Raw genomic sequence first — 57671 nt, forward strand, 5'->3', positions numbered from 1 at the left:
GATGGATTCGGCCTCGAGCCGCTGCAGGTGGGTGAGCGCGATATTCATGGACTATTGAGCGTTCTTTCGTGCCGGCCAGGCCTTGCAGCAGCGGTTGGCGCGGTTTCCTAAAACAGCCCGTCAAGCCCTGGACACTTCTCGCGGGCGTTCTAGCAGATCGCCATCGCCCATAACAATGCAAGACCCGCGCCGGGCATAGCGGTTTGGGAATGAATTTTCCAAGTGAGCCTGATAAGTCGGAAAATTCTCCCAGACAAGCTGAGCAATTGAAAGGGGCCGAACAACCTGTTTGCTTCGATCGGCTAGATTGACTTCCAGGAGCTTTCGTCCAGACCGCCGATTTTTGGCAGACATCCGTCGGTCGCCCTATCGGAGACCGGAGCCAGCCGCTATACCGGCGCGGGAACGGGGCGAGGCGCGGTAGAACGGGATCGGTCGGGGCAGTTGTTCGAAGCCCGGCGGGTCTGCGCACAACCTGGAAGATTGCGAAGCAAAGCATTGAACCCGTTTACATCGTTCCGGCGCCACTTCACGCCGACACAGATCAACATCTATTTCTCGATCGTCTGCTTCTTTTCGCCGCCTGTACTGGGGTCGGTGGTGAGCTTCGTCTTCAATGGCGGCGCACTCTGGTCGGTGTTTCTGCTCGCCTTCGGGCGGCGGCAGCTCAACATCGACCGGGCCATGCTCGCCGTGACGGCGGCGATCTGTGCCTATTGCGCGGCCCTGGTGCTTGCTTCGGCCGTCAACGGTGCGCTCGGGGCGGATCTGAAATATTTCCTGCCGCTGATCACCTTGCTGTTCTTCCCGATCTCCTATTCGACCTGGAGCATCACGGACAAGGTCAGCCTTGCGCGCGTCGCCGTGCTCGCAAGCGCCGCGGCCTGCTGCGGCGCGCTGGCGCTCGCCATCGTCCAGTACAGCTGGATCGGCACCAGGGCCGAGGGCGGCGCCGGAAATGCGATCGTGTTCGCGACCGTCACGTGCCTTGGCGTCATGACGTGCCTTGCGGGCGCGCTCTCGGGAATCGTGAAGGGCTGGAAGCTGCCGGCCACCGCGGTGCTCGCGGGAACGATCGCCATCCTTCTTTCGGGCTCGCGCATCATCTGGCTTGCCCTGCCGATCGCCGCCATCGCCGTCGTCGTGATCAATCGCCGCAGGTTCGCCAGCGCCAATCTGATGCGCGTGGCGCTGATCGCGGGCGCGGCCTGCCTGGTGATCGCGGCCATCGGCTTCCCCGTCATCATGGATCGCATCGATTTCCTGTTCAGCGACTGGAACGCGCTCACCAGCAAGGGCGACCACTCGACGGCGCTCGGCCTGCGCGTGGCGATGTGGGAGATCGGAGTCGGCGCGTTTCGCGAGATGCCGATTTTCGGCCATGGCATCTCGGGCGGCCGGGCGCTGATGAAACAGGGTTTTCACGATCAATTCGGCATGGACGCAGGTTACAACCATTATCACAACGGCTTTCTGACCGCGGCGGTGCAGGCCGGTTTGCTGGGGGCGCTGGCGCTGGCGGCGATCTTCATCGTCGCGGCCCGGGACGCGGCAAGGGTGCTGCGCCTCAGCGCCGATCCGGTGGAGCGGTTTGGTGCGACAATGATCATTGTCACCGTCATCACCTATCTCGTCGGCGGGCTGACCGGCATCGTGGTCGGCCAGGACCTTCTCGATTCGACACTGATGGTGTTCCTGGTTTCCGGAACCTATCTGGCCTGCGGACGAACGGTGCCGGCGACCGGCAAGGGCGCGGTTGCCATCCCGTCAACCGCCGGCCGGGAATCATGAAGGTTCTGGTTACCGGCGCGACTGGTTTCATCGGGCGGCGGGTCGTCGGCAGGCTGCAGGAGGGCGGATTTGACGTGCGGGTCGCCTCGCGCCAGCCGGAAAGGCTGCCGGCCGCGGACGATGCCGTCCGGCTGCCCGGCGTCGATGCCGCCGACGAAGCCTTCCTGGCGCTGATGCGCGATGTGACGCATGTCGTTCACTGCGGGGCGCTCAACAACGACCGTCGTGCCAGCGACGCCGACTACCAGGCCGTCAACGTAACGCTGACCGGGCGGCTGGCCAAGGCGGCAGCAGCCTGTGCCGGCGGGCGTTTTGTCTACCTCTCCTCGATCCGCGCCGTCGCCGGTCCCCGCTTCAGCGGCACGATCAGCGAAACAACGCCCCCTGACCCGCAATGCGCTTATGGCCGCTCCAAGGGGGAAGGCGAGGTCAGGATGCTCGAAGCCTATGCCTCGGCGGGTCGGGCTGGAGCGACGGCGCTGCGCCTGCCGCCGGTTTATGGGGAAGGCATGAAGGGAAACCTGCGCGAGCTGATGCGGGTCGCCGCCACCGCCTTGCCGCTGCCGGCAGGCCTTCTCACGGGAGTTCGCTCGCTGCTGTCGCAGGACGCGGTGGCCGGCGCCGTGGCGCATCTTTTGACCCGCCCCACGCCGCCGCGCCCGACCTATGTCTTGGCCGATGCTTCCCCAGTTGCGATGTCCGAGGTCATCACGGCGTTCCGGCGCGGATACGGCCTTCCAGCCCGGTTTCTTGCCGTGCCGGCCTGGCCGTTCCGGCGGGTGGCCATGCTGCTTGGCAGACAAGCATCGTACGAAGCCTGGATGGCGACACAGATTTGTGACCCGTCACCGCTGATTTCAGAGGGCTGGATGCCCGAGGCCGATACGCTCGGCCGGCTCGAGGAACTGGCGCGACAGAAGGCCGGTCAGGCCCGGTAGAGTGTCCCCAGCAATATCTTGAGGTCGAAGCCGATCGAAGCGGCCTTCAGATAGGCGGCATCGGTCTCGGCGCAGAGTTTGGGGTCGGACATGTCGATACCCTTGATTTGCGCCAGCCCGGTCATGCCCGGAAGCGCCGCCAGCACGCCCAGCCGCTGCCGGTATCCGATCAGCTCCGTCTGTGTCGGCAGGCATGGACGGGGGCCGACAAGGCTCATCTCGCCCTCGAGCACGTTCCAGAGTTGCGGCAGTTCGTCGATCTTGGTCGCGCGCAGTACCTTGCCGACCGCGGTGACCGAGCCGGCAGGCGCCTCGTGGGTGGGCAGGGCGGGGGTGTCCCGATGCATCGTGCGCAGCTTGCGGCAGGCAAAGACAGCGCCATCCCGCCCGACGCGCGGCTGCGAAAAAACGGCCGGTCCGGGCGATGTCGCCCTGATCGCCAGCATGGCGACCAGCACGATCGGCGACGTCAGCGCCAGCATCACGGCCGCGATAATCAGGTCGAAAGCGCGTTTTGCCGTCACGGCTCAGATTCGCTGCCAGAGAAAGGCGAGATAGAGCCCGAGCGTCCCCATCAGGGTCTGCCGGTAGACACCGCTTTTGCCGAGCAGGCTGAAGCGCCTGAAAGCGCTGCCCTTGCGCGCCATGATGAACAGGCGAAGGCAAAGTGCCGCATCGCGTGTGACGAGGTCGCGGTTGACCGCTAAGCCCCTGAGATTGATGTCCGTCCAAGTGGCGAACTGGCCCTGGAACAGACGCCCGAGCCTTGAAAGCCTCGCGCTCCACGAGACGTTGGCGCCGACAAGGTTTGCCGCATGCTGCCGGTACCTGACCAGCGGCCGCGGCTCGTAGCGGACCTTGCCGCCGGCGGCGGTGACGATGAGATAGGCCCACCAGTCATGGCTGACGAATTCGGTTCTCGCCGAAGCCTTCGCCAGAAGGTCGCGCGCCGCGCGGTTGAAGAGCATGGTGTTGCCGCCGGCGATGCTCTGCACCAGCGCGTTGCGGAAGGACGGCGGGCGGCGGAACAGCGGCGAATGGCCGGCCGGGACGCCGGTCTCGGAAATGGTCGCCGTGCGCGAGCAGAACAGGAGCGGCGTTGCCATATCCTCTCCCTCCATCCAGCGAATGGCGCTCTCCAGCCGGTCCGGCTCCCAGACATCGTCCTGGTCGCAAAAGGCATAGTAATCGGCATCGATGCGCGGATCGATGACCATCGAGCGGAAGTTGGCGGCGAAGCCCTTTTGCGGGCCCTGCACCAGCGTAAGGGAACCCTTGCTCCAGCGGGACCGCCACGCCTCGACGATTGCGGGCGTGGCGTCCGTCGAGCCGTCGTCAGAGACCCAGAGATCAACATGAGGCCAGGATTGCGCGAGCAAGGATCCCAATTGCTCGTCGATGAATGCCGCGCCGTTCCTCGTGCCCATGAGAACGGCCACGCGCTGATCTCTTCCTGTCACGGCCTCAAAACTCGCTGGGCATTCGAACTAGCTTCAATAGCCAATTGCTGGCGGGCGGCACAGGCCTAAAGCGCATAGTGGGCTTCAAGTTTTTGATTTTACGCATGTCTTTGTCCCGAAACCGGTTTCCACTTTCGGGAGACATGCTTAGCCGACCTGTCCGGCCGTTTTCGGCACCGCCCGCTCGGGCGCGCCGCCAATGTCGTCCTCCGCCCGGTAGAGCCCGGCCAGGATCGCAAGCGCCGCGGCCTTGTCCTGGTCATGCATGGCGGCCACCAGCGCCGGCAGCGCGGCTTCGATCCTCGGCCATTGCGCGACGTCGGTCCTGAGGCCGAAGATCTTGGCGATGTCGAGCTTGACGACCTCTTCGCCCTCGCCATGCAGTGTCTCGTGCAGCTTCTCGCCGGGCCTGATGCCGGTGAAGCGGATCGGAATGTCGGTATAGGGGCTCTTGCCGGCCATGCGGATCATGGTCTCGGCGACTTCGAGGATCGGCACCGGCTTGCCCATGTCGAGCATATAGATGGCGTAGTCGTCCCTGCCCTGGCGCTGCTCGGCATCGGCGGCCGACATGATGACGAGATCGACGGCCTCGGCCACCGTCATGAAATAGCGCGTCATGCGCCGGTCGGTGATGGTGACCGGCCCGCCGGCCTCGATCTGCGCCTGGAAGATGGTCGCCACCGAGCCGTTGGAGCCGAAGACATTGCCGAAGCGCACGGCGATGAATTTGGTGCCTGGGACGCCGCCATGGTGGCCGTTCAGCCCGCCGGCATGGGAGGGCGGCGGCGCGGCATGGGTTTCATGCAGCGAGGATACGATCTGCTCGGCCGCCCGCTTTGTGACGCCGAGAACCGAGGTGGGATCGACGGCCTTGTCGCTGGAAATCAAAAGGAACTGCGGCACCCCGCATTCGGCCGCGACCTCTGCGCAGGCGAGCGTGCCGAAGACATTCGTCTCGATCGCCGCTTCCCAGTTCTCTTCCAGCAGCGGCACGTGCTTCAGCGCCGCGGCGTGAAAGATGATCGAGGGTTTGAACTCGCTGACGAGGCGCATCATGTGAGGCCGGTCAGTGACGTCGACGATGCGGCTGGCAAGCCGGTCGCGGTGTCTTTCCTCGATCAGCTGATCGAGCTGGAAAATGCCGAATTCGGAATTATCGGCCACCAGCACCGCCTCGGCGCCGAGCTCCAACGAGCGCTTCACCAGGACACGGCCGATGGAGCCGGCGCCGCCGGTGACCAGCACGCGCTTGCCGCCGACGAAGGCGCCGATGCGCGCCGTGTCGGTGGCGACCGCCGAACGGCGCATGATGGTTTCCATCTCGACCGCATCGAGAACCAGCTTGCCGCCCTGCCCCAGTTCCGAAAGGCCGGAAAACTGGACGACGGCGATGCCGCTGTGGCGGGCAACGCGCACCAGTTCGGCATAATCCTCGATCTCGCGCTCGACCCCCTTGCCGAAGATCAGCAGGTCGAGGTTTTCCGTGCCGTTGACATACTCTTCCAGCACCTCGACCAGGCGCGGCATGAGCGCCACGACCGGAACGCCCTGGATCTGGGTGCCGAGCGGCGCGTCGCTCTCGGTCGCCATGATGCCGGCGATGGCGTATTCGGCCGGCACGGCCGTGCGGGTGAAGCGGACGATCACGTCGGCCTCGCTCAGCCGGCCGATGAACAGCGCCTGCTTGATCGGCGCGTCGCCGGGAGCGCGGCGCAGGATGCGCCAGGACGCGCCGTCGCGGAGGAAGCGATAGTAAAGCCTGGGCGCCGAAATGATGGTGAAGGAAACCAGGAAGAAGACGATGAACTGGCGCTCGTTGAGCCCGGCTACCGGTTGGAAAAAGGAGCGGAAGGCAATCGAGGCCAAATAAAGGACGACGGTCAGGCTGCCGCAGCCCTTCAGGATATTGAAGAAATCGGGCGTGGAAGCAAAGCGCCACACAGTGTTGTAGAGGCCGCAATAGCGAAACAGCAGATGGGCAGTGAGCACGATGAGCACCCAGCAGGCCAATCCGCCGTAAGAGAACGCGTCGAAGGAAAGCCGCGACTGCGACAGGACGAGGCTAAGCGCCACCGAAGCCAGGACCATGACAAGGTCCTGCATCATGATGATGGCGCGCCGCATCTTCGGTCGGATTCCCGATACGGCTTCTACGTATGCGGTCATTGGGTGGTACTGAACTCCAGGCGCGGGAACATGACTACCAGAATAGCGCCGGATCGACCATCGTCGTCCGCCACGACTCCAGATTGCAATCCCCAACCCCGTCACCCGGTTACCGCATTAGCGCGGAGTTCGGGGGACCGCCAGAGGTTTTTTGGCGCGGGAGGTTGTTAAGGACCGGAGTGCGGCGCCGCCGCGCCACCTGGCGGCCGTCCGACCGTGGAAATGATCGCCGAAAGCTTGTCGGCCTTTCCCCAGAAGGCCAGCGGCTCGTAGTCCGGATAGGGATAATGACCAAGGTTGAGTTCTATCTTCCAGCCATTTTCACGAATCCAGGTCTCGACCAGCCTGCGCACCGAAACAGGTTTTCCCGAGCAGATGTTGATAGCGCCAATATCCTGCCCCAGCGTGGCAAGTGTAGTAAGAAATTCCGCGACGGCCGTTACCGGCAGATAGTCGCGCAACTGCTCCCCGCCCGACATGTCGAAGACTTCTCTTCCTTCCATGACCGCTTGGCGCAATTGAGAAAGAAGCGAGTTGGAAGACTGCCCCTCTCCATACAGGTAAAACAGCCTTGCCCAGACGAGATTGAAACCATGCGTCCTGGAGAGAAATTGCAGTTGGTTGTGCAAGGCGTTTTTGGAAAACCCGTAGCAATTGCCAGGCAAGCATATGTGATCCTCGCCAAGAGCTCCGGATTGCATGCCATACTCAAAGCACGTGCCTGCAACAGCCAGCGTAGGCAACCCGGTTTTTACAAGTCGAGCGAGGAATGAATATTGCGCGGGGAGCTCTTTCTCGAAATGGTGCAGCGAATGATAGTTCGGCAATCCGCCCCATGCGAGGTGGATCAGCACATCCGGCGAACCCAGGTCCGGCCAGTCCGGCTCATCGCCGGCGCCTATGGCGATCTCCCGGACTTCCGTCCCCGTATGCAGGAGTTGACCCGGCAGATGTGACGCATCGCGCACGCAGACGATCGTTTCATGACCCCGCCGGCGCAGTTCGGCCAGGACATGGCGTCCAATGAAACCGGTCGCGCCCGTCACCGCGACCCGCATCAGAACACCTTGAGTTCGGGTATGGACGTCACAAAGGAGGCACCCCATTCGCGCGCGTATGCGAGTTGGGTGGCAATCTCTTCAGACAGGTTCCATGGAAGGATAACAATATAATCCGGCTTCTCGTCGCGGATCTTTTCCTCGCCCGCTATCGGAATTCGGCTTCCGGGCATGAACTTCCCCTGTTTGGCAGGATTGAGGTCCACCACAACGCTTATCAGATCCGGACGGACGCCGGCATAGTTGAGGAACGTGTTGCCCTTCGCGGCGGCGCCGTAGGCAACCACCTTTTTACCGTCGTTGCGCGCCGCCAGCAAAAACGAAACGAGCGCATTCTTCGCCTCATCGGTTCTTCGCTGGAAGCCAGCGTAGCCTTCACGGGAAGACAGGCCTGCCGATGCCTCACGTTGCAGCATCGCTGCAACGGAGGGATTTTTCGCGCGCGATCCGGTGTCCTTCCTCTGCGCGAACACACGCAGGCTGCCGCCGTGGGTCGGCAATTCTTCGACGTCGAAGACAGACAGACCGTTGACATCGAAGATCCGGTTCACGGCGGTCAAGGACAGATAAGAGAAATGCTCATGGTAGATCGTGTCGAACTGGACCAGATCACGCAGATTGAGCAGGGATGGAAATTCGAAGGTGGAAACGCCGTCCGGCTTCAGAATGCTTGCAAACCCCTTCACGAAATCATTGATGTCCGGCACATGGGCGAGCACGTTGTTCGCAGCGGTGAGGTCGGCGCCCCGGCCCTCGGCCATCAGTTTCTTGCCGAGCGCCTCGCCGAAAAACGACTGGACGATCTCGATCCCCTTTTCGCGGGCTGCCCTGGCGGTGCTTTCGGTCGGCTCGATGCCCAGGCACGGAATTCCGGCGGCTTTGAAATATTGCAGCAGATAGCCGTCATTGGCCGCCACTTCCACCACGTGGCTCGCGGCATCGAGCCCGAACCGCTCGGTCATCGACTCGCAATAGCGTTTGGAATGCCTGAGCCATGAGGCCGAAAAGCTGGAAAAATACGCGTACTCATGGTCAAACAATTCGTCAAACCTGGCAAAATCCTCCGTCTGCACCAGCCAGCACTGGGTGCAGACGAGAACGCGAAGCGGGAACCATTTTTCAGGACCGCGCATCGCCTCTGCCGTCAGATATGCATTCGAAGGGGGCGCGCTGCCCAGGTCAACGAAGCTCTGCGTTACGGGCGCTCGGCAGTGTCTACAAATCATATTTCCAGGCCTTCGAATGCGCTTGTGATGAAAGGATGGGATGCGTCTCGGGTGGAACGCTCGGTGATGGCCATCGGCCATTCGATTCCGAACGCGGGATCGAGCATGTTGACGGCGCCCTCCGCCTCCGCGGAATAGGAAGCCGTGTGAAAATAGAGCATCTCGCAATCACTGCAGAGCGTCTGAAAGCCATGAGCGAAGCCTTCGGGGATGTAAAGGCTGCTGTGATTGTCGGCGCTTAAGACAGTGCCATACCATTTGCCAAACGTGGCGGAGCCCTTTCGAAGATCAACGGCGACGTCGAAGACCTCTCCGCGCAGGCAAGACACGATCTTCGTCTCTTGAAAAGGCTGGCGCTGAAAGTGCATGCCGCGGGCTGCGCCGGCGTTCCTTGTCAGCGTGTGATTGACCTGGGCGACCTTGCGCCCATCGAGGAACGGGGCGAGTTCCGTGGTGCAAAACAAGCGTTCCAGGTAGCCGCGGTGGTCGCTTAGCACACTGCGCCTGATCACCAGAAGCCCGGCAAGGGGCGTTTGCTCAACCGACAGGCGCGCGCTCATGAGACAGGGGTATCCAGATAACCGCGGATCTGCTCGCGGCACAAATCAGCCATGTCCTCGCCGCGCGCCCAGGACTCATGCCATCGAACCGTCTCTTCCAGCGCGCGGCGCAGCCTCCAGCGCGGCCGCCAGTTCAGTCTGGCGCGTGCCTTTGAACTCGACAAAGCCAGCATTTTCGCCTCATGCGGACGCTCGCCGTCGAAAATCTCCCAGCGTATCCGCGGGAGCAGAGCCTGCAGCGTCTCGACGATCCAACGCACCGGCTTGGCATCATCCTCGTCAGGCCCGAAATTCCAGCCTTCCGCGAAGCCGACGCCGTCGCGCCACAACGCTTCGGCGATCAACAGATAGCCCGACAGCGGTTCGAGCACGTGCTGCCATGGCCGCGTCGCTTCCGGCGAACGGATGACGAGCTTTTCGTTTCGGTCGATGGCCCGCAGGAAGTCCGGCACCAGTCTGTCGGCCGACCAGTCGCCGCCGCCTATGACGTTGCCGGCGCGCGCAGACGCCACGCCCACGCCCGCGGCCGCGAGGAACGAGCGGCGATATGCTGCGGTCACGAGTTCGGAACAGCCCTTGCTGCTCGAATACGGGTCATGGCCCCCCATCGCTTCGTCCTCGCGATAGGCCCAAACCCATTCACGGTTCTCGTAGCATTTGTCCGTCGTGACATTGACGACTGCCTTGACCGACGATGCGTGTCGCACGGCCTCCAGGAGATGCGCCGTGCCCATCACGTTCGTTGCATAGGTTGCCAGCGGATCGGCATAGGAGAGGCGCACGAGCGGTTGAGCCGCCAGATGCAGCACGATCTCGGGCGCCGCGGACAAAACAGCCTCGCGCAGCTTGGCGGCGTCGCGGATGTCGCAGCGCAAATCTGCTTCAAGAAGCCTGTTCACACCAGCGACGCCGTAGAGCGACGGATCGCCGGATGGGTCCAACGAAAGGCCTGTGACCTTCGCCCCCATTCCCGAAAGCCACATGCAAAGCCAACCACCCTTGAAACCGGTATGGCCCGTCACAAGGACACGCTTGCCGAACCAGAAGTCGGCGCTGGGTTTTGCGCTTGCGGTCATTGCCATACCCGCCACGGCGCTTTCCCGCTCGCCCACAAGGCTTCGAGCTGATTGCGATCACGCAAGGTGTCCATGGGTTGCCAGAAGCCTTCGTGGCGCCAGGCAGCCAGCTGGCCGTCCGAAGCAAGGGTCTCGAGCGGTTCCCGTTCCCAAACCGTGGCGTCGCCGGAGATACGGTCGATGACCTGCGGCTCCAACACAAAGAAACCGGCGTTGATCACCCCACCGTCCGCCTTCGGCTTTTCCTGAAATGACCGCACGTCGTGACCGTCCAGATTGAGCGCCCCAAACCGGCCAGGCGGCGTCGCGGCGGTAAGCGTCGCCAGCTTGCCGTGACGACGATGGAACTCGACAGTTGCGGTGATGTCGACGTCGCCGACGCCGTCGCCATAGGTGAAACAGAACGTCTCCTCCCCTATGAATTGCCGCACGCGGCGAAGGCGGCCTCCGGTCATGGTTTCATCACCGGTGTCGATGAGCGTGACCTTCCAATCCTCCGCACGGCTCTGATGCGTGGTCATTTGATTGTTGGCAATGTCAAATGTCACGTCGCACATATGAAGGAAGTAATTGGCGAAATACTCCTTGATCATATACCCCTTGTAGCCACAGCAGACTACGAACTCATTTATTCCATGCGCCGAATAGCACTTCATGATGTGCCAAAGGATCGGCCTGCCGCCGATTTCAACAAGCGGCTTCGGGCGAATGGACGTCTCTTCCGCCAATCGGGTACCAAGTCCGCCGGCGAGTATCACCGCTTTCATCACAAGCTCCATGCATCGGTAAGATATCGGTCGAAGGTGCCTAGTTTGCTGGTCCCAGTTCCCAGGCTGCTGTTGGTGACATCCTCAATGGATAATATGCGTTGCCATCGGGGAACGGATATTGCACCACGGGGCGATAGGGAGGTTCACGGACGGAACCCCGGACAGTCGCTTTCATAAACGGCGAAACGACGGTTCGATATCCTTTCTCGGCGGCGTCCACCGCAAGGGCCCCGGCCAACTCGGCAAATGATAATCCATCCGGCAGGTCTTTGCAGAGATTTTCCAGCCGCTTGGCGGGCGCCAGCCAGAACATCGGCGTGAACGTATCCACACTGCGCTGCAAAAAAGCCTCCCCATGATAACCCGAATGGTAGGAGGGGCGACCATGGTACGGGCACGTCTCGCCGTTGCGGTAGGCACGATAGCCGCCGGTCCAAAGCATGGTCGCATCGTCGGAATGCAACGTGCCGCCGACAAACGCGATATCGTCCTGGACCTCGCACAGCCCGATCGCCTCGGAAATCCACTCGGCGTCTTCGATCATGAGCGCGGAATCCACGATCGCGATGTATTCATGGTCGCCCGACTTTGCGCGAACGATGTCGATCAGTTCGGATACGGTGCCCACAGAGCTGTCGACCTTGCCGTCGGCTCCGCTCTGGTGCGTTGCCACCACGAACGTCGCAGGCAATTCGCCGGTCTTGCGCCGGAGCCGCCACATGCCGGCGTGCCCGAACAGATCGTTCTCGACGATTTCGATGCGGTCCGCGAGTTGTTGCAGTTGCAGGTGCTGTGTCAGCACATGGCTTTGTGAAACCAGCGTAAACGGTTTCACGAATGGATCGGCCGATGCCGTCGATTGCGGGTGCGTGCGCCACGAATAGACGACTTCGTTCATGTGAACCGGAGTGGCCCCATCACGGATGAACCTCAGGAAAGTATCCCAATCATGACAGCCGTTCGCCTTGTCATCCGTGTATGCGTTCAGTTTCAGCGCCGTATCGCGGCGGATCGCACACAAGTGCGCCACGTAGCAGCAGCCATAGAACATGACGGGATCCCAGTCCCTCTTCATGAAGGGACTGTGGCGTGAGGAATACACGCCGCATTTGTCTTCGTCCGAATAGACCAGTTCCGGAAGACCGCGCTCGATCAGAAAGGCTGAGATCAGCGCCGCGGCATCGGAGGTGACGAGGTCGTCGGAATCCATCGGAAGGATATAGTCGCCCGTCGCGTTTTCGAGACCGACCCGCATGCCGCCCAAAATACCCTTGTTCTTTTCCACCTGGACAAGGGTCGCACGATCGCTCGTCGAAGCGATTTCTCGAAGCGTCGCGGCCGTGTCGGGATCGGTCGATCCGTTGTCGACCAAGATCCATTCCAACCTTTGATGGCTCTGGTTGTTGATGCATTGCGCGAGCTCAAGCAGGAACCGGCGTTCGGTGTTGTAGACCGAGGTGACCACCGACAGCTTCAGTCCCTCTGTCCGATCCGGGCTGAATGTGCCCGGCATGCGCGCGGCCACCCTCCGGTCGAGCCAAGCCTGATAATCCTCCGACCGAAGATCGCGCCAATTCCAGCCCGGCCTCGGAGTAAACCATGGGTTCGAGCGATCGAAATTGACGTTGTAGTAGGGATCGTCGATTTCGCCCCAGCGGGCGACAAGCCGATCCAGTTCCGTCGAGAAGACCCCTTCCTTGGACAGGGACTCGAAATGGTAGAGCTCGGCCGAAGGTTCCTGCACAACGCCGTGTCCCAGGTCGCGCAGGCGCAAACAGAAATCCACGTCGTTGTAGTTCAGCGGGAACTCTTCATCGAAGCCGTCCAAGTTCCAAAACAGGCCGGACCGAACCATCATGCACGCTCCGGTCACGGCGATCACTTCGCGTGTCAGACAGGCTTCCATGTTGGGACCGGGCTCATCGGCGCGCCGACCGATCATCACATGCGACGGGCCGGAGTCCTGGAGCACCACGCCGGCGTGCTGAAGCGTATTGTTCTCGAAGAGAAGCTTCGCGCCTACGCATCCGACGCCGTCGAGCGCACAGATACGCATCATGTTTTCCAGCCAGTCCGGCGTCTTGACCTCGATGTCGTCGTTCAACAGAACAAGGTATTCTCCTTGCGCCGCCCGTGCAGCCTTGTTGATCTTGTCGGCGAGATTGAAAACAGGACTTTCATAGCGAACGAGCGTGTGTCGCGGAAACGCTCGCAGAGCCTCCTCCGCCGCGGCCGAAAGCGGCCCGTTGCATGAGACCACCACCTCGAGGTTCGGATATGTGGAGCGTGCGATGCTGCGCAGGCAGTTTTGGAGGATGTCCGTATTTCGGCCCCGAATGATGCCTTCCCGGCCGGCCGTTGGGATCACGATGGAGACCAATGGAGCAGGACTGGGCAAGTCCGGAACGGGTCTCCAATTGCCGGGGTAGTCGGTGGACTGAACGCTCCCTTCGATACCCCTTCGCCGAAGGCAATCCTCAAGCGCCTTTTTCTGCTTCTCCAATATTCCGGTCTTGGCTTCTATATTGCCGGCGGTGCTCCCGGCTCCGACGCGCCAATGGTACAATACCTTCGGTATATGAACGATCCGCCTGGTCTTTTCAGCAATCCGCAACGCGAGATCATAATCTTGCGTGCCATCGAATTCCGGTCGAAAGCCGCCCACCTCATCCACCAGAGTCTTGCGATAGACGGAGAGATGTCCCGTAAACATCCTGGTCAGCAGGTGCACGGGAGACCAGTCCGGCTTGAAGTACGGCGAGTAGAACTCCCCGCCCGAGTTGGTCTTGTCCTCGTCGCTGTAGATCAGATCGACCTCGGGGTACGCGCAGATGACACGCGCATTCTCGAGCAAAGCGTCGGGGTGCAGCGTATCGTCGTGATCCAGCAGAACGACATATCTGCCGCGCGCACGCCGCAGGGCCTCGTTCGTCGCTTCCGAAATTCCGCGATTTCTGTCGCATTCCACCACGGCGAACCGCGAATCCGCGGCGGCATATTCCCGCAATGTTCGCACCACACGGGAATCCGTGGATGCGTCATCAACCAGAATCTGTTCCCAAGTCCCCAAGGATTGGCCTGCCACGGAATCGAGCATCGCCCGCAATGCAGCGTCGTCGGTGTTGAAGACTGGCGTCAGAATCGAGAAGAGCAGCTCTCCGGGCTCGAGGCGGCCATCGGCGAGATCAGGTACTTCCCGGAAATCCGGGATGACATGCTTGCCGAGAAAGGATGAGGCGTTGCCATTCATCTGGCGCCAGATGCTGCGCCGGAAAAAAAGCCTTGCCTCGCCGCCGGCAAGAGCGTTGGTCCCAGCCAATTGCATGGCGGCACGGCTCAATCGGGACGACAGGCCTGCCACGCCCTCACGCCGCAGCACCGTCCAGCCCACCCGCAGCAGGGGCCGCAATCCACCCACGCGGCGGCGCATGGTCTTGGCAAGCCGGACCGTCTCGCGAGGCGCCAACAGGAGCGACATCGCTTGCGGTGGTTTGAGTGCCAGGCGGCGAACTGAGGCGAATGGACGACCAATCTTGCGCGCAATCGCCCGGATGGCCCGTAGCGGCCTGGTTATTCGCCAACTGGTCGAGGCCCTCAGCGACGCGATCTCCCCCCGATACGAGTGCAGTTCAGCTTGCAGCGCAGCGACCTCTTCGCGATGCGCATCAAGCTCGCTCTCAAATGCCTTGATTGTTTCCCCGGCATTTGCCAGCGCCTCCTGCAGCTCCGCGCTTGCTTCGAGCGACCTCGACAACTCGTTCTCCACCGACGAAAGCCGCTCACCCAGTCTGCGCGCGTCCTCCCTGGACCCCTGCGCCTGCTCGTCGAGGCGGGCGACCTCCGCCTCCAAATTCGCGATTGCATCCTCGGGATGGATCGCCCTTGGCGTAAGGGGAGGCAGAGTGGTGAAGCGCGCCCGCTCATACATCCGACCTTCATATTGCAGCCGGCCCGGCACAACCGATTCGAGCTCGCCGCGAACCCGCTGCCTGCCCAGCCGGGCGTCTTCCGGCAAACGCTTGCGCAGGACGACGCAGGAGTTTGTGAACTCTATTGAATCGATCGTATCGAGCCAGTCGAGATCACGCGCGCCGATAGCGTGACGATCGAGAATTGGAATGAGGAGTTCCCGTGAACGCTGGTCCACATCCCAATGTTCATGATTGATGACATCGGCGAGGCGTTTGAAGAAGGACATCGCCGAGCCGGGTGCGAAGAGCCCCCCTTGGTACTCGGGATAGTAGCTGCATTGCATGTCCTCCACGACGTAGATTCCGTCCGGCGCCAGCTTTGGAAACAGCAGCAGGAAGGACTTGATCATGTCGCTGGACTGGTGCGAGCCGTCGTCGATCACCACGTCGAGCGGCGGCGCAAGCGTATCGCACCACGCGGGGTCCGTAGCGTCGGCGACAATCGCCTTGACGCGCGCATCATCGAAGGTCAGCTGGCCGACCGCTCGATCGATATCGACGCCCGTTATCGTCCGGGCATGCTCGAAATATTTTGCCCAAATTTCAAGCGAACCGCCGTTCTGTATGCCGATTTCGAGAAGATGCAGCGGCTTGCGGCGTAGTGGCTGGAAGAGCCTCTCGTACATATTGAGGCAATGTTCCCACTTGTCGGAAACTTTGCCTCGATGCGCGTCAAATAGCTCATTGAGTGATCTTTGCTTCATTCAGCATCTTCGCGGTTCACCGCTCTGTTGAGATTTCCCAGCCAACGTCGGCAGCCTCGACCGCCACGCCCCCAACAGTCCACGCACTCCCGCGCGTGTCATGATCCTTGCATTTGAATTCGAGGCCGTGATAGAGGACCGACCAGCCAGAAGCAATAGCTGGCTTCGAGGGTAGCGGCGGCGCTCAAAGTCGTCGAACGCGGGTGGGTCGACCGGAAATCAAGCTGGGTCTGACGCTGCTCCGTGCTGTGCATCGCCCCAATCAAATTGATGGCTCTCTATTCCAGCGAGAGGCACGTTGTTGGTGACATCATTTGGAACGCAAACATGAGTTCCATCACGGACCGTACCAGCTCCGGATTTGTCTCTTGAGCTTCACCGAGTTTCTCCGAATTGACCAATGAAATGACAGTTATGACTTTTTCCGACGCTTTCGCCGACATCGGCGAAGCGGTCCGGAAGCGCCACCTGGCAACGACGTTTGGGTGGCAGGATGTAGCCCAGCGCTACCGCCGCTCACGGATCGGAGCATTCTGGCTCACCATCAATATGGGCGTGATGATCGGTGCGCTCGGACTCATTTTCGGCAACCTTTTTCGGGCGCCGATGCAGGAGTTCCTTCCGTTTGTCGGCTGCGGCCTGATCGTCTGGAGTTTTATCTCAACCTGCCTGAGCGATGGCTGCGCCAGCTTCATAAGCGCCGAAGGCATCATTCTTCAGGTCCGAATGCCTCTGTTCACGCATGTGATGAGATCACTCTGGCGAAACATCATAGTTTTCGCGCACAATCTGGTTATCGTTCCCATAGCTCTGATCGCTGTGTCGGCCCCCATCTCGTGGGCGGCATTGATAGCACTGCCGGGGTTTGTCGTCGTTTCCATAAACCTTCTGTGGATGATGCTTGTTCTCGCAACGATTTGCGCTCGTTTCCGGGATATGACGCAGGTCGTGCAAAATTTTCTGCAAGTTATTTTCTACGCCACTCCAATCGTCTGGCAAATGAAGACGCTGCCGGCAAACTTTCCGGCGTACTTCTTCGATTTGAATCCGTTCTACCATTTGATTACGCTGATCCGCGCGCCGTTGCTGGGTGAGATTCCGTCCTCAGTCACCTGGCTTTACGCGATAACGACATCGATCCTTGGATGGCTGTTCGCATTGTGGTTTTTCGGCCGCTATCGCAAGCGCATCCCGTACTGGTTGTGAACGCATGGCTAAGATTCGCCTCGAGAGGGCCTCGGTCTCCTTCCCCGTCTACAACGCAGCCAGCCGGTCGTTGAAGAACCGCGTTCTAACGGTTGCGACCGGCGGCGCAATCGAAAGACGATTCGACGGGCTCGTGGTCGTCAAAGGCCTCGACGAGATTGACCTAGCAATCCACGAGGGCGAGCGGGTGGGCCTTGTCGGCCACAACGGCTCCGGCAAGACCACTCTGCTTCGGCTGCTTTCCGGCATCTACGCGCCGACTTCGGGAACCGCGGCAATCGACGGCGAATGCGTCTCGCTTATAAACATCGGCCTCGGCATCGATCCCGAAGCCACAGGCAGGGAAAACATCCGATTGCGGGCTGTCATGATGGGCATGACGGCCAAGGAACTCAGCGCGAAATATGAGGAGATTGCCGAATTCTCCGGGCTGGGAGATTTCCTCGATATGCCCTTCCGAACCTATTCGTCGGGGATGCAGCTCAGGCTGGCCTTCGCAACTTCAACGTCCATCCGGCCAGAAATTCTAATCATGGACGAATGGCTGTCGACGGGCGACGAAGATTTCAAGGATCGGGCAAGACAACGGCTTAACGAGATCGTGAGCTCGACCAAAATCCTGATCCTGGCCAGCCATTCGAAGGAGCTGCTGCTGGGGAACTGCGATCGGTTGATTTGGCTTGAGCATGGCCGGGTGAGGATGGACGGCCCGGCCAAAGCGATCGCGGACGAATATTTCGGTCGATAGGGCTGGCGTCGCCCTCTATCCAGTGGAAGATGGACGCGATCCGCGGGACTGAACCACCAGCCGGCGCACCACTTCCTCCGCCGCCGCCCGCCATTCCGGTGCCCGCCACCCAAACACGCCCGCAAACTTCGCGCTCGACAGCCGCGAATTGGCCGGCCGCTTCGCCTTGGTCGGATAGTCCGCCGTCGTGACATCGCGCACGCTCGCATGCGGCCCGCCGAACGCCCGGCTTGCGTCCAGGATGTGACGTGCAAAGCCGCTCCAGTTGGTGTCGCCGCTGCCCGCGAGGTGATAGACGCCAAAGGCGGCGAAATTCTCGTCGTCTCGCAGCCTCGCTGCCGCATGCAGGATCGCGTCGGCGATGTCGAGGGCCGATGTCGGATTCCCCCATTGATCGGCGACGACCGAAACCTCGTCGCGGTCGCTAGCCAGCCTCAGCATCGTCTTGACGAAGTTCCTGCCGAACGGGCTGTAGACCCAAGCCGTGCGCAGGATGAGATGGCGCGGGTTGGCGGCCGCGACGGCTTCTTCGCCGGCGAGCTTGGAGGCGCCGTAGACGCCCAGCGGCGCGGTCTTGTCGGTCTCGACATAGGCGCCGTCCTTGGATCCGTCGAAGACATAGTCGGTCGAGAGCTGGATGACGGGCGCGCCGAGCTTCGCGGCCGCCTCGGCCACCTTGCCGGCACCTGCGGCATTGATCGCAAAGGCCAGGTCCTTCTCGTCCTCGGCCTGGTCGACAGCGGTGTAGGCCGCCGCCGAGACGACGATGTCGGGCCTTGCCGCCTCGAGCGCGGCGAAGATCGTATCAGGCCGCGCCAGGTCGAGCACCGGCCGGCCGATAGCGACGACCTCCACATCGCTGCCGCCCCGCTCTATCAGGCTGGCGGCAACCTGGCCTTCGCGCCCGGTGACGGCAAGCCTCACGTGGCCACCTTGCTGCTCTCGCCCTTCCCGTTCTCGATAGGGCCACTCTCTATCGGACTGTGTTCGATCTTCCCGCTTTCAATCGGACCGTTTTCACTTGGGCCTTGGCCCAGCCGCTCGCCATTGTAGCGCTGCTCGCGGATCGGCCCCCACCACCATCTGTTGTCGAGATACCAGTCGACCGTCTTTGCCAGGCCGCTGTCGAAATCTTCCCGCGGCGCCCAGCCGAGATCGCGCGCGATCTTGGAGGCATCGATGGCGTAGCGGCGGTCGTGGCCGGGGCGGTCGGTGACGAAGGCGATCAGGTCGCGATAGCTCGCGCCGCCTGCGCGCGGCCGCCTCAAGTCGAGAAGATCGCAGATCGTCTCGACGACGCCGAGATTGGTGCGTTCGGAATTGCCGCCGACATTGTAGCTCTCGCCCGGCTGCCCTTGCGTGGCGACAAGCTCGAGCGCGCGCGCATGGTCTTCGACGAAGAGCCAGTCGCGCACATTGGCGCCGGCGCCGTAGACCGGCAGCGGCTTCTCGTCGAGCGCGTTGAGGATGACCAGCGGGATCAGTTTTTCCGGGAAATGGTAGGGGCCGTAGTTGTTCGAGCAATTGGAAAGCACCACCGGCAGGCCGTAGGTCTCATGCCAGGCCCGCACCAGATGGTCCGACGCCGCCTTCGAAGCCGAATAGGGCGACGACGGTGCATAGGGCGTCTCCTCGACGAACATGCCGCCGTCGAAAGGCAGATCGCCGAACACCTCGTCGGTCGAGACATGATGGAAACGGAAGCCGGACTTGCGCTCCCCGGGCAGCCCGCGCCAGTAGTCGAGCGCGGCGTTCAGGATGCGATAGGTGCCGACGATGTTGGTCTCGATGAAGGCGCCGGGACCGTCGATCGAGCGGTCGACATGGCTCTCGGCGGCGAGGTTCATGACGATGTCGATTTCGTCGCGGCGCAAGATCTCGAGCACCGCGCGCTCGTCGCAGATGTCGGCCTGCTCGAAGCGGTAGTTGTGCGCGTTCTCGATCGGCCTCAGCGAAGCGAGGTTGCCGGCGTAGGTCAGCTTGTCGAGATTGGTGACGCGGTAGGCCGGGTTGGCGCACAAATGCCGGCACACGGCCGAGCCGATGAAGCCGGCGCCACCGGTGACCAGGAAATTCATGCCGCCGTCTCTCCTCACGCAAACACCTCCGCCATGGCGAGCAGCGGCGCCTTGCGGTCCCTGTCCGAGAGCTGGAATCCGCCGGGGATCGCCGGCCACTCGATACCGATTGCGGGATCGTCGAAGCGGATCGACCGGTCATGCCCGGGCGAATAGGTGTCGGTCACCTTGTACAGCACCTCGGTACCCGGCACGAGCGTGACGAAACCGTGCGCAAAGCCTTTCGGCACCAGGATCTGGTTGCCCTTCTCGGCCGATATCTCCAGCGCCACCCATTTGCCGAAAGTCGGTGAGGAACGGCGGATGTCGACCGCGACGTCGAGCACGCCGCCCCGCACAACGCGCAACAGCTTGTCCTGGGCGCGCGGCGGCATCTGGTAGTGCAGGCCGCGCAGCACGCCGGCGGCCGCGGAATAGGAATGGTTGTCCTGCACGAAGGCGAGGTCGATGCCGGCTTCGGCGAAGCGTGCGGCATTCCAGGTCTCGCTGAAAAAGCCGCGTGCGTCGCCGTGCCGTTTCGGCACGATCTCCAGCACGCCGTCGAGGCCGAGCGACCTGACCTCAAGCACCGCGTTCCTCCGTCAGATCGGCAACCCGTTTGCGCAGATAGGCGGCATACTCATTCTTACCCAGCCGCGAGGCGCGTTCCAGAACCTTTTCGGCACCGAGCCAGCCCTGCTCGAGGGCGATCTCTTCCGGGCAAGCGACCTTGATGCCCTGACGGTGCTCGATCGTGCGCACGAAGGAGGCCGCTTCATGCAGGCTGTCATGCGTGCCGGTGTCGAGCCAGGCGTAGCCGCGGCCAAGCTGATGCACCTGCAGTGCCCCGCGTTCGAGGTAGACATTGTTGACCGCGGTGATCTCGAGCTCTCCGCGTGCCGAGGGCCGGATCGCCGCGGCGATGTCTACGACATCGTTGTCGTAGAAATAGAGACCTGTGACGGCCCAGTTGGACCTCGGCTTCTGCGGCTTCTCCTCGATCGTCAAAGCCCTGCCGGTGCCCTTGTCGAACGAGACCACGCCGTAGCGTTGCGGGTCGTCAACATAGTAGGCGAACACCGAGGCGCCGTTTTCACGCGTCGCCGCGGTATGGCAAAGATGCGACAGGCCCTCGCCGAAATAGATGTTGTCGCCGAGGATCATCGACACTCTGTCCTTGCCGATGAAGTCGCGGCCGATGATGAAGGCCTCGGCGAGGCCATTGGGCTGCGGCTGCTCGGCATAGGAGAACTCCAGCCCGAATTCGGAGCCGTCGCCCAGCAATTCCCGGAAGACCGGCAAGTCGCGCGGAGTTGAAATAATCAGAATCTGGCGAATTCCCGCGAGCATCAGCACGCTCAGCGGGTAATAGATCATCGGTTTGTCGTAGATCGGCAGGATTTGCTTAGATACGGCTAATGTAAGGGGATAAAGACGGGTCCCGCTGCCGCCCGCAAGGATAATTCCTTTCAACAAGCTCTCCTTGAACTATCGAGGCCCCGCCCAGACGCCAAGTTGCCCGTGCTTAGGTTTCGTGCACCGGCTTGTCAATTGTCGGCTGCGAATTCTTCCTGACGCTACTCCCGAGCGAAATCCCGCCGCACCATGAAAAAAGGGCCGGCGGGCGCTTAGCCCACCGGCCCTTTTCTGCTTTTTCCTGGGTCACGACCGCTTCGGCAGCAGCGCCCAGACGGCCGGCACCAGGCTCGCGGCGAGCGCCACCTTGATCAGGTCGCCGGCGATGAACGGCACGACGCCGAACTGCCACGACTTTTCCGGCCCGATCAGCGCCGCCAGCCAGGCGAAGCCCATCGCCATCATCACGACCTCGGCGGCGAGCATCGCGCCGAACAGCTTGAACGGATTGCGGTCCCAGCCGCGGTCGGCGGCCCAGCCGACGATCGCCGCCATCACCACGAAGCCGGCGAGGTAGCCGCCGGTGAAGTCCAGCATATAGGCGATGCCGAGGCCCTTTTCCGGCGTGCCCTGGAAGACCGGCAAGCCGATCGCGCCTTCGGCGAGGTAGAGAACGAGCGTCGCGACGGCAAGGCGCATGCCGAAGGCCGACGCGATCAGCAGGACGGCTAGCGTCTGCAGCGAGATGTCGACGGGGCCGAGCACCACTTTGGTCTTCGCCGACAGGGTGAGCAGCAGCGTTCCGGCAAGCGCCAGAAAGAGCTGGCTCGCGAGCCGGGCCGCGCCCTGGTCCGGCAGAGCGAGAGAAACGAGCGGACGCATCGTGGTTGCAGTTGCCATGGTCTTCCCCATTCTGGCTGATTTCTTGGGTGGCTGATTTGCTGGCTTTGATTTTCCTATATTGGCTTCCGGAGAAGGCGGCAATGATTTTGCCGCAACGCAGCGGAGCCCAGCATGACGCTTGAATTCGACACACGCTTCGATCCGGCCTATGGCCAGGCGGTCACGGTCGCGCCGGACGTGCTGCGCATCACCGCCCCAAACCCAAGCCCCTTCACCTTCCACGGCACCAACAGCTATCTCGTCGGCCGCGACACGCTGGCGGTGATCGATCCGGGGCCGGATGACGACGAGCATCTGGAAACACTGCTCGCGACAATCGGCGACAGGCCGGTCAGCCACATCTTCGTCAGCCATACCCACCGTGACCACTCGCCCTTGGCGGCGCGGCTAAAGGAGCGCACCGGCGCCCTCGTGCTTGCCGAAGGTCCGCACCGCCCGGCGCGGCGGCTTCGCATAGGCGAGGTGAACCCGCTCGATGCCAGCGCCGACCTGGGCTTCGTGCCCGACGTTGCGCTGGCCGACGGCAGCCTCACCCATGGCGACGGCTGGGCGATGCGAGCCGTGCTGACGCCTGGCCATACCGCCAACCACGCGGCCTTCGCGCTCGAAGGGACCGGCATCCTGTTTTCGGCCGACCATGTGATGGCCTGGGCAACCTCCATCGTCGCGCCGCCGGACGGCGCGATGGCCGATTACATGAAATCGCTCGACAGGCTGATCGAGCGCGGCGACCGCCTACTGCTGCCCGGCCATGGCGGGCCGGTGACCGCACCGCGCAGCTTCATGCGCGGGCTGAAGATGCACCGAAAGATGCGCGAAGGGGCGATCCTTGAGCGCATTCGCGGCGGCGACCGGACTATCAAGGAGATGGTCGCGGCGATCTATCGCGACATAGACCCGCGGCTGCACGGCGCAGCCGGCCTTTCGGTTCTCGCCCATCTCGAAGATCTGGTTGCCCGCGGCCTCGTCACCACCGACGGCGACCCGGCGATCGACGGCATTTTCAAGCCTGCCGGTTAAATCACTCGGCCGGCGCCGCGCCGACCTGGCCGGCGACCTCCTGGTCGAGCTCGCCGAGGAAATCGGTGATGCGGGCGGCGTTGTCGCCCAAGTCATAGCGGCCGTAGCGCGAGGCCGAGCGCATGTCGACGATCACCGAATCGCCGTCGTCGGTGACGCGGATGGCCACATCTGCCGGCAGCCCGAGCACGAAACCCCTGGCGATCGCATTGATCGTCGCCTCGCTCTGGCCGTTGATGTCCGGATAGGGCGCGGTCAGTTGCCAGTCCCGCCGGTCGAGCACGGTTTCCACCGCGTCGACCACGGTTTCGAAAGGCAGGTTGTAGCTGCGCCCGGTGACCAGCGGATAGGCCTGCGCCTGCAGGCTCTGCTCGCCGGGCGTCGGCGGCGACAGCGCGTTCATGTCGCTTGTGCGGTCGCTGGTGTCGAGCACCGGCGGGTCGTCGAGGTCGGTCGAGATGTCGCGCAGCGGCGGATAGAGCGTGGCCCAGTAGGCGGCCATGCCGAAAGGGGCAAGCACCAGTACCGCCAGCAGTGCGCCGACGCTGAGGTCGCGGCCGCCGCGGTCTCCGAAATTCCACAGCCTCGACAGGGCAAGCCCGGAGAGCAGCAGCGCAAGCGCCGCAAGAAGCGCGACGATCGCCAGCACCCACAGGAAGGGCGGAGTGTCGAGAAGATCGAGCCGGTAGCCGGCAAGGACGGTCAGCAACAGGACGAGCGAGAATGCCCCGATCCGCCGCGACCAGCCGGCCGCCCTCGACGTCTGCCGTTCAGGAATTGTTGCCATCGTCTGCCGCATCACCCCAGCCCGAGCCGAGAGTTAGCGCAGTTCGGCGTTCTGTGGAATTGCTGTTTGAACTTTCCTTAAAGCGCGTCGCGTTGAAACGAATTCGCGCGACGCGCTTAAATCTTTGTTTGATGCCTGTCGTTGTCCCAAAAGCGCTGCGCAGTTTTGGGCGACATGCATTAGTCTGTCGGCAGCCGATACTCCCTGAATTGCTGGCGCAAGGTGGTCTTCTGGATCTTGCCCGTCGCCGTGTGGGGAATTTCGCCGACGAAGGCGACGTCGTCGGGCATCCACCATTTGGCGACCTTGCCGCTCATGAAGGCGAGGATGTCGCTCTTGCTCGGTTCCTTGCCCGGCTTGCGTACGACGACCAGCAGCGGCCGCTCGCCCCACTTGGAATGCGGCACGCCTATCGCCGCCGCCTCCGCCACGTCGGGATGGCCGACGGCAAGGTTCTCGAGATCGATGGTGGATATCCACTCGCCGCCCGATTTGATGACATCCTTGGCGCGGTCGGTGATCTGCATGTAGCCGCTGGCGTCGACATGCGCGACGTCGCCGGTGTCGAACCAGCCGTCGGCGTCGAACTGCTCGGAGCCGACGCCGCCGTAATAGGCGCGCGCGATTGCCGGGCCGCGAACTTTCAGGCGCCCGAAGGTCTTTCCGTCCCAGGGCAGCGCGTTGTCCTCGTCGTCGGTCACCTTCATTTCGACGCCGAAGGGCGGATGGCCCTGCTTGCCCTGGATGTCGAGCCGGGCATCGCCGGTCAGCCCTTCATATTCAGGCTTCATGGTGCACAGCGTGCCAAGTGGCGACATTTCGGTCATGCCCCAGGCATGCACGACCTGAACCTCGTATTTGTCCTGGAATTTCGCGGTGATGGCGCGCGGACAGGATGATCCGCCGATGACGACCTTGTTGAGATACGGCAATTTCTTGCCGGTCTCCTCGATATATTGCAGCAGCATCATCCACACCGTCGGCACGGCGGCGCTGAAGGTGACCTTTTCGGTATCGAGCAACTCGTAGATCGACGCGCCGTCCATCTTGCAGCCCGGCATCACCAGCTTGGCACCGATCATCGGCGCGCTCTGGCCGAGGCCCCAGGCGTTGGCGTGGAACATCGGCACCACCGGAAGAATCACGTCCCGCGCCGATATGCCCATGGCGTCCGGCATGGCCGCGATCATGGCGTGAAGAACGTTGGAGCGATGGCTGTAGAGCACGCCTTTCGGGTCGCCGGTCGTGCCCGAGGTATAGCACATGCCGGCCGCGGTGTTCTCGTCGAAGGTCTTCCAGGCGACGGCGCCGTCGGCGTCGGCCAGCCATTCCTCGTAGGCAACGGCATTCGGCAACGAGGTTTGCGGCATATGCGCCCGGTCGGTCAGCACGATCACTTTCTCAAGCGACCTGACCCCGTGGGCGATCTTTTCCAGCAGCGGCAGGAAGGTCAGGTCGACGAAGATCGCCCTGTCCCCGGCGTCGTTCATGATCCAGGCGATCTGTTCGGGGAAGAGGCGCGGATTGAGCGTGTGGTAAATCGCGCCGATGCCCATGATGCCGTACCAGGTCTCGATGTGGCGGGCCGTGTTCCAGGCAAGCGTGGCGATGCGGTCGCCGAGCCCGAAGCCGTCCCGCTCCAGCCGCTGCGCGACCTTGAGCGCACGGTGATGGATTTCGGCGTAGGTGGTGCGCACGATCGGGCCTTCGATCGAACGCGTTACGATTTCGCGCCCGCCGTGCTGGCGTTCGGCATGATCGATCAGCCTGTGGCAGAGCAGCGGCCATTCCTGCATCAGTCCGAGCATCTCGGTTTCCTCCCCTTCGCGCTTTTGCGTCGTTGTTTCACGCATTGTGGAATGATCCGGCGGATTGTCCAGCCGCCATAAGTCCAAGGTGGCGGATGGGCCGAATAAGCCGTGAAACCCGCCACAATACGGCCATCGTCGCCGTTAAGTTTCATTAACGGGCTGGGTGAGATTGGCGAATGGAGAGGTTCGCATGGACGCGCAGCTCGACGACAAGGCCCTCGAAAGCACGCTTGCCGAAAGTCTGGACGATCTGACGCCGGACTCCAAGACCGTTTCCGACGAAGAATTTGCCGAAGTCGTCGGCGGCGCGCTGGAGGCCGTCGGCGGAACCCTGCTGTTCAGAATGTGCGTCGAGAATGAAGGCGAGTCCCAGTATGTTGCGGCCGCATGCGTCGGCGACGGCGGCAACCGACAGTTTCTGCTGCTGACCCTGCCGACCACGGGCGGCGCGCTGAAGGTCGAGACCGCGGCCAGAAGCACCAATCCGGTCGCCGGCATCGCTGCAGCCTATGCAGGACTCATGGACGCCTTCAAAGCCGCCGCCTGACCGTCGGGCGGCAAACGTTCAATCAACGGTGATCACGCAGCGCGCAGTGCGACCTTGCGCCATGGCAGGGCTCGACCCATGTAAGTCTCCCACAAGGAGACCTCGCATGGACAAGCGCGCCAACCCCGCCCCTGGGTTTCAACGCAATCCCGACAAGGTGATAACGATCGAACCATATCGCGGCGCCGTGGTAGTTCGCGCCGGTGACGTCGTTGTCGCCAGGTCGACCCGGGCCAGACTCTTGTCGGAACCGCCCTACCCTGCGGTTTTCTACATTCCCTTCGACGACATCGACTTCGGCAAGCTCGCCAGGACCGAGCACTCGACGCATTGCCCATACAAGGGCGACGCGAGCTATTGGAGCGTCCTGCCGGCCGGTGAAAGCGGCAAGGACGCGATGTGGGCCTATGAACGGCCCTTCGACGAAATGACCGAGATCCGCGATCACGGCGCATTCTATGCGAGCAAGGTCTCGGTCGAAGCCACGCCGGAGTGATCCCGGCCTGGCGACAGGCATCAGTCCGTAGTGCCGTCGTTGCCCACATCCTCGGCATCGTCCAGGCGAACGAAGGTCATGCCCTTCTGCTTCAGGGCCAGCAGGCCCTGGACGACGCCCTCGCCCGCCGCATGGGTCGGCTGGTTGATGTGAGCGATGATGACGTCGCCGTCCTTGGCGGCGGCGATGCGCCGGGCGGTTTCCTTGGCGCCGAGCAGCGAACCGCCGTCGCCGTTGACGGAAAAGCCGGCGATCTTGAAGCCCAGCTTGCGGATCATGGCGATCGCCGAGGGGCTGTATTCGGCGGTGGCGCCACGAAACCATTTCGGCGCCGGTCCGCCGGCGCCTGCAAGCGCCGCGGCGCCGGACTCGACCTCGGCCTGAACGGCATCGGGACTGCCGGCGCTGCTGATGCCGTAGATCTTGCGCGGCGTGTCGACCGCCGGAATGTGACGACCGCCGTGATTTTCGAGTTCGAACAGGTCCGGGTGGGCCCGCATGATCTCGACGGAGGCGGCGTTGCGCTTCAGCCAGATGCCGGTGACGAAGATAGTCGCGGGGATCCTGTTCTCGACCAGCGCGGAAAGAATGCGCGTATCGGTCTTCCCGCCACAGGCATCCAGCGTCAGCGCCACGCGCCCGCCGCCGCCTAGCGGCTTCAGATGCAATGTCGGCTCGACCAGCGTCGCGGCATTGCCGGCCGAGACCAGCGCGAGCGCCAGCGCCGACGCGCCAAGAGATTTCCGAAGCAAACCCGTCATTCTTTCCAAGCCCTGCCTGTCGAGCCGCTCAATGCAAGATGGCGTCAACAAGACCCGCATCTAGGCGAAAATCGGGATCGTTCGTATCCGAAATGCAACAACGCGACAATTTGCGTGGGCCGTTTCTTATGCACGCCCCCAAAACCGCAATGCGCTTTTGAGCGACACGCTTCAGACCGCCTGCTCCTCGGACATTTCGGTCCGAGCCAGAAGTTCCCGCACCGCGTCGACCACGGCATCCACCTCCAGGCGCCAGACGCAGCATGCCTTGCTCGAATCGGTCCGGCGGCACAGGTCGCCGCCGACGCAATCGCAAGGCATGGACGGCCGCAACGAGATGCTGGGGACGCCGACCGGGCCCCATCGAACCGGATTGGTCCGGCCGAACAGACCGACGACCGGAGTGCCGGCGGCCGCCGCCATATGCATCGGGCCGCTCTCATTGCCGACGAACAGCCTGGCCTCCTTGAGCAGCGCCAGCAGAGTCTCGAGCGAGAGCGCGCCGACCAGATTGACGACCGGCGTTTTCGCTGCCGCGATGATCTTGTGCGCTGCCTCGTTCTCGTCAGGGCCGCCAATCAGAACAACGTCCAGACCGGTTTCGGACGATATCCGTTCGATCGCCGCCGCGAAGCGCTCGGGCTGCCAGCGGCGCCCGGGAAAGCTCGCCCCCGCATGCACGGCCAAGAAGGCGTTTGGCTGCAAATGATATTTGCTCAGCAAGGCGAGCGCGCGCGTCGTTTCAAAGGCTAGCGGGCGGATGGTCGGCACCCTGACGCGCAGGTCGACGCCGAGCACCTCGAGCGGCGACAAATAGCGGAAGATATAATGTTTTTCGCCGTATCCGAACGGCTTCATCCTGACATTGGCAGGCTGGCGCTCAAGCCAGCGCAGAGGTCGTTCCGTCGGATCGTGGCCGACACGAATCGGGGCACGGACCAACCCCGATACCAGCCGCGAGGTTTTTGAATCGGTGATGTCGATGGTCATGTCGAAGCGGTGCCGCCGCAATGCGCGCACGACCCGGACGAGCTCGCGCCCGCGCTGAAGCGGCGTCCCGCGCACGTGGGCGCGGGTGAACGAAATGACCTCCGTGGCGATGCCATGCGCGGTCAGGAAGCCGGCGAACCTGGCCTCGCACAGGAACACGATCCTGGCGCCGGGATATTCGAGCTGCAGGTTCTTCGCCAGTGCCGAGGCGAGCACGATATCGCCGATGAACTTGGTCTGCAGGATCAGGATCGACCGGACATTGGTTGGGGAGATCTGCAACATCTGTTTCACGCGCCGAGTAATTCGGAACGCGAAACTGCTTGCCAACGATGTCCAGATTGGGAACCAGCGCGCGCACGTTCGCGTGAGTTCCCATACAAAATCGTAAGGTGGGGCGCGCCGCTCAGGCGCGCTTTGCCTTGTCCTTCGCGGCCGCCACGGCCGCCTGCGCCGCAGCCAGTCGGGCAATTGGTACGCGGTAAGGCGAGCATGACACATAGTCGAGGCCGACCTCTTCGCAGAAGCGGATCGAGGCCGGATCGCCACCATGCTCGCCGCAAATGCCGAGCTTGATCTCGGGCCGCGTCGCCCGCCCCTTCTCCGCCGCGATCCGCACCAGCTCGCCGACGCCGTCGACATCGAGCGAAACGAACGGATCCTGCTCGATGATACCTTTCTGACGGTAAGTTTCAAGAAAGGAGGCCGCGTCGTCGCGCGAGATGCCGAAAGTCGTCTGGGTCAGGTCGTTGGTGCCGAAGGAGAAGAATTCGGCCGCTTCGGCAATGACATGGGCGCGGATGGCCGCGCGCGGCAGCTCGATCATCGTGCCGGTCAGATAATCGATCTTCGTGCCGGTCTCCTGCATCACGCTTTGGGCGACCGCATCGATGCGCGCCTTGACGTATTCCAGCTCCTTCACCAGGCCGACCAGAGGCACCATGATTTCGGGCACCACCAGCGCGCCAGCCTTGCGGCCGGCCTCGACCGCGGCCTCGAAGATGGCGCGGGCCTGCATCTCGGCGATCTCCGGATAGGAGACCGCAAGCCGGCAGCCGCGATGGCCGAGCATCGGGTTGAACTCGTGCAGCGCCTCGGTGCGCTGCCTGAGCTTGTCGGCCGACACGTTCATCGCTGCCGCGACCTCGGCCAACTCAGCCTCGGTCTTGGGCAGGAATTCATGCAGCGGCGGATCGAGCAGGCGGATCGTCACCGGCAGGCCGGCCATGATCTCGAACAGCTCGAGGAAATCCGAGCGTTGCATCGGCAACAGCTTGGCGAGCGCCGCGCGCCTGTCCTTCTCGGTGTCGGCCAGGATCATCTCGCGCATGGCGACGATGCGGTCGCCGTCGAAGAACATGTGCTCGGTGCGGCAAAGGCCGATACCTTCGGCGCCGAAGGAGCGCGCCATGCGCGCGTCGAGCGGCGTTTCGGCATTGGTGCGCACCTTCATGCGGCGCGCGGCGTCGGCCCATTCCATGATGGCGGCGAAATCGCCCGACAGCTCCGGCTGCAGCATGGCGACGGCGCCCTTCAGCACCTGGCCGTTGCCGCCGTCGATGGTGATGATGTCGCCCTTGCGGAAGGTCTGGCCCATCGAGATCAGCGTGCCGGCCTTGTAGTCGACGCGCAGCGAGCCGGCGCCCGAGACGCAAGGCTTGCCCATGCCGCGCGCCACCACGGCGGCGTGGCTGGTCATGCCGCCGCGCGTGGTGAGGATGCCTTCGGCGGCATGCATGCCGTGGATGTCCTCGGGGCTGGTCTCGATGCGCACCAGGATCGCCTTGCGTCCTTGCGCCCTGGCGTCCTCGGCATCGCTGGAGGAAAAGACGATCTCGCCCGTGGCGGCGCCGGGCGAAGCCGGCAGGCCCATGCCGATGACATCGCGCGCGGCCTTCGGATCGATGGTCGGGTGCAGGAGCTGGTCGAGCGAGGCGGGATCGATGCGGGCGACCGCTTCCTCCTTGCCGATCAGCCCGTCCCTCGCCATCTCGACGGCAATCTTGAGCGCCGCCTTGGCGGTGCGCTTGCCGGAGCGGGTCTGCAGCATCCACAATTTGCCGCGCTCGATGGTGAATTCGAGATCCTGCATGTCGCGGTAGTGCTTCTCCAGCCGGTCGGAAATGTCGACGAAAGCCTGGAAGGCGTCCGGCATCAGCTTCTGCAGCGACGGCTTGTCGGAGGCGGCCGCGATGCGCGCCGCCTCGGTGATGTTCTGCGGCGTGCGGATGCCGGCCACCACATCCTCGCCCTGCGCGTTGACGAGGAATTCGCCGTAGAGCTGCTTCTCGCCGGTCGAAGGGTTGCGGGTAAAGGCGACGCCGGTGGCGGAGGTGTCGCCCATATTGCCGAACACCATGGCCTGGACGTTGACCGCCGTGCCCCAGCTCTCCGGGATGTCGTGCAGGCGCCGATAAGTGATGGCGCGGTTGTTCATCCAGCTCGAGAACACCGCGCCGATGGCGCCCCAGAGCTGCTCGCGCGGATCCTGCGGGAACGGCTTGCCGAGCTCCTCCTCGACCTTGGCCTTGTAGAGCCCGATCATGTCCTGCCATTCGCCTGCCGAAAGCTCGGTATCGAGCTCGTGGCCGAGGCTCGCCTTCCGGTCCTCGAGGATTTCTTCGAACACCTCGTGGTCGAGACCCATGACGACGTCGGAATACATCTGGATGAAGCGGCGGTAGCTGTCATAGGCAAAGCGGGCATCGCCGGAATCGGCAGCCAGCGCCTCGACCGTCTCGTCGTTGAGGCCGAGATTGAGGACGGTATCCATCATGCCGGGCATCGAGGCGCGGGCACCGGAGCGTACCGAGACCAAAAGCAGCTTCGACGGGTCGCCGAAACGGCGGCCGGTGAGCCTGCCGATATGGTCGAGCGCCGCGAGGACATCCGCTTCAAGCGCTGCCGGATAGCTGCGGCCGTTGGCGTAATAGGCGTTGCAGACATCGGTGGTGATGGTGAAGCCAGGCGGCACCGGCAGGCCGAGACTGCACATCTCGGCCAGGTTGGCGCCCTTGCCGCCGAGAAGGTTGCGGTCGCCGGCTCGGCCTTCAGCGGCGCCGTCGCCGAAGGTGTAAACCCACTTGGTCATGCTCGCCCTCCAGGTCCTTGGAAGATAAACAACACCCGGGCCAAGGCCCGGTTCCCCGCCCTTCCGATCCGAGCGATATGATGCTGCAGTGCGAAAGGCAAGGCGTCGGCAAAGCAAGCGCCGCCACTACAATCGATTAAGCAAAAGCTGCGTCAAAAAGACTTGCCGGTATCGGCTGCGCGATATAGAACATATCAAGAACAAAGTGGAGTAGCGCGATGAAACTCAATGGAAAACTCGACTATCTGGAACTGCCGGCCACCGGCGGAACTCTGGACAGCGTCAAATCCTTCTACAGCGCGGCGTTTTCCTGGTCGTTCACCGACTACGGGCCGACCTATTCCGCTTTTGCCGAAGGGCTCGACGGCGGCTTCCAGGCCGATGCCGGCGAGGCGCCCACCAGGCCGCTGCCCGTGCTCTACTCCGAAAACCTGGAGGAGACGCTTGAAGCGGTGGAGAATGCCGGGGGCAGCGTCGTTAAGCCGATCTTTTCCTTCCCGGGCGGCAGGCGGTTCCATTTCACCGATCCGGCAGGCAACGAACTGGCCGTGTGGGGCGAATAGCAATCCGACGAACGCCGCGGCGGCGAAGCGACATTCTGACCCGTGGATCAATCCAGTTCAGTCGCCATCATGGCATTGAGCTTTCTCCCGCCTCGTCCTATAAGGCCGCGCGCAACGGGCTTAGCCCGGCTGCTGGGGCGTCGCCAAGTGGTAAGGCATCGGTTTTTGGTACCGACATTCCCAGGTTCGAATCCTGGCGCCCCAGCCATTTTAATTTTTCAAGAAAACAACAGTTTAGCTTTTCGTGTCGTGAAATCGGAACGTTAGCTTGTCAGGCCGAAAGCCTGATCGGCCGACCGGGCGCGATGCGGTTTGCGGCCGCGACGATCGCGTCCGCATCGATGCCGAAATGACGATAGAGATCGCCGATGGTGCCGGTCTGCCCGAAATGCTCGACGCCGAGAGGCACCGTGCGATGGCCGCCCACGGCCCCGAGCCATGACAATGTCGCCGGATGGCCGTCGATCACCGTGATCAGCGTGCAATGCGCCGGCAAGCGGGCGAGAAGCCGCTCGGCAAGGCTCATCGCCGTGGCGTGACCACGCGCCCTTGCGCGCCGGGCAGCCGTCCAGCCGGCATTCAGCCGGTCGGCCGATGTCACCGCCAGCACGCCGATGTCGCGTCGGTCGCCTCCGATGCGGCCGGCCGCCTCGATGGCCTCGGTCGCGACCGTTCCCTGATAGGCGATCACCACCTCGGCGTTCGATCCCGGCTCGCGAAGCCAGTAGGCGCCATCGATCACGCCCTCGGCAAATCCCGGATCGCTGCGATGCCGCGGTTGCTCCATCGGGCGGGTGGAAAGCCTGAGATAGACCGACCCGCCGGTCTCATCGCGCAGCCAAGTGCGTTCGTCCGGATCGCCCTCGCCGTCGCGCTGGAGATAGTCGAAGCTCCAGTCCATGATGATCGACAGTTCATCGAGGAAGGCCGGCTCGAAAGAGGCGAGCCCATCCTGCGCCATGCCGATAAGCGGCGTACCGATCGACTGGTGCGCTCCCCCTTCTGGCGCCAGCGTCACGCCCGATGGGGTGCCGACCAGAAGAAACCGGGCGTCCTGATAGCAGGCGTAGTTCAACGCATCGAGGCCTCGCGCGACGAAGGGGTCGTAGACCGTTCCGACCGGGATCAACCGTTCGCCGAACAGGGAATGCGACAATCCCGTCGCGCCCAGCATCAGCATCAGGTTCATCTCGGCGATGCCCAGCTCAACATGCTGGCCTCTGGGCGAAAAGGCCCATTTCTGTGCGGAAGGAATGCGCTCGTCGCGGAACGTGTCGGCGCGTGCCGCGCGCGCGAAAAGGCCGCGCCGGTTGACCCAGGGGCCGAGATTGGTCGAGACGGTCACGTCCGGCGCCATGGTGACGATCCGGTCGGCCAACGTCCCGCCTGCCTTGGCGATCTCGTCGAGGATCTTGCCGAAACCGGCTTGCGTGGACAACATCCGGTCCGACAGTTTCACCCTTTCCGGGCGCGGCAAAGCCGGTGCCTCGAAACGGCGCCTGCCCTTCGCAAAGAACGGAACACTGGACAGGAAGGCACGCAGGCCGTTCTCGTCCGGCACGGCGGCAAAGGGTTCCCACTCCACGCCCTCTGGCACACCCATGGCGCCGCGGAAAATCTCCATCTGCGCCGGGGTCATCAGGCCCGCATGGTTATCCTTATGCCCGGCCAGGGGCGTGCCCCAGCCCTTGATCGTGTAGGCGAGGAAGACTGTTGGCCGGTCGTCGTCTGCCGCATCGAAGGCATCGCACAGCGACGACAGGCAATGCCCGCCAAGGTTTTCCATCAGCACCGCGAGTTCGACATCGCTGCGATGGTCCAGCAGTGCCGTGATCGCACCCTGATCGCCAAGATCGTCCATGAGCCGTTTGCGCCAGGCCGCGCCGCCCTGAAAGGTCAGGGCCGAATAAAGGGCATTGGGGCAGGCATCGATCCAGTCACGCAGGGCCTCGCCGCCAGGCTCGGCAAACGCCGCACGTTGCAGGGCGCCGTATTTGAGACGGACCACCCGCCAGCCGAAAGCGGAAAAGATCGCTTCGATCCGGTGCCAGAGCCCTTCGCGCACCACGCCGTCAAGGCTCTGGCGGTTGTAGTCGATCACCCACCAGACATTGCGCAGGTCATGCTTCCAGCCCTCCTGCAGCGCCTCATAGATGTTGCCCTCGTCCAGTTCCGCATCTCCGATCAGGGCGACCATCCGGCCTTCCTTGCCGGCCCAGTCATGGCCCTGCAGATAGTCCTGCGCCATGGACGCGAAGATCGGGAAGGCCGCTCCCAGGCCGACCGAGCCGGTCGAGAAATCGACGTCGTCGACGTCCTTGGTGCGAGAGGGATAGCTTTGCACGCCGCCAAAGCCACGGAAATTCTTCAGCTTCTCCAAGGGCAAGTTGCCCATCAGATACTGGACGGCGTGGAAAACGGGGCCGGCATGCGGCTTCACCGCTACCCGGTCCTCGGGGCGCAGGGCGTGGAAATAGAGCGACGTCATGATCGCCGCCATCGAGGCCGACGAGGCCTGATGCCCGCCGACCTTCACCTCCCCCTCGCCCTTGTCGCGCAGATGATTGGCGTTGTGGATCGTCCAGCAGGACAGCCACAGAAGCCGGCGGTGCAGGGTTTCCAGGTGGGGAAGGTCGATCATGACGAAACTCCGATCATGCGGCGAGCGACGCGGGCGCTTCCAGTGACTGCTCAAGATCGGCCAGGATATCCTCGACCTCTTCCAGCCCGACCGACAGCCGGATCAGTCCCTCGGAGATGCCATGGGCCGCGCGCTCTTCCGGCGTGTAGGTCGAATGCGTCATGGAGGCCGGATGCTGGATCAGGGTTTCGGCGTCGCCTAAGGACACTGCGCGGCGTATGAGTTCGAGGCGGTTCATCATCGTGCGCCCTGCTACCAATCCGCCCTTCAGCTCAAAAGCGATCATCGCTCCGAAGCCCGGCATCTGCCGCTTGGCAAGGGCATGCTGCGAAGAACTTTCCAACCCGGGATAGTGGACCTTGGCCACCGCCGGGTGTGTCTCCAGCATTCGTGCCACCGGCATGGCACTTGCGCAATGCCGTTCCATGCGCAGCTTCAGCGTCTTGAGACCCCGCAGAACCAACATCGCATTGAAGGGAGCCATGACCGCGCCGGTCATGTCCTTCATGCCGACCAGGCGCACCTGCGCCATGTCTTCGGCCCTGCCCACCGCGATGCCGCCGATGAGGTCACCATGGCCGCCCATATATTTGGTGGCGGAATGCACGACGATATCGGCGCCCAATTCGATCGGCCTGGTCAGCACGGGAGTGGCGTAGGTGTTGTCGACGATCACCTTCGCGCCGTGGGTTTTGGCGATCGCCGAGACGGCCGCGATGTCGACGAGCCGCATGTTCGGATTGGCCGGGGTCTCGAAATAGACGATCCGGGTTCTGGATGAGAGCGCGCCACGCAGCGCTTCCGGATCGGTCAAGTCCGCATGGGTGACCGTGATGCCGAACTTCGCCAGGCCGTGACGCATGAAGGCGAAGGTGCAGCCATAGAGCGTGTTGTCGGTGATGATCTCGTCACCGGGAGACAGGAAGGTCCAGAACACCGAACAGATGGCGCCCATCCCCGAGGCCAGCGCAAGCCCCGCTTCGGCGCCTTCCAGGTCGGCGCAACGGCGCTCGAGGAGATCGAGCGTCGGGTTCGAGATGCGCGAATAGATGTGTCCCGGCGCCTCACCCGCAAAGATCGCGGCTCCCGCCTCGGCGCTGTCGAAGGCAAACGTCGAGGTCAGGTGCAACGGCGGAGTGAGTGCCCCCTCATGCTGCGCCGGGTCATGGCCGAAGTGGATCGCGCGGGTGGCAAAACTGACGGGGTGGCGGGGGTTCATGGCGACCTCATTGCTCGGAAGGCCTGGATACTTGCAGGAAACCCCTGGCAGGTGCTGCCAAATAATGCCACTATACCTACAAAATTTGGAATATCTCGCTTGTTCAAATCGAAAATGAAACAGATTGATGCCAAGGATCGCCAGATCATTCGCGAGCTGCAGCGCGATGGCCGGCTGACCAATCAGGACTTGGCGGAACGCGTGAGCCTCTCCCCGTCGCCGTGCCTGCGACGGGTGCGCCTTCTTGAAGAGGCTGGTGTGATCGTCGGCTATTCAGCGGATGTCGACACGCGGGCCTGCGGTTTTCAGATCACGGCCTTCATCCGCATCGCGCTGCAACGCCATGAACGCGATGCCGTGGAGCGTTTCGAGAAGCGGATACAGGACGCGGATGAGATCCTGGACTGCTTCCTGCTGACCGGCGAGGCGGACTATCTGCTACGTGTCGTCGTCGCGGATCTGGATGAATATGAACATTTCGTTCGTAACCGCCTGCATGGGATTCCGGGCATTGGATCTATCACGACGAGCCTCGTCTACGGCACCGTAAAGTCGTCCCGGGTCCTTCCCTTTTAGCGCCAAGGGTGCGACCGGGTTGACCGGAAAGCCCAACCGAACATCAGACGCTTGAGATGGCGATCGCCGCGGTCAGCAGGATCAGGCTTAGCATCGCCAACGCCGCGCGGATAGCATGCGAGAGTTCCCACCGGTTGCGAAGCGCGGTCCATTCTTCCGTCGGCGGCAGCGGGGCTCCGCCGCTGCCCTCGGTTGCGAAGAAGCGCTTCGCCGGCGCAGTCAGTTCCACCTCCTGCAGCCAGTGTTTGTTGACCGGCTGGGTCATGAGCCAGAAGACAAGCTGCACGACAAGGAGCGCAACCAGAGCGCCGGCGATCAGCCGGAATTGGGCCGCGCCGCTCGATATAAGCATCAACGCCAAGGTCGCAACGATCCCGCCGATCTCGGCGATACCGCCTCCGATCGTGAAGCCCGGATAGTAGATGCGCTGGACGACAAAATACTCCTGCCTGCCGAGCCGCAATTTACCCGGCAACTCAAGCGCAAGGGCGAGCGCCATGGCGATCGCGCTCGCCACCAGGATGACGGTCAGGACCTCCAGGAAAACATACATCGGACGGGCCTCTCACTTCGACCTGACTGCTTTCGCGAAACAGCTTCGGCAATTTCGAGCGACATTCCAGACCGAACGTGGGCGCCCCGGCCGGGTTCCATCGGGCAGGACCAATGAGGCGATGGCCGAGTGGGCATCGCCGGTCCGAAGCGGGCAGCGTCGGCACCGGCCGCATGGTGCTTGCGACCGGCGAGAGCCGGTCTGCAAGCGTCCGCTTCATGCCGTGGGAGGCGATTTCCCGGCGGCTGGCGCTCGGAAAGACTGCACCTTCGGGACAGCTACACTCTTCATCCCGAGTGAAGCCACAGCTTGGTCGTGAAGCGATGGCAGCGACCACCGGCAGGGCCGTGAGGCTCAGCCTTCGTTTCACCTCTCCTTAGCCGTCAAAAGGATCGCAACCGATAGCGCGGCTGGCTGGCATGATATATAAAGATTGCCTAATATGATCGCTTGGCCAAAGAGGCGATTTCGGGGATGCCCGGTTATACGAACGGAAGAGTGCTATCGAAGAGCGTGGTCGAAATGGCCCTCTTCTCCGCGGTGATGAACACCCTGGTGCTGGTTCTGCCTCTCTACATGCTGCAGGTTTATGATCGGGTTTTGCCCGCGGCCAATTTGGACACTCTCACCTACCTGACATTGCTCGCGGTCTCGTCGCTCCTGCTCTTCGGCGTGCTCGAAGTCGTGCGGGGTGTATATGCAAGCCGGCTCGCGGCGCGACTGGATGTCTCTTTGGGCACATCGTCTTTTCTCGCTGCAATGAGCGGCCCCCGCGCCGGCCTCGGCGATGTCCAGGCCTTGCGCGACTTGGCCACCTTGCGGAATTTCATCGCTTCGAGAACCGTTTTCTTTCTCTTCGACCTTCCTTTCGGGCCAATCTTCGTAGGCCTGCTCTATTTCATCCATCCGTTGCTCTTCCTTGTGACGGTCGTCGGGGCGGTTCTCATGGTCATCATCGCCATGCTGAACCAGGCCGCGAGTTCGCGTCCCGGCAAGGAAGCGGCGGAGAATCTCAACGCCTCAATGAATTCGGCGCAGGCATTCGCGCGAAACTTCGAAACCGTTCGCGCACTTGGCATGGTGTCCAACGCGATAGAGTTCTGGGGGACGCGTTTTTCCGGCTCTCTACACGCCTCGGATGGGCTCGCCCGCATCAATTCATTTTATGGCGGTGTATCGCGCACCGCCCGTTTGACACTGCAGATCGCGATATTGGGGGTCGGCGCCTATCTGGTTCTGCGCAACGAGATGACCGCCGGCATGATATTTGCGTCCTCGATGATTTCGGCGCGCGCTCTGCAACCTCTTGATCAGATCATTGGGAGTTGGCGGCAGATCATCGACGCCAATCTTGCATGGAAGAGGCTTTCGACCCTCCGATCCGGCCCCGACTACCAGGAAAACGTGGCGTTGCCGGCTCCTGAAGGAGCGTTAAGCGTGGATCAAATAGTCTATCATCTTCCGGGCGCGGCCGACGGGTCGCTGCCGCTGATAAAGCGCTTGACCTTTGAAGTCGCCGCCGGCGAAACAGTCGCGATCGTGGGGCCGAGCCAGGCCGGAAAATCGACCCTGGCGCGCCTCATCGTCGGCGCGATCGAGCCCCGCTCTGGGGCGATCCGGATCGACGGCGGCGATATTCGAAACTGGGATCCGGAAGAACTCGGCCGCCATATTGGTTACCTTCCGCAAGACGTGGAACTCTTTCCGGGAACCATTGCCCAAAATATAGCGCGTTTCGAACCGGATGCGCCCGACGAGAAATTGGTCCGGGCAGCCCAGCGGGCCCAAGTGCATGGGCTCATCCTGGGTCAGAGGGATGGCTATTCGACGCTGATCGGCCCGACCGGCGTTCGCCTTTCGGGTGGCGAGCGTCAGCGCATCGGGCTTGCTCGCGCCTTTTACGGCGATCCCAAGGTACTGGTTCTCGACGAACCCAATGCAAATCTCGATGCCAACGGCGAAGCCGCGCTCGAGCGAGCGATCATACAGGCGCGTTTACGAAAAACGACCGTGCTTGTCATAACCCATCGGCCCTCTCTCGCTGCCAAATGCGATCGCATATTGATGCTGCGCAGTGGCCAGATCGAGATGTACGGTTTGACCAAGAGCGTGCTCGATAGACTTGCCGAGCGACGGGGCCAAGCGGGGCGGCCCGCAGCCTCGCAGCCGCGTGACCGCGAAGGAGTGGTGCCTTTCCCGTCATCTTCTCGCGGGGAGATGAAGGTCGCTAATGACGGTTCCTAGTCAAGCCATCGGCGGCAGGACGTATCGCTGGCAGCGCAACGTCGATACACGCACAGACCGGATCACGCTGGCGGGGTATGCAAGCGTGTCCGTTTTCTTGCTTGGCTTCGGAATCTGGGGCGCAATGGCGCCGATTGCCGGAGCAACGATCGCGCCAGGAGTGGTCGCGGCAGCTGGACAGAATGTCATGATCCAGCATCTCGAAGGTGGCGTGGTCAGCAGCATCAAGGCCCGAGAGGGTGACAGGGTCATACGGGGCCAGGCCCTGATCGTGCTCGATCCAACGGTGGCGCAGTCCCAGCTCAACCGGGTCCTCAAACAGTGGGTCGCACAAAAAGCTGAAATCGCGCGGCTCGAGGCAGAACGGGACGGACTGGAGAATATCGTCCTGCCCCGCGATCTGGGCGCCTACTCAGGCGCGCCCGAATTCAGTGACGTCTTTGCAGAGCAAACCAAGGAGTTCCAGGCTCGGCTAGCGCGCTATGCCGCAGAACAGGAGATTCTGAGTCAACGGGTAGCAGCCCTTCGGGAAGCCGTTGCCGGCTTGAGGGCGCAGAAGGATGCTGCGGAAAGCCAGCTCGCGATCGTCAATGCCGAGACGGAACGCAAAAAGGGCTTGCTGGAAAAGGGACTGACAAATCGCTCTGAATACACCGATCTTCTGCGTAGCACCGCCGAGTTGGCAGGTCAGGCGGGATCGCTGGAGGCGCAAATCGCCAGCTTGGCGACCCAGACCGTGGAAGCGCGTCAACAGATTGAAAGACTTACAACCAGCCGGGTCGAAGATGCCGTCACGGAACTGAACAAAGCCCTGGCGGAGGTGGCGGACCTTGAGGAACAAATCAACGCTGCTCAATCGGTCCTGGCGCGGACAACCATTCGTGCCCCGGTGGACGGCATCATTGTCCGCTCGCTCTACAATTCCGAAGGCAGCGTCATCCGGCCTGGCGAGGTTGCAATGGAGCTTCTGCCGACCACGAATGAACTTATCATCGAGGCAAAGATCAAGCCTGAGGACATCGATTCCATCCGAGTCGGCCAAGGCGCGAACATGATGTTGACAGCCCTCAATGCGCGGACAACCCCAAAAGTGTCCGGAGAGGTGTTCTACGTTTCGGCGGACCGGCTGATCACACCCAGCACTGGACAGCCGTATTACACCGTGCGGCTTAAGATGGCTGATAAGCTGCCCCCGCAGGTCAAGCCCGAGCAAATCTACCCAGGCATGCCGGTCGAAACCTTCATTTCAACCGGCGAGCGGACGTTTCTGAGCTATCTGACCAAGCCGCTGGTGGATTCGTTCCAGCGCGCCTTTCGGGAAAGGTAGGCCCGATCCTGCCTCCTGCGGCCTTCAACCCCGCCCGAGGTGGAATTCGTCCGCGGATCATACGCAACCCTGGCTCGGCAGCGCCGTCGTCAGCCTGCGTAAAGGTGCCTCTTCCATAAAGCGCCGACCATGGTGCCGGCATCGTGCGTGCCGTCCGAAACGAGCAGCGTTCCCCACATCCGCCCTGAAGGTTGGTCCACTCTGTCGTCGTCGGTTGTCCCGGCGATCAAACGACGAACACGTCGTGGTAGGTCAGGGCCGCCCCGGGCTCCAGGTGGGCGATTTCCACCTGCGGGGCCGATTTCGAGCCGTCGGGATCATAGTACAGAACGCCCGTGCTCCGGTTGTAGAGCAGGTGATCGTTGGTGTGTTCGGCGTGTTCTCGCAACTCGAAATACCCCGAGTTCACCTGCGTCGGGCTGGACAAAGAACCGGAGCCGAGCGTCGTGAAGACGGCATTGTCGAGATAGAGCGCGTCATGTTCCGCGTCGAAGTCGGTGAGTGTGTCGACATTGTCGGGGCCATAGGCCGTGTCAAACACGAAGGTGTCCTCGCCCCTGCCACCGGTCAGCACGTCGTTACCACCCAGGCCCCGCAGTGTATCGTTGCCAGCCAGGGCATCAAAGGTATCGGGCGCGCTAGTGCCGACAAAAGTATCGTCCCCGGTCGTTCCGTGGGTCGGGTCGGTCGGCGGGGTCGGAGATGTCGGGTCGGTCGGAGGTGACGGTATCGGGTCGGTCCCGTCATGGGCTGCATGCCAGGCCGCCTTGGCGCTGGCCCAGTAATCGCGGGCCGCCTGGCCTTGAAGGACCGTCCATCCGGCGGGCGGCATTGGATAATCCGCCGGCAGCGGCTCGTCAGAGAGGTTGAGATAGTAATTGCCGTGCGACTCGACCGTCTTGTCCCAGGCATGCTGCAGCCGCCCCTGGCCGTTGTGGTGAACGTCGGTGATCGCCACCACGCAGTCGATAAAGTGCAGGCTGGGCACGATATCGTTAGCGCCTGTGCCGTTGTCGAGTTTGAACGGCGAACCGTGGGTTATCTCGCCTTTGCGAAGGTACTCTCCCATGCCCAGAAGCATGCCATCCATGGTGACCGTGTTGTCAGACCCATCCACGTCACCGTCGCCGAGGCTTACTCCGGAAAACACGTGGTCGAACAGGGAATCCTTGATGGTGCCGCCGATGACGTCGTCGTCCTCGACCGCGTCGTCGCGTGAGTTGCCGACATAGCTATCCTCGATGAGGAAGGTGCCGGTGCCGCCGACACGGATGCCATCCCAAGGCTGGGTGATCGTCCAGTCGTCGATGGTAAAGCTGTGGGCTGAATTTATACGGACTGCGGCGGAGTTGACGTAAATGTCTTCCCAAGCGCCGGTTTGGGAGACCGTGCCGTTGATCGTGCCGCCGAAAGCCAGGAGGTTGTCGCCGGGGTTGACGACAGCGAAGGGATAGAGGTTGGTGGGGCTTCCCTGATTGGCGACGATCCACGAGGCGTTGGTGGCATCGATTATGGTGTCGGCGGGCAGACCGGTTGCTTTATATTGCTGGTAGCCATAGTCGCCGCTCAAGACAATGGTGTTCGTGGCCATGCTTGGCCCCTTTCACACCCCCGCCCTATTCGCCCAAACGCCTGAAGCCAGAAAGGCCTGTACCTACCAGAGCCTCGTTAGCGGTATCGTGCAAATCACAAAATGTAAAATTTTATTGAATGTCCTCGCAGAGACGAGCTGTTGGCATATTGCATTTCAATATCGGCCCGACCTCCTATATGCTTCGCGCAAAAGCACGGGAGAAAGGGTGTGTCCCGAGAACGTGACGTGCTTATGTGGCGCGAAGCTGGGAAACTTGCGTCATCTGGCGACTATGACGGATGGCTTGCCATCGAATGGGAGCTTCGCAGCAGAGGATTCTCACGCGCCAAGCTGCTCTTTGATAACGACCGGGTCCGAAAAAAGTTGGATGACATCTGTAAGAAGGCGCAGGAGCAACGCGCCGACGCCAACCGGACCTAGTGCGTTTCAGCGTTTCACGGAAACGGCGAAACGCCCTATCTCCTTGTTTTTACGCAATTCCGGACGGAAAACCGCTCACACTTGTCCTGGAATTGCTCCAAAGGCCAGAAGCGCCCCGCCTTCCGAGAACCCAGCCAACCTTCTCTCTTCGCGATGAGCCGCATTTCTCCAACCTGGTTCGCGCCAGGGAGGCGAAAGCGCCGGCCCAACTTTTCCGAAGACGGGCGTTGTCTCTCCCAGACGGACCGAGTGACCGCCGGCGGAGAGGATCGCCCTATGTATTTCATGGCTTGGCCACCGACCTCGGCCGGATGACCGGCTGCGCCCTCTCCTGAGCGCCGAACGGATCGGGAAGCCCGGCTGGAGATCAGAGGCTTTGGGTAGCGATTGCCGTGGTCAACAGGATCAGGCTCAGCATCGCCAACGCCGCGCGGACAACGTGCGAGAGTTCCCACCGATTGCGAAGGGTGGTCCATTCTTCCGTCGGCGGGAGCGCGGCACCGTCGCTGCCTTCGGTTGCGAAGAAGCGCTTCGCCGGCGCGGCGAGCTCCACCTCCTGCAGCCAATGCTTGTTGATCGGCTGGGTCATGAGCCAGAAGACAAGCTGCATCAGGAGGAGCGCCACCAAAGCACCGGCGGTCGGCCAGAATTGGACCGGGCTGCCTGACGTCAGCATCAGGGCAAAGGTCGCGACGATCCCGCCGATCTCGGCGACGCCGCCTCCGATGGTGAAGCCCGGATAGTAGATGCGTTGGACGACAAAATACTCTTGCCTGCCGAGCCGCAATTTGCCCGGCAGCTCCAGCGCATGGGCGAGCGCCATGGCCATCGCGCCCGCCACGAGGATGATTGTCAGGACCTGCAGGGAAACATACATCGGAAGCCCTCTCGTTTCGGCTCGACGATTCGAGCGACGCTTCCGATCGAACGTGACCGTCCCGACCGGGTTCCATCGCGCAAGGATCTGCCGGCGAGCAATGATGCAACGGCTTGCTGCAGGCTTCTCGCACATGGCGCGCCGGATGCGCCGGGAGCTGTGGCGGAACGCTCCGATGTTGCGAGGCAGGGCGTCGGCCTAAACCTTTTCCGCCGACGGGCGTTGTTCGTTCCAGACGGACCGAGCGCCCAGCGGCGGAGAGGATCACCCGATGTATTTCATGGCATTGGCCACCGACTACGACGGCACGCTGGCGCATAACGGCCTGGTCGCCGCAAGCACGCTCTCGGCGCTGGAGACGCTGAAGAGGTCGGGCCGCAAGCTCATCCTGGTCACCGGCCGCGAATTGCCCGATCTCAAGGAGGTTTTTCCGGAGATCGGTCTGTTCGACAAGGTCGTCGCGGAAAACGGCGCCCTGATCTACACGCCGGCGAGCGAAGAAGAGCGCACGATTTCGCCCTCCCCTTCCGCCGATCTCGTCGACAGACTGAAAAAACGGGGCGTCAAGCCGCTGTCGGTCGGCCGCTCGATCGTCGCCACCTGGGAGCCGCACCAGGCCACGGTGCTCGACGTCATCAAGAAGCTCGGGCTGGAGCTGGAAATCATCTTCAACAAGGGCGCCGTGATGATCCTGCCTTCAGGCATCAACAAGGCGACGGGGCTGGCGGCGGCACTTGCCGATCTCAGGCTGTCGCCGAACAATGTGGTGGCTGTCGGCGATGCCGAAAACGACCACGCTTTCCTCAGGGCCGCCGGCCTGAGCGTGGCCGTCGCAAATGCCCTGCCGTCTGTGAAGGAGACAGCCGATCTCGTCACAAACGGCGCACGCGGCAAGGGCGTCGAAGCCCTGATCGGCAGGCTGATCAAGCTCGACCATCAGATCGTGCGCAAACGCTCGCGCGGTGTCCTGCTGGGAACCTCTCACGGCAAGAAGGTCTATCTGTCACCGGTCGAGACGGTTCTGATCGCCGGACGCTCCGGCATCGGCAAATCCACATTGGCGACCGCGCTGACCGAGCGGCTTGTCGAAAAAGGCCTGCAGTTCTGCATCTTCGACCCGGAAGGCGACTATGACGGGCTGCAGGGCGCGGTGCTGCTCGGCGATGCGTCGAGCGCGCCGAGCAAGGATCAGTTGCTGGAGCTGATCGACAGGCCGGACACCAATATCGTGATCAACGGACTGGCGCTGAAGGTCGACGAGCGGCCCGATTTCTTCGCCGAATTGCTGCCCGGCCTCGGCAGGGTCCGCTACCGCACGGCAAGGCCGAATTGGCTGATCATCGACGAGGCGCATCATCTGTTGCCCAAGAAGCGTGAGGACACGCGCGCGGTGCTTTCGCTGGAGCTGCCGGGCACGGTGCTGATCACCGTGCATCCGGAAGCGATCTCGACGGGTGTCTTGCGCCTGGTGACGGCGGTGATCGGGCTCGGCCCGATGGCCAAGGGCGTCGTCAAGACCTTCTGCAAGGAAGCCGGGCTGGAAGCGCCCAGGAACATCCCGACGCCCAAGGGCGATCGGGTGCTGCTGTGGCGGCCGCGGGACGGCAAGAAGCCGTTCACGGTCAAGGCGATCGAGCCGAGCCAATCGCTGAAGCGGCACAGCCGCAAATATGCCGAAGGCGAGCTCGACGAGGCGGGCAGCTTCTATTTCACCGGGCCGAAGAAGGCGATGAACCTTCGAGCCCACAATCTGATCATCTTCGCCCGGATGGCCGAAGGCATCGACGACAAGACCTGGGAATATCACCTGCGCGCCGGCGACTACTCCAAATGGTTCCGTCACCAGATCCGGGACAAGGACCTCGCGCGCGAGACGGTCGCGGCCGAGAAGGACAAGCGTCTATCGCCCGAGCAGAGCCGCAAGCTCGTGCTCGAGGCCGTGCGCCGCCGCTACACGGCGCCGGCCACGGCGCCGGAGAAATAGCTTGATCGAACCGGACGACGAGCCGACTCAGCTCGCCTCGCGCATCGCCTCGGCCGCTTGCAGGTCGACCGAGACCAGCTGGCTGACGCCCTGCTCGGCCATGGTGACGCCGAACAGCCGATCCATGCGCGCCATGGTGATCGGGTTGTGGGTGATGATGACGAAGCGCGTCTCGGTGGTCTTCGACATCTCGTCCATCAGGTTGCAGAATCGCTCGACATTGTGGTCGTCCAGCGGCGCGTCGACCTCGTCCAGCACGCAGATCGGCGCCGGGTTGGTGAGGAAGACGGCAAAGATCAGCGACATCGCCGTCAGCGCCTGCTCGCCGCCGGAAAGCAGCGTCATGGTTTGCGGCTTCTTGCCCGGCGGGCGGGCGAGGATCTCGAGCCCCGCTTCCAAGGGATCTTCCGACTCGATCAGCTGCAGTTCGGCAGTGCCGCCGCCGAAGAGATGCGAGAACAGCCGCTGGAAATGGCCGTTGACGACCTCGAAGGCCGACAGCAGCCGCTCGCGTCCCTCGCGGTTGAGGCTCTGGATGGCCTGACGCAGTTTTCTGATCGCCTCGATGATGTCCTCGCGCTCAGACACGATGGTTTCCAGGCGCTCGGAGAGTTCCTTCTGTTCTTCCTCGGCGCGCAGATTGACGGCGCCGAGCCGCTCGCGCTCGATCTTCAGCCGGTCGAGCTGGCGCTCTATCTCGGCCATGTCCGGCATCGGATCGTCGGCTTCGAGGCCGGTGTGCTTGATGACGAGATGCGGCGGCGTGTTCAGCGCCTCCTGGATGCGCGCCTCGACCTCGGCGCGCCGCTCGTCGGCTGCCGTCAGCCGCTCCTCGGCGCGGACGCGGGTCTCGCGCGCCTCGGCGAGCGACTGGATGGCGGCAGTGGCGGCTTTGTCCAGCTCGGCCTGCTTGGTCTCCGCTTCCTGCAGCCGGTCGCCGGCTGCCTGGCGCAGCGCCTCGGCCTCCGAAAGCTGCGACAGCAGCGCGCGGCGCTTGGCGTCGATCTCGTCAGGCGCGTCGGCCAGCCGCTCGCGCTCGGCTTCGGCTTCCGCCTTGCGCTCGCCAAGGGCGGCGATCTGGGTCGAGGCATTCTCGGCGCGCTCCAGCCAGTTCCTGCGCTCGCCCCCGATCGCGTCGAGCCGGCGCATGCGCGCCTCGGCCTCGCGCCGCAGGCCCTCATGCACGGCGCGCGCGTCAGCAAGCGTTGCACGGTCGCGCGCGACATTGGCGGAGGCCTGCTCGAGCTGCAGTTGAAGATCGCCGAGATCGGGGGCACCCTTCAGCATCTCCTCGGCTTCGAGGAAAGCGGCTTGCGTCTCTTCATGGCTGTCGACGACGCGCGCGCGGGCTTCATCCAAGGCTGCACGCCTGCTCGCCAGCTCACCGCCGGCCTTCTCGGCCTCGGCCAGCGCGTTGCGGGTGGCGTCCAGCCCGTGCTGGGCGTCGCGGCCGCCCTGGCGCGCGTTGCGCTCGGCTTCGCTCGCCTGGCGCATTGCCTGCTCGGCGCGCGCCAATGCCTCCTCGGCCTCGCGCACCACGCGGGTCGCCTGCACGGCCTCGGCATCGAGCTCGGCCAGGCGGTTCTTCTGCGCCAGACGCAGCGCGGCGGCGGTCGGAGCGTCGGCGCTGGCCGTCAGGCCGTCCCAGCGCCAGAGAGCGCCGTCGCGGCTGACCAGCCGCTGGCCGGGCGCCAGCAGCGCCTGAACACGGCGGCCCTCGGCGGCATCGACGATGCCGATCTGCGCCAGGCGGCGGGCAAGCTGCGCCGGCGCGCGCACCACGCTGGCAAGGCTCATCACGCCCTCGGGCAGCGCAGCGTCACCGGGCTGGACCGCGCTCTCGCCCCAATGCACTGGGGCGCTGCGGTCGAGGGGCACGTCGAGGTCCTCGCCCAGCGCCGCACCGAGTGCGGTCTCATAACCACGCTCGACGCTGATCTGCTCCAGCACCGAAGGGAAGAGGTCGCCGCTCGCGGCGTTGAGGATCTTGGCCAGCGTGCGGGCTTCGGTCTCGATGCGCTGCAACTCAGCCTTGGCGTCCTGCAACGGCGACCGTGCGGCGCTTTCGGCGGCACGCGCCTCGGCGACAGCCTGCTCGGCGGCAATGGCGCCCAGCTCGCTCTCTTCCAGCCTTGCCAGCGCGTCCTCGACCAGAAGCCGCTTCTCGGCGGGATCGGGCAAGCCGGAAATACGCGCGACGATGTCGGAAAGCTCACGGTCGACCTCGGCAAGCTGGCGGGCGAAGCGGTCGCGGCGCTCGGCCGTCTCGCGCAACGTGCGCTCGATCTGATGGCGCGAGGCCGCGGCCTCGGCGCGTTCGGCGGTCAACGCAGCAAGTCGCGCTTCGCTTTGCGAGAGTGTTGCTGCAGCTTGCTCGAAAGCGGCGCGCGTAGTGGCCTCGCGCTCGGCCGCACCGGCGTTTTCCGAGTTGAGCTCGGCCTCTTCGGCGCGCAGGCGCTCCAGGATGTCAGCATTGTCGCGCACCATCCGCTCTTCGCGGGCGATGTCGGCGTCGAGCTGCTGCAGCCGGCGTTCGAGCTCGACCTGGCGCGAGCGGATGCGACCGGCTTCCTCCTCGATCTGCGTCTTGGCGATCGACAGGCGCTGGAAGGCGGCGGCCGCGGCGGCTTCCGCGTCACGCAGGTCCGGCAAGCGATGCGCGGCGATGCCCTGTTCCCTGGCGGCCGCCATCTGGGCCGCGGCGCGATCGCCGACCAGCGTTGTCGCGACGGCAAGCGCGGAACGGGCCTCGCCTTCCTGGGTCTTGGCCAGCGTCCAGCGCAGGTGCAAGAGCGTCGCCTCGGCCTTGCGGATGTCGGCCGACAGGTTCTTGAAGCGCGAGGCCTGGCGCGCCTGGCGCTTCAGGCTGTCGATCTGGCTTTCGAGTTCGCCGACGACGTCGTCCAGCCGCTCGAGATTCTGTTCGGCCGCCTTCAGCCTGAGCTCGGCCTCGTGGCGTCGCGTGTGCAGGCCGGAAATGCCGGCAGCCTCCTCCAGAAGCGCGCGGCGGGCCTGCGGCTTTGCCTGGATCAGCTCGCCGATGCGGCCCTGGCCGACCATTGAAGGCGAACGGGCGCCCGTCGACTGATCGGCGAACAGCAGCTGTACATCCTTGGCGCGCGCTTCCTTGCCGTTGATGCGGTAGAGCGAGCCGGCCTCGCGCTCGATGCGGCGCGACACCTGCAGCTCATCGGCATCGTTGAAGGCGGCGGGCGCGGTGCGGTCGCTGTTGTCGAGGAAAAGCGTGACTTCGGCGGTGTTACGGGCCGGCCGCGCTCCGGAGCCGGAAAAGATCACGTCGTCCATGCCAGACGCGCGCATGTTCTTGTAGGAGCTTTCGCCCATCACCCAGCGCAGCGCCTCGACAAGGTTCGACTTGCCGCAGCCATTCGGCCCGACGATGCCGGTCAACCCGCGTTCGATGACGAACTCACCGGGCTCGACGAAGGACTTGAAACCAAGGAGGCGCAGGCGCGAAAACTTCATTCGCGCCGCCCCACAGAGCCTAGAACGCCGAGGCGCGATCGCTTCGGCGCGGCCCGGACATCAGAGCAGAGGGTCGATGATGGCCGACATTTCCTCAATCGACATCGCCCCTTTGTAGGTCTTTCCGTTGATGAAGAAGGTCGGCGTCGAGTCGACCTTGAACTCGTCCGCTCCGCGTTTCTGGACTGCTCTCACATCGTCCAGAAGTTTCTGGTCCGTCAAGCAGGCCTCAAACGACTCCTGTGTAAAACCGGCAAGCTTGGAAATCTGCAGCAGCGCTTCCTTGGTGTTGCTGACGCCAACCCAGCTCGGCTGCTGCTTGAACAGCACGTCGACCATGGCGAAATAGTTGTCCTTGGCGCAGCGCGCCAGCATGAAGCCGGCCTCGGCGGTGGGGTCGAAGGGGAATTCGCGCAGGATGTAGCGCACCTTGCCGGTATCGATGTATTTCGACTTCAGCTCAGGAAACGTGGTGTCGTTGAAATGCGCGCAATGCGGGCAGGTCATCGAGGCATATTCGACGATGGTGACCTTGGCGTCGTCCTTGCCGAGTTGCTTATCGGGCAAGGCGCCGGGCTTCAGCAGTTCCGCCATGTCGACCGTGCCTTGCGCTTCCGGCACCTGAACGGCCGCCGGGGTTGCCGGCTTGGCTGGCGTCGACGGATTGGCGGGTTTCACATCGGCCGCCTTGGCATCCTCGCCCGAGTCACTGCATGCGGCAAGCAGGGCCACCGCCGGAACAGCGGCCAGCGTGGTCAGAAGGTTTCTGCGGGACAAGCTTTTGCCAAACAGGGCACGGTTCATGCGAATCACCTGATATCGGTTGGATTTTGCAATGCAAGGGCTAGAAAAGGCGAGAGTTGGCGCGAATTAAGGCATCCTCGTCCCCAATCCAATCGCCAAATTTTTCGGGCGCGATCACGAATACGCGACATTGACGACAATTTTGCAGCTCGGCGCATGTCTTTTCCCGAAACCGCCGCACACCTTCGGGAGACATGCTCATGGCCTTTTTTGTCCCAGGATGGTCGCTCCGAGTCGCTCCAGCGAAGCGCGCAAACCATCGTCCTCGATCTTGCCGACCGTGCGCGCCAGCTTCGACTTTTCGGCCTCGCTGAGCGGCCTCGGCTGAGGCTTCGGCCGCGCTTTCGCCGAAAGCACCGGCTTCTGCAGGATCTTGATGCGGCCGATGGCGTTGAAGCCCAGAAAGGCGTTGACGCGGTTGATGACCTCGCCGGCCTCATGCTGGAGATGCAGCGCCGCCATGCCTTCGCAGGCGATGACCAGGACCGCCGGCTCGAACGGATCATCTTCATGCAGGCGGCGCGGCCACTGGATCTTTTCCGGGCGCGAGTGGCTGGCCAGGCGCGGTCCGGCGATCTCCTCCCAGGACTGCACCAGCCCGATCGAGATGCCGGCGCGCTTTTTCAGCACCGGATCGAGGATCTCGGTCGCGAGATCGCTCACCGGAACGGGATTGCCGAAGGGCCTTTTCCCTGCCATGTGCGTTCTCCGATCCCCAACTCACCCGATCAATGGCACCGCAAGACCAGACCCGCAAGGCCGAGCAGGCCGTATCCGGAGACAGCAGCATCGCCGCCCGCCTGCTTGCCTGGTACGACGCGCATCACCGCGACCTGCCCTGGCGCGTGACGCCGGGGGCGTTCGCGCGTGGGAAAAGGCCTGATCCCTATCGCGTCTGGCTCTCCGAAGTCATGCTGCAACAGACCACGGTCGAGGCCGTGAAAGCCTATTTCCGGACCTTCATCGAGAAATGGCCGACCATCGAGGCGCTGGCCGCCGCGCCCGCCGAGGATGTCATGAAGGCCTGGGCCGGGCTTGGCTACTATTCCCGGGCGCGCAACCTCAAGGCCTGCGCCGATCTCGTGGCGCGGCAGGGCGGCCGTTTTCCCGACACCGAGGCCGGCCTGCGGAAATTGCCCGGCGTCGGCGCCTATACGGCGGCGGCGATCGCGGCGATCGCCTTCGACCGGCCGGCTGCCGTCGTCGACGGCAATGTCGAGCGTGTCATCTCGCGGCTCTATTCGATCGAAACGCCGCTCAGCGGGGCCAAGCCGGAAATCCGCGCGCTGGTCGAAAAGCTGGTGCCGCAGGCACGGCCTGGCGACTTCGCCCAAGCGATGATGGATCTCGGCGCGACGATCTGCACGCCAAAGCGGGCGCGCTGCATGCTCTGCCCGCTGCGGGAGGATTGCAGCGCCGTCCTTTCGGGCGATCCGGAGCGGTTCCCGGTCCGCCTGCCGAAGGACGACAAGCCGCTCAGGCGGGGCGCGGCCTTCGTCGCCGAGCGTGGCGACGGCGCCATCCTTTTGCGCAAGCGGCCGGACAAGGGGCTGCTCGGCGGCATGACCGAGGTGCCGACCACGACCTGGACGGCGCGGATCGATGGCGCGACCACGCCAGATGCAGCGCCCTTCCCTGCGGCCTGGCGCCGCGCCGGGCGGATCGGCCATGTCTTCACGCATTTCGCGCTCGAACTCGAAGTCTTTCATGCCCACATCAAAGGTGATGCGCCGGATGGACATTTCTGGTCGCTGGCCCATGAAATTTCCGGGGAAGCGCTGCCCGCCGTCATGAAAAAGGTAATCGAGGCGGCGATACCCGGCGCGACCAAAAAGCGTCCACATTGAAAGGCAGGCAATGACTGAAATCCGCCACATCGTGTTCGACATCGGCAGGGTGCTGATCCATTACGATCCGAACATTCCTTTCAGCCGCCTGATCCCCGATGCCGAAGCGCGGAAATGGTTCTTCGACAATGTCTGCACGCATGACTGGAACCTCGAACAGGACCGCGGGCGGACATGGGCAGAGGCCGAAGCGCTGCTGGTCGCCGAATACCCGAGCCATGCTGAGAATATTCGGAATTTCCGCCGCCATTGGCACGAGATGGTGCCGCATGCCTATGACGACAGCGTGCGGATCATGGAGACTTTGATCGACGCCGGCCATGACGTGACCTTGCTGACCAACTTTGCCGTCGACACACTTGCTGAAGCCCGTCAGCGCTTCGATTTTCTCGGCCGCCCGCGCGGCGTGACCGTCTCGGGCGAGATCGGCCTGATCAAGCCGGACCGCGCCATCTACGATCATCACATCGCGGCCTTCGGGCTCGAACCCTCGGCGACGCTGTTCATCGACGACAGCCAGAAGAATGTCGACGGCGCCAAGGCCGCAGGATGGCAGGCGGTGCTGTTCACCGATGCCAGGACGCTTAAAGCGGACCTTGAGCGGCTCGGGATTGCGGTCTGATCAGAATCGCTTGCGGCGATCCGCTAAAGTCTTGATTCAAGGGCGGTTCGGCGATTTTCATGGAATCGCCGTACCGCTCTGAATTGTTTTCCGCAATTCTGGACGGAAAACCGCTGCGCACTTTTCCTGGAATTGCTTTGGCGGATCAGGCCCCTGCCCGCTCCATGCCGAGGCGGGCGATGCGGCGCAGCTCGTCGATCGGGGTGAGGCCGCCGCTGCGCTCATAGTGCCAGAAGGTCCAGCCGTTGCAGGCATCCAGCCCCTGCACTTCAGCGCCGATCTTGTGGATCGAACCGGCGCTGTCGCCGATCGCCAGCGTGCCGTCGGCGCGCACCTTGGCGGCCCAGCGCTTCTTGGCGTCGTAGAGCGTGGCGCCCGGCGCCACCAGGCCGGTGTCGATCAGGCTGATGAAGGCGACGCGCGGCTCGGCGCGCTTGCCGGAAAGCACGGTGAGATCGGCGTCCGCCAGCGGGCGAACGGCCGCGATGCGCTCGTTGGCGGCATCGATATAGGCCTGCTCGCGCTCGATGCCGACGAAGTGGCGGCCGAGGCGCCTGGCAACGGAGCCGGTGGTGCCGGAGCCGAAGAAGGGATCGAGCACGACGTCGCCCGGCTTGGTCGAGGCCATCATGATGCGGGCAAGCAGCGCCTCCGGCTTCTGCGTCGGGTGCAGCTTGTTGCCGTTGTCGTCCTTCAGGCGCTCGCCACCCGTGCAGATCGGGAACAGCCAGTCGGAGCGCATCTGCAGATCGTCGTTCGACGCCTTCAGCGCCTCGTAGTTGAAGGTGTAGCCCTTGGCCTTCTGGTCGCGCGAGGCCCAGATCATCGTCTCATGCGCGTTCTGGAAGCGGCGACCGCGGAAGTTCGGCATCGGGTTGGTCTTGCGCCAGACGACGTCGTTGAGGATCCAGAAGCCGAGATCCTGCATGCGAGCGCCGACGCGGAAGATGTTGTGATAGGAGCCGATGACCCAGATGGTGCCGTTTGGCTTCAGCACCCGCCGCGCCGCGAGCAGCCAGGCGCGAGTGAAGGCGTCATAGGCCTCGAAGCTTTCGAACTGGTCCCAGTCGTCATCGACGGCGTCGACCTTCGACTGGTCGGGCCGGTGCAGGTCGCCGTCGAGCTGCAGGTTGTAGGGCGGGTCGGCGAAGATGACGTCGATCGACTTTTCCGGCAGCCTGTCGAGGGCGGCAACGCAGTCGCCCTTCAGGATCGTGTCCAGCCATTCGGACTTAAGGGGAGCGTGGGAAAGCTCGTCGAGAAGACGCACGGCAGACATGAAAACACCCAAAGCACGCGTTACGGTTTACTGACTGTTATGGTTACCGATCAGCGTAAACATTCGGTGAAGGCGGCCGAGCCTCGCGCGATTTGCGAAGACCGCTCCATTGGTGTATGCCGCGCCGCCTGGAGCCGGATGTTTTCAGGTCTGTTCGACCTGAAATCTGAATCCGTCCCTAAATCAAAGAAATAGAGCATGATGTCGTCCGAAAACCGCTCCACACTTTTCGGCATCATGCTCTAAGCCAGTCAGGCCATTTTCCGCCTACACTTTGGATTGCCATGCCTCAGCCAGACCTTGTCATCTTCGATTGCGACGGTGTGCTCGTCGATTCCGAAATCGTCGCCGCGCGCGTCGAGGCCGAGCTTCTGACATCGGCCGGATTCGAGATCTCGGCCGAAGAGATTTTCGAGTCCTATGCCGGGCTGACCTTCAAGGACATCATGCTGCGGCTGGAAGAGAAGTCCGACATTCCCTTCCAGGCCTCGCTGATCGACCGCGCCGAGGAACTCGTCGACCGCAAGCTGCGCAGCGACGTGCGCGTCATCGACGGCGCCCGCGAGGCGGTGGCGGCGGTCACGGTGCCGCGCGCCGTCTGCTCCAATTCCCGCAAGGATCGGGTCGAGTTCATGCTGGAGAAGGTGCGCCTGCTGCCCTTCTTCGCCGGCCGCATCTTCTCCGGGCTCGACATCCCGAGCAAAAAGACCAAGCCGGCGCCGGACGTGTTCCTTTATGCCGCCGAACAACTCGGCGCCAACCCGAAGAACACCTTCGTCATCGAGGATTCCGTGCACGGCATCACCGGCGCCCGGGCGGCCGGCATGCGCGTCATCGGCTTCACCGGCGCGGGACACAGCTATCCGGGCCATGCCGACGCGCTGACCGAGGCGGGCGCCGAGACGGTCATCCGCCGCTTCGCGGAGCTCGGCAGCACGATCGCGGCGCTGTCGGAGTGGTCGGAAGACGCTTAGGCTCATCTGGTCGCGTCCGAAGGTTCCCCGCAGCGAAACGGCGGAAGCCATCGAATGTCGGACGGAGACTACCCGCGTGTTGTCAACGTCGAGAGCTGATCGGTGTCGTAGCGGTTTCGCAGATCGGCGAGTGCTTGTGGATCCGGCGCACCCTGCGCGGCGAGTTTGGCGAGCTCTTCGAAATAATGCTCGTGGCCAGGCGGCGAGACGGTCATCAGCACGCGTGCCGGTTTCTCGCTGACATTCGTGATGTTGTGCGGCACTTCCGGCGGGATGAAAAGATAGGTTCCGGGCGTTGCGCGGATCGTCTTCTCGCCGACATGCCACTCGCACTCGCCCTCAATCAGGTAGAAGGTTTCCTCCTGCACCCGGTGAACATGCCGCCCGGTGGCGAACCCCGGAGGAATGGTCCAGTCGAACATGCTCGTGTGCCTGCTATTTTCGCCGGTGACGAGGAAGACCATGGGATGACCACGCAGCATGACGCCCTTGTTCTCATCGGGCATACAGATGACGGCATTTGCGCTCATGTGATCCTCCTCCGACTGGGCCCTCACTTCTGGCCAGCACTCGTGCAGCATCGGCCGTCCATGCCGGAAAGTCGTGAATCCGTTCCCAAAAATTTGCTAAAAGACTCGAATGACAATCAGGGGCGACACCTGCCAGTTCGGCCCGTTCCGCCTCGATCCGGGGGCGGGCATTCTCTTCTATGGGGCCGAGCCGACCTTACTTGGGCAACGCGCAATTGCGCTGCTGCGCCTGCTGATCCAGAACGCCGGCGTACCCGTGTCCAAGGACGCGCTGATCGAGGCCGGCTGGGGCGGATTGGCGGTTGCGGACAACAATCTGACGGTTCAGGTCGCAGCCCTGCGCCGGGTGCTGGCCGACGCGGCGAATGCCGACAGCTGGATCGAAACGCTGCCGCGACGTGGTTACCGGTATGTCGGACCGCCCGTTGTCATGAATGGTCCCGACGCGCAGGCTGCCGCCGGCGCCGCATCGGCACCGACTTTGCCTGAGAAACCCTCCGTCGCGGTCCTGCCGTTCTCGAACCTGAGCGGCGATCCGGAGCAACAGTACTTCGCCGACGGGATGGTCGACGACATCATCACGGGCCTCGCACGCATCAAGTGGCTGTTCGTCATCGCCCGAAACTCGACCTTCACCTATAAGCACCGCGCCGTGGACGTGAAGCAGGTCGGCCGCGAGCTTGGCGTGCGCTATGTCCTCGAAGGCAGTGTGCGCAAGGCCGGCGACAGCGTGCGCGTGACCGGGCAGATGATCGATGCGTCGACCGGTGCGCATGTATGGGCCGAGCGTTACGACCGCAGCTCCAAAGACATCTTTGCGCTTCAGGATGAGATCGCATTGTCAGTGGTGGGGGCGATTGCACCAAGCGTGCGGAAAGCGGAAATCGAACGAGTCAGGCGCAAACGCCCCGACAGTCTCGACGCGTATGACCTGGTGCTGCAAGCCCAGCCTGACGTCGATTCAGGCATGCCTGGCCAGGTGACGCGAGCGCTGGTGCTTCTTGACCGCGCCATCGCGCTCGAGCCAACCTATGCGCTGGCGCACGGCAATGCCGCGATGTGCCACCACTGCCTGTTCCTCCGCGCCGGCCTGCAGGAGATCAACCGAGCCGCTTCGATCCGCCACGCCCGCTCGGCCATTGTCCATGGACGAGATGATGCACTCGCCCTGACGTGGGCCGGATTTTCCATCGGAATGGATGCGCACGATCGCTCCGCTGCATTCACCGCCTTGGAAGCTGCCCTTGCCATCAGCCCGTCGTCGGCACTGACCTACATTCTCGGCAGTGTCATTCTCGGATGGAGCGGCGAGGCCGAGCGCGCGATAGAATGGAGCGAGCAGGGTATGCGGCTGAGCCCGTTCGATCCATGGGCCTGGGCCGCATTTGATGCGCAAGCAATGAGCCATTTGCTGCGCGGGCGTTACGAAGAAGCGTGCCGTGCGGCCTACAAGTCTGTTCAAGCCAATCCGGCGCACAGTATCACTTATGTGCAGTTGGCCGCCGCGCTGGCCAAGCTTGGCCGACTGGACGAAGCGAGGGCGGCCGCCGCGCGCGTGCTCGAGCTTCAGCCTGCCTTTCGCTACAGCCGCCAGTTTGCCGGCGTGAATTGTGCGCCCGCGCTCGCAGAGGCTCTTGGCCGCGCGCTGCGGGAGGCCGGATTGCCGGAGTAGCCCGACCAACCGCGAGCGCTTCGACGCGCCGTTGACGTGCTACGGCTTCGTCCCGCCTGCGTCAGTCAGTTTGCGGCCGCGCGTCGGCGAAGCCACGCGTCAATTCGTCGCCGTCGCGGCGACGCGCTTCTTCCTCTTGCCCTTGGACTTGTCCTCTGGTGCCGGCGTGTTCTCGTCATAGCCGGCATAGGCCTGGTAATCCCGCGCGGTCGGCTCCGGCACCACGACATTGGCGTCGGTGAAGACGAACTGCGTGGCGGCCGACGGGTCGGTGACCTGCACCTGGTACTGGTGCAGCTGCGAATAGAGCACGTCGGGCCCGTGCTGGACCGCGACGCGGATCGGCATGGTGACAGTGCCCGGCGCGAACATCGGGCCAGGCACGACCTTGCCGGCGACCGCGATCTTCATCGTCAGCTGGCCGTTTTCGTGGGTGCAGTCGCGCGTCAGGTCGGTGATCGAGGCCTGGTAGACGATCTTGGCGGGATCGCGATTGGGATCGACCGGCGTTCCGTCCGGCCCGGTCTGCGCGGTCGCGGCGGCTGCCGACGCTTCCGCGTCTGCTGCGGCGTCAGCCTTCTTTTTCTTCGGCTTGGCGCCAGCGCCCTTGGCGTAGGTGTTGAAGAAGGCGGTACCGTCACGCAGCGTCACCTTCGGGCAGTAGGCGCGCAGCTGGCTGGCCAGCACTTTCGGATCCTGCGGCGGCGGCGGCGCGGTCGGATCCTTCTTGCCGAAGCCGAAGTCCAGGATGCCGTTGTCGCTGGATTGGCAGCCGGCGGCGGCAAGCATAAAGCCGGCAAGCGCCAGACCCGCGACAAAACGACGGTTGACCGAATTAAACGCCATAAACTGCTCTTCCCTCTCACAAAGCCGGTGACGTATATCAACGCCGCGGCGAAAATGCGACTGAGCCGGTTCGCAAAATTAACCAATTTGTCGTGGATGACGCGGCCGGCAGCAAAT

47 protein-coding genes and 1 tRNA gene (1 of these 48 only partly in view) are annotated in these 57671 nt (G+C 63.2%); 17 read left to right on the plus strand and 31 right to left on the minus strand.

Annotated features, from left to right (window positions below; genetic code table 11):
* Positions 1-48: the 5' end (the start) of a sulfate adenylyltransferase subunit CysD gene (cysD, locus tag EJ067_RS06295; RefSeq protein ID WP_126085177.1), read on the minus strand. Its footprint begins 858 nt before the window's first position; only the first 48 of its 906 coding nucleotides appear in the window; the start codon lies at positions 46-48; its stop codon lies beyond the left edge, outside the window.
* A gap of 450 nt (positions 49-498) precedes the next feature.
* Here cysD and EJ067_RS06300 point away from each other — a divergent pair, with 450 nt between their 5' ends.
* Positions 499-1791 carry an O-antigen ligase family protein gene (locus tag EJ067_RS06300; RefSeq protein ID WP_126085178.1) on the plus strand — a complete coding sequence of 431 codons (1293 nt, stop codon included), beginning with the start codon at positions 499-501 and terminating at the stop codon, positions 1789-1791.
* Positions 1788-2729, plus strand: coding sequence for an NAD-dependent epimerase/dehydratase family protein (locus EJ067_RS06305; RefSeq protein ID WP_126085179.1), 942 nt, complete (start codon positions 1788-1790; stop codon positions 2727-2729). Before EJ067_RS06300 ends, EJ067_RS06305 begins: the two co-directional genes overlap by 4 nt.
* Here the strand turns inward: EJ067_RS06305 and EJ067_RS06310 are convergent.
* The 9 genes from EJ067_RS06310 to EJ067_RS06350 form a co-directional block, all read right to left on the minus strand.
* The gene (locus EJ067_RS06310) at positions 2717-3211 is read right to left on the minus strand and encodes a sugar transferase (RefSeq protein ID WP_126089512.1); all 495 of its coding nucleotides are present in this window, start codon (positions 3209-3211) and stop codon (positions 2717-2719) included. The genes EJ067_RS06305 and EJ067_RS06310 overlap by 13 nt on opposite strands.
* 45 nt (positions 3212-3256) lie before the next feature.
* Positions 3257-4168 carry a glycosyltransferase family 2 protein gene (locus EJ067_RS06315; protein WP_245468184.1) on the minus strand — a complete coding sequence of 304 codons (912 nt, stop codon included), beginning with the start codon at positions 4166-4168 and terminating at the stop codon, positions 3257-3259.
* 168 nt (positions 4169-4336) lie between these two features.
* Positions 4337-6358, minus strand: a complete 2022-nt coding sequence (locus EJ067_RS06320; RefSeq protein ID WP_189510437.1) for a nucleoside-diphosphate sugar epimerase/dehydratase — start codon at positions 6356-6358, stop codon at positions 4337-4339.
* A 167-nt stretch (positions 6359-6525) separates the two neighbouring features.
* Positions 6526-7416 (minus strand): NAD(P)-dependent oxidoreductase, encoded by an 891-nt coding sequence (locus EJ067_RS06325; protein WP_126085181.1) that lies wholly within the window; start codon positions 7414-7416, stop codon positions 6526-6528.
* Positions 7416-8642, minus strand: a complete 1227-nt coding sequence (locus tag EJ067_RS06330) for a class I SAM-dependent methyltransferase (protein ID WP_126085182.1) — start codon at positions 8640-8642, stop codon at positions 7416-7418. The genes EJ067_RS06325 and EJ067_RS06330 overlap by 1 nt, the downstream gene beginning before the upstream one ends.
* A complete protein-coding gene (locus EJ067_RS06335; protein ID WP_126085183.1) occupies positions 8639-9202 on the minus strand; it encodes a dTDP-4-dehydrorhamnose 3,5-epimerase family protein in 564 nt (187 codons plus the stop codon). The genes EJ067_RS06330 and EJ067_RS06335 overlap by 4 nt, the downstream gene beginning before the upstream one ends.
* Positions 9199-10278, minus strand: a complete 1080-nt coding sequence (gene rfbG / locus EJ067_RS06340) for a CDP-glucose 4,6-dehydratase (protein WP_126085184.1) — start codon at positions 10276-10278, stop codon at positions 9199-9201. Before rfbG ends, EJ067_RS06335 begins: the two co-directional genes overlap by 4 nt.
* Positions 10275-11045, minus strand: a complete 771-nt coding sequence (gene rfbF, locus EJ067_RS06345) for a glucose-1-phosphate cytidylyltransferase (RefSeq protein WP_126085185.1) — start codon at positions 11043-11045, stop codon at positions 10275-10277. Before rfbF ends, rfbG begins: the two co-directional genes overlap by 4 nt.
* Positions 11046-11085: 40 nt before the next feature.
* Entirely contained in the window at positions 11086-15723 is a 4638-nt protein-coding gene (locus EJ067_RS06350) for a glycosyltransferase (RefSeq protein ID WP_126085186.1), read from the minus strand.
* Between the two features lie 414 nt (positions 15724-16137).
* Here EJ067_RS06350 and EJ067_RS06355 point away from each other — a divergent pair, with 414 nt between their 5' ends.
* The gene (locus EJ067_RS06355) at positions 16138-16929 is read left to right on the plus strand and encodes an ABC transporter permease (protein ID WP_245468185.1); all 792 of its coding nucleotides are present in this window, start codon (positions 16138-16140) and stop codon (positions 16927-16929) included.
* Positions 16930-16933: 4 nt separating this feature from the next.
* Complete coding sequence (locus EJ067_RS06360) at positions 16934-17677, plus strand: ABC transporter ATP-binding protein (protein WP_126085187.1); 744 nt, start codon at positions 16934-16936, stop codon at positions 17675-17677.
* A gap of 15 nt (positions 17678-17692) precedes the next feature.
* Here the strand turns inward: EJ067_RS06360 and rfbD are convergent, their stop codons facing one another.
* The 5 genes from rfbD to EJ067_RS06385 form a co-directional block, all read right to left on the minus strand.
* Positions 17693-18601 (minus strand): dTDP-4-dehydrorhamnose reductase, encoded by a 909-nt coding sequence (rfbD, locus tag EJ067_RS06365; protein WP_126085188.1) that lies wholly within the window; start codon positions 18599-18601, stop codon positions 17693-17695.
* On the minus strand, positions 18598-19755 hold the full coding sequence (gene rfbB / locus EJ067_RS06370) for a dTDP-glucose 4,6-dehydratase (protein ID WP_245468186.1): 1158 nt from the start codon (positions 19753-19755) through the stop codon (positions 18598-18600). Before rfbB ends, rfbD begins: the two co-directional genes overlap by 4 nt.
* Before the next feature lie 14 nt (positions 19756-19769).
* On the minus strand, positions 19770-20324 hold the full coding sequence (rfbC, locus tag EJ067_RS06375) for a dTDP-4-dehydrorhamnose 3,5-epimerase (protein ID WP_126085189.1): 555 nt from the start codon (positions 20322-20324) through the stop codon (positions 19770-19772).
* Complete coding sequence (gene rfbA, locus EJ067_RS06380; RefSeq protein ID WP_126085190.1) at positions 20317-21207, minus strand: glucose-1-phosphate thymidylyltransferase RfbA; 891 nt, start codon at positions 21205-21207, stop codon at positions 20317-20319. Before rfbA ends, rfbC begins: the two co-directional genes overlap by 8 nt.
* Before the next feature lie 189 nt (positions 21208-21396).
* Positions 21397-21990 (minus strand): biotin transporter BioY, encoded by a 594-nt coding sequence (locus EJ067_RS06385; protein WP_126085191.1) that lies wholly within the window; start codon positions 21988-21990, stop codon positions 21397-21399.
* 114 nt (positions 21991-22104) lie between these two features.
* Between EJ067_RS06385 and EJ067_RS06390 the strand changes: the two genes are divergently transcribed.
* Positions 22105-23013 carry an MBL fold metallo-hydrolase gene (locus EJ067_RS06390; RefSeq protein WP_126085192.1) on the plus strand — a complete coding sequence of 303 codons (909 nt, stop codon included), beginning with the start codon at positions 22105-22107 and terminating at the stop codon, positions 23011-23013.
* 1 nt (position 23014) lies between these two features.
* On the opposite strand, the gene EJ067_RS06395 is transcribed toward EJ067_RS06390, so the two are convergent.
* Both EJ067_RS06395 and EJ067_RS06400 read right to left on the minus strand, forming a co-directional pair.
* Positions 23015-23800 (minus strand): DUF1499 domain-containing protein, encoded by a 786-nt coding sequence (locus EJ067_RS06395; protein WP_126085193.1) that lies wholly within the window; start codon positions 23798-23800, stop codon positions 23015-23017.
* A gap of 179 nt (positions 23801-23979) precedes the next feature.
* On the minus strand, positions 23980-25608 hold the full coding sequence (locus EJ067_RS06400; RefSeq protein WP_126089515.1) for a fatty-acid--CoA ligase: 1629 nt from the start codon (positions 25606-25608) through the stop codon (positions 23980-23982).
* Between the two features lie 193 nt (positions 25609-25801).
* Here EJ067_RS06400 and EJ067_RS06405 point away from each other — a divergent pair, with 193 nt between their 5' ends.
* Together EJ067_RS06405 and EJ067_RS06410 are read left to right on the plus strand one after the other, a co-directional pair.
* Positions 25802-26158 carry a hypothetical protein gene (locus EJ067_RS06405; RefSeq protein ID WP_126085194.1) on the plus strand — a complete coding sequence of 119 codons (357 nt, stop codon included), beginning with the start codon at positions 25802-25804 and terminating at the stop codon, positions 26156-26158.
* A gap of 106 nt (positions 26159-26264) precedes the next feature.
* Entirely contained in the window at positions 26265-26654 is a 390-nt protein-coding gene (locus EJ067_RS06410; protein WP_126085195.1) for a DUF427 domain-containing protein, read from the plus strand.
* Positions 26655-26674: 20 nt separating this feature from the next.
* On the opposite strand, the gene EJ067_RS06415 is transcribed toward EJ067_RS06410, so the two are convergent.
* The 3 genes from EJ067_RS06415 to ppdK form a co-directional block, all read right to left on the minus strand.
* Entirely contained in the window at positions 26675-27415 is a 741-nt protein-coding gene (locus EJ067_RS06415) for a polysaccharide deacetylase family protein (RefSeq protein WP_126085196.1), read from the minus strand.
* A gap of 171 nt (positions 27416-27586) precedes the next feature.
* On the minus strand, positions 27587-28690 hold the full coding sequence (locus tag EJ067_RS06420) for a glycosyltransferase family 9 protein (RefSeq protein WP_126089516.1): 1104 nt from the start codon (positions 28688-28690) through the stop codon (positions 27587-27589).
* 121 nt (positions 28691-28811) lie between these two features.
* The gene (gene ppdK / locus EJ067_RS06425) at positions 28812-31496 is read right to left on the minus strand and encodes a pyruvate, phosphate dikinase (RefSeq protein ID WP_126085197.1); all 2685 of its coding nucleotides are present in this window, start codon (positions 31494-31496) and stop codon (positions 28812-28814) included.
* 218 nt (positions 31497-31714) lie between these two features.
* Here ppdK and EJ067_RS06430 point away from each other — a divergent pair, with 218 nt between their 5' ends.
* Entirely contained in the window at positions 31715-32059 is a 345-nt protein-coding gene (locus EJ067_RS06430) for a VOC family protein (RefSeq protein ID WP_126085198.1), read from the plus strand.
* Positions 32060-32192: 133 nt separating this feature from the next.
* Positions 32193-32267 (plus strand) — tRNA-Gln (locus tag EJ067_RS06435).
* 63 nt (positions 32268-32330) lie between these two features.
* Here EJ067_RS06435 and EJ067_RS06440 read toward each other — a convergent pair.
* Together EJ067_RS06440 and EJ067_RS06445 are read right to left on the minus strand one after the other, a co-directional pair.
* A complete protein-coding gene (locus EJ067_RS06440; RefSeq protein ID WP_126085199.1) occupies positions 32331-34700 on the minus strand; it encodes a 1-deoxy-D-xylulose-5-phosphate synthase N-terminal domain-containing protein in 2370 nt (789 codons plus the stop codon).
* Between the two features lie 13 nt (positions 34701-34713).
* Positions 34714-35919 (minus strand): methionine gamma-lyase, encoded by a 1206-nt coding sequence (locus EJ067_RS06445; RefSeq protein WP_126085200.1) that lies wholly within the window; start codon positions 35917-35919, stop codon positions 34714-34716.
* Between the two features lie 99 nt (positions 35920-36018).
* On the opposite strand from EJ067_RS06445, the gene EJ067_RS06450 reads away from it, so the two are divergent.
* A complete protein-coding gene (locus EJ067_RS06450; protein WP_348639517.1) occupies positions 36019-36495 on the plus strand; it encodes an Lrp/AsnC family transcriptional regulator in 477 nt (158 codons plus the stop codon).
* 43 nt (positions 36496-36538) lie between these two features.
* On the opposite strand, the gene EJ067_RS06455 is transcribed toward EJ067_RS06450, so the two are convergent.
* On the minus strand, positions 36539-37048 hold the full coding sequence (locus EJ067_RS06455; protein ID WP_126085201.1) for an anthrone oxygenase family protein: 510 nt from the start codon (positions 37046-37048) through the stop codon (positions 36539-36541).
* A gap of 474 nt (positions 37049-37522) precedes the next feature.
* On the opposite strand from EJ067_RS06455, the gene EJ067_RS06460 reads away from it, so the two are divergent.
* Positions 37523-39292: a type I secretion system permease/ATPase gene (locus EJ067_RS06460; protein ID WP_126085202.1), complete on the plus strand. Its 1770-nt coding sequence runs from the start codon at positions 37523-37525 to the stop codon at positions 39290-39292.
* Entirely contained in the window at positions 39279-40619 is a 1341-nt protein-coding gene (locus tag EJ067_RS06465; RefSeq protein WP_126085203.1) for an HlyD family type I secretion periplasmic adaptor subunit, read from the plus strand. The genes EJ067_RS06460 and EJ067_RS06465 overlap by 14 nt, the downstream gene beginning before the upstream one ends.
* A 226-nt stretch (positions 40620-40845) precedes the next feature.
* Here EJ067_RS06465 and EJ067_RS06470 read toward each other — a convergent pair whose 3' ends face one another.
* Together EJ067_RS06470 and EJ067_RS06475 are read right to left on the minus strand one after the other, a co-directional pair.
* The gene (locus tag EJ067_RS06470; protein WP_126085204.1) at positions 40846-42210 is read right to left on the minus strand and encodes a calcium-binding protein; all 1365 of its coding nucleotides are present in this window, start codon (positions 42208-42210) and stop codon (positions 40846-40848) included.
* Positions 42211-43000: 790 nt separating this feature from the next.
* Entirely contained in the window at positions 43001-43645 is a 645-nt protein-coding gene (locus tag EJ067_RS06475) for a DUF1772 domain-containing protein (RefSeq protein WP_245468187.1), read from the minus strand.
* A 136-nt stretch (positions 43646-43781) separates the two neighbouring features.
* On the opposite strand from EJ067_RS06475, the gene EJ067_RS06480 reads away from it, so the two are divergent.
* Positions 43782-45494 carry an HAD family hydrolase gene (locus EJ067_RS06480; RefSeq protein ID WP_126085205.1) on the plus strand — a complete coding sequence of 571 codons (1713 nt, stop codon included), beginning with the start codon at positions 43782-43784 and terminating at the stop codon, positions 45492-45494.
* Positions 45495-45521: 27 nt separating this feature from the next.
* On the opposite strand, the gene smc is transcribed toward EJ067_RS06480, so the two are convergent.
* The 3 genes from smc to EJ067_RS06495 all read right to left on the minus strand — a co-directional run bounded on the left by smc (position 45522) and on the right by EJ067_RS06495 (position 50483).
* On the minus strand, positions 45522-48980 hold the full coding sequence (smc, locus tag EJ067_RS06485) for a chromosome segregation protein SMC (protein WP_126085206.1): 3459 nt from the start codon (positions 48978-48980) through the stop codon (positions 45522-45524).
* A gap of 60 nt (positions 48981-49040) precedes the next feature.
* Entirely contained in the window at positions 49041-49784 is a 744-nt protein-coding gene (locus tag EJ067_RS06490) for a DsbA family protein (protein ID WP_126085207.1), read from the minus strand.
* A gap of 198 nt (positions 49785-49982) precedes the next feature.
* A complete protein-coding gene (locus tag EJ067_RS06495; protein ID WP_126085208.1) occupies positions 49983-50483 on the minus strand; it encodes a DUF721 domain-containing protein in 501 nt (166 codons plus the stop codon).
* A 32-nt stretch (positions 50484-50515) separates the two neighbouring features.
* On the opposite strand from EJ067_RS06495, the gene mutY reads away from it, so the two are divergent.
* Positions 50516-51631 carry an A/G-specific adenine glycosylase gene (mutY, locus tag EJ067_RS06500; protein WP_126085209.1) on the plus strand — a complete coding sequence of 372 codons (1116 nt, stop codon included), beginning with the start codon at positions 50516-50518 and terminating at the stop codon, positions 51629-51631.
* A 10-nt stretch (positions 51632-51641) separates the two neighbouring features.
* Complete coding sequence (locus tag EJ067_RS06505) at positions 51642-52253, plus strand: HAD family phosphatase (protein WP_126085210.1); 612 nt, start codon at positions 51642-51644, stop codon at positions 52251-52253.
* Positions 52254-52398: 145 nt separating this feature from the next.
* Here EJ067_RS06505 and EJ067_RS06510 read toward each other — a convergent pair whose 3' ends face one another.
* Positions 52399-53532 (minus strand): site-specific DNA-methyltransferase, encoded by a 1134-nt coding sequence (locus EJ067_RS06510; RefSeq protein WP_126085211.1) that lies wholly within the window; start codon positions 53530-53532, stop codon positions 52399-52401.
* A 284-nt stretch (positions 53533-53816) separates the two neighbouring features.
* Between EJ067_RS06510 and EJ067_RS06520 the strand changes: the two genes are divergently transcribed.
* Positions 53817-54506 (plus strand): HAD family phosphatase, encoded by a 690-nt coding sequence (locus EJ067_RS06520; protein WP_126085213.1) that lies wholly within the window; start codon positions 53817-53819, stop codon positions 54504-54506.
* A 68-nt stretch (positions 54507-54574) separates the two neighbouring features.
* Here EJ067_RS06520 and EJ067_RS06525 read toward each other — a convergent pair whose 3' ends face one another.
* A complete protein-coding gene (locus EJ067_RS06525) occupies positions 54575-55036 on the minus strand; it encodes a cupin domain-containing protein (protein ID WP_126085214.1) in 462 nt (153 codons plus the stop codon).
* A gap of 109 nt (positions 55037-55145) precedes the next feature.
* On the opposite strand from EJ067_RS06525, the gene EJ067_RS06530 reads away from it, so the two are divergent.
* Complete coding sequence (locus tag EJ067_RS06530; RefSeq protein WP_126085215.1) at positions 55146-56708, plus strand: winged helix-turn-helix domain-containing tetratricopeptide repeat protein; 1563 nt, start codon at positions 55146-55148, stop codon at positions 56706-56708.
* A gap of 99 nt (positions 56709-56807) precedes the next feature.
* On the opposite strand, the gene EJ067_RS06535 is transcribed toward EJ067_RS06530, so the two are convergent.
* On the minus strand, positions 56808-57554 hold the full coding sequence (locus EJ067_RS06535) for a hypothetical protein (protein ID WP_126085216.1): 747 nt from the start codon (positions 57552-57554) through the stop codon (positions 56808-56810).
* Positions 57555-57671 lie beyond the last annotated feature (117 nt).

Source organism: Mesorhizobium sp. M1D.F.Ca.ET.043.01.1.1, assembly GCF_003952385.1.
In the GTDB taxonomy this organism is placed as follows: Bacteria; Pseudomonadota; Alphaproteobacteria; order Rhizobiales; family Rhizobiaceae; genus Mesorhizobium.

Excerpts from the sequence above, each read along its gene's own strand:
- EJ067_RS06320 (WP_189510437.1), bottom strand. The coding sequence starts at position 6,358 with ATGACCGCATACGTAGAAGCCGTATCGGGAATCCGACCGAAGATGCGG.
- rfbB (WP_245468186.1), bottom strand. The coding sequence starts at position 19,755 with ATGAATTTCCTGGTCACCGGTGGCGCCGGCTTCATCGGCTCGGCCGTG.
- EJ067_RS06480 (WP_126085205.1), top strand. The coding sequence starts at position 43,782 with ATGTATTTCATGGCATTGGCCACCGACTACGACGGCACGCTGGCGCAT.
- EJ067_RS06495 (WP_126085208.1), bottom strand. The coding sequence starts at position 50,483 with ATGGCAGGGAAAAGGCCCTTCGGCAATCCCGTTCCGGTGAGCGATCTC.
- EJ067_RS06405 (WP_126085194.1), top strand. The coding sequence starts at position 25,802 with ATGGACGCGCAGCTCGACGACAAGGCCCTCGAAAGCACGCTTGCCGAA.
- EJ067_RS06430 (WP_126085198.1), top strand. The coding sequence starts at position 31,715 with ATGAAACTCAATGGAAAACTCGACTATCTGGAACTGCCGGCCACCGGC.
- EJ067_RS06490 (WP_126085207.1), bottom strand. The coding sequence starts at position 49,784 with ATGAACCGTGCCCTGTTTGGCAAAAGCTTGTCCCGCAGAAACCTTCTG.
- ppdK (WP_126085197.1), bottom strand. The coding sequence starts at position 31,496 with ATGACCAAGTGGGTTTACACCTTCGGCGACGGCGCCGCTGAAGGCCGA.
- EJ067_RS06395 (WP_126085193.1), bottom strand. The coding sequence starts at position 23,800 with ATGGCAACAATTCCTGAACGGCAGACGTCGAGGGCGGCCGGCTGGTCG.
- EJ067_RS06440 (WP_126085199.1), bottom strand. The coding sequence starts at position 34,700 with ATGATCGACCTTCCCCACCTGGAAACCCTGCACCGCCGGCTTCTGTGG.
- EJ067_RS06445 (WP_126085200.1), bottom strand. The coding sequence starts at position 35,919 with ATGAACCCCCGCCACCCCGTCAGTTTTGCCACCCGCGCGATCCACTTC.
- EJ067_RS06350 (WP_126085186.1), bottom strand. The coding sequence starts at position 15,723 with ATGAAGCAAAGATCACTCAATGAGCTATTTGACGCGCATCGAGGCAAA.
- EJ067_RS06330 (WP_126085182.1), bottom strand. The coding sequence starts at position 8,642 with ATGATTTGTAGACACTGCCGAGCGCCCGTAACGCAGAGCTTCGTTGAC.
- EJ067_RS06385 (WP_126085191.1), bottom strand. The coding sequence starts at position 21,990 with ATGGCAACTGCAACCACGATGCGTCCGCTCGTTTCTCTCGCTCTGCCG.
- EJ067_RS06475 (WP_245468187.1), bottom strand. The coding sequence starts at position 43,645 with ATGTGCGAGAAGCCTGCAGCAAGCCGTTGCATCATTGCTCGCCGGCAG.
- EJ067_RS06310 (WP_126089512.1), bottom strand. The coding sequence starts at position 3,211 with ATGCTGGCGCTGACGTCGCCGATCGTGCTGGTCGCCATGCTGGCGATC.
- EJ067_RS06530 (WP_126085215.1), top strand. The coding sequence starts at position 55,146 with ATGACAATCAGGGGCGACACCTGCCAGTTCGGCCCGTTCCGCCTCGAT.
- EJ067_RS06355 (WP_245468185.1), top strand. The coding sequence starts at position 16,138 with ATGACTTTTTCCGACGCTTTCGCCGACATCGGCGAAGCGGTCCGGAAG.
- EJ067_RS06420 (WP_126089516.1), bottom strand. The coding sequence starts at position 28,690 with ATGTTGCAGATCTCCCCAACCAATGTCCGGTCGATCCTGATCCTGCAG.
- EJ067_RS06410 (WP_126085195.1), top strand. The coding sequence starts at position 26,265 with ATGGACAAGCGCGCCAACCCCGCCCCTGGGTTTCAACGCAATCCCGAC.
- EJ067_RS06510 (WP_126085211.1), bottom strand. The coding sequence starts at position 53,532 with ATGTCTGCCGTGCGTCTTCTCGACGAGCTTTCCCACGCTCCCCTTAAG.
- EJ067_RS06525 (WP_126085214.1), bottom strand. The coding sequence starts at position 55,036 with ATGAGCGCAAATGCCGTCATCTGTATGCCCGATGAGAACAAGGGCGTC.
- smc (WP_126085206.1), bottom strand. The coding sequence starts at position 48,980 with ATGAAGTTTTCGCGCCTGCGCCTCCTTGGTTTCAAGTCCTTCGTCGAG.
- rfbF (WP_126085185.1), bottom strand. The coding sequence starts at position 11,045 with ATGAAAGCGGTGATACTCGCCGGCGGACTTGGTACCCGATTGGCGGAA.
- EJ067_RS06335 (WP_126085183.1), bottom strand. The coding sequence starts at position 9,202 with ATGAGCGCGCGCCTGTCGGTTGAGCAAACGCCCCTTGCCGGGCTTCTG.
- EJ067_RS06460 (WP_126085202.1), top strand. The coding sequence starts at position 37,523 with ATGCCCGGTTATACGAACGGAAGAGTGCTATCGAAGAGCGTGGTCGAA.
- EJ067_RS06465 (WP_126085203.1), top strand. The coding sequence starts at position 39,279 with ATGACGGTTCCTAGTCAAGCCATCGGCGGCAGGACGTATCGCTGGCAG.
- EJ067_RS06535 (WP_126085216.1), bottom strand. The coding sequence starts at position 57,554 with ATGGCGTTTAATTCGGTCAACCGTCGTTTTGTCGCGGGTCTGGCGCTT.
- EJ067_RS06415 (WP_126085196.1), bottom strand. The coding sequence starts at position 27,415 with ATGACGGGTTTGCTTCGGAAATCTCTTGGCGCGTCGGCGCTGGCGCTC.
- EJ067_RS06325 (WP_126085181.1), bottom strand. The coding sequence starts at position 7,416 with ATGCGGGTCGCGGTGACGGGCGCGACCGGTTTCATTGGACGCCATGTC.
- mutY (WP_126085209.1), top strand. The coding sequence starts at position 50,516 with ATGGCACCGCAAGACCAGACCCGCAAGGCCGAGCAGGCCGTATCCGGA.
- EJ067_RS06520 (WP_126085213.1), top strand. The coding sequence starts at position 53,817 with ATGCCTCAGCCAGACCTTGTCATCTTCGATTGCGACGGTGTGCTCGTC.
- EJ067_RS06505 (WP_126085210.1), top strand. The coding sequence starts at position 51,642 with ATGACTGAAATCCGCCACATCGTGTTCGACATCGGCAGGGTGCTGATC.
- EJ067_RS06470 (WP_126085204.1), bottom strand. The coding sequence starts at position 42,210 with ATGGCCACGAACACCATTGTCTTGAGCGGCGACTATGGCTACCAGCAA.
- rfbG (WP_126085184.1), bottom strand. The coding sequence starts at position 10,278 with ATGACCGCAAGCGCAAAACCCAGCGCCGACTTCTGGTTCGGCAAGCGT.
- EJ067_RS06305 (WP_126085179.1), top strand. The coding sequence starts at position 1,788 with ATGAAGGTTCTGGTTACCGGCGCGACTGGTTTCATCGGGCGGCGGGTC.
- EJ067_RS06360 (WP_126085187.1), top strand. The coding sequence starts at position 16,934 with ATGGCTAAGATTCGCCTCGAGAGGGCCTCGGTCTCCTTCCCCGTCTAC.
- EJ067_RS06400 (WP_126089515.1), bottom strand. The coding sequence starts at position 25,608 with ATGCTCGGACTGATGCAGGAATGGCCGCTGCTCTGCCACAGGCTGATC.
- EJ067_RS06455 (WP_126085201.1), bottom strand. The coding sequence starts at position 37,048 with ATGTATGTTTTCCTGGAGGTCCTGACCGTCATCCTGGTGGCGAGCGCG.
- EJ067_RS06390 (WP_126085192.1), top strand. The coding sequence starts at position 22,105 with ATGACGCTTGAATTCGACACACGCTTCGATCCGGCCTATGGCCAGGCG.